Origin of the sequence: Phytoactinopolyspora mesophila (genome assembly GCF_010122465.1) — a bacterium.
Lineage (GTDB): Bacteria > Actinomycetota > Actinomycetes > Jiangellales > Jiangellaceae > Phytoactinopolyspora > Phytoactinopolyspora mesophila.
In genome coordinates this window covers 1,082,681-1,138,198 of record NZ_WLZY01000001.1, presented here as the reverse complement: position 1 = coordinate 1,138,198, position 55,518 = coordinate 1,082,681, and the positions used below count along the sequence as shown (strand labels likewise).

59 protein-coding genes, 1 pseudogene and 1 riboswitch (2 of these 61 only partly in view) are annotated in these 55,518 nt (G+C 66.1%); of the genes and pseudogenes, 29 read left to right on the top strand and 31 right to left on the bottom strand.

The features are described from left to right. Together F7O44_RS05140 and F7O44_RS05135 are read right to left on the bottom strand one after the other, a co-directional pair. Positions 1–911, bottom strand: the 5' portion of a protein-coding gene (locus F7O44_RS05140) for a dihydroxy-acid dehydratase domain-containing protein (protein ID WP_222851076.1). 784 nt of this gene lie to the left of the window's left edge; the window shows 911 of its 1,695 coding nt (coding positions 1–911); it begins with the start codon at positions 909–911; its stop codon lies off the left edge, out of view. A gap of 161 nt (positions 912–1,072) precedes the next feature. Then, entirely contained in the window at positions 1,073–1,921 is an 849-nt protein-coding gene (locus tag F7O44_RS05135; protein WP_162449032.1) for an IclR family transcriptional regulator, read from the bottom strand. 250 nt (positions 1,922–2,171) lie between these two features. Between F7O44_RS05135 and F7O44_RS05130 the strand changes: the two genes are divergently transcribed. Continuing rightward, positions 2,172–3,050 carry an IclR family transcriptional regulator gene (locus F7O44_RS05130; RefSeq protein WP_162449031.1) on the top strand — a complete coding sequence of 293 codons (879 nt, stop codon included), beginning with the start codon at positions 2,172–2,174 and terminating at the stop codon, positions 3,048–3,050. A gap of 71 nt (positions 3,051–3,121) precedes the next feature. Here the strand turns inward: F7O44_RS05130 and F7O44_RS05125 are convergent, their stop codons facing one another. From F7O44_RS05125 to F7O44_RS05100, 6 genes are read right to left on the bottom strand one after another with little or no spacing between them, the layout of a single operon-like run. After that, positions 3,122–4,621 carry an aldehyde dehydrogenase family protein gene (locus F7O44_RS05125; RefSeq protein ID WP_162449030.1) on the bottom strand — a complete coding sequence of 500 codons (1,500 nt, stop codon included), beginning with the start codon at positions 4,619–4,621 and terminating at the stop codon, positions 3,122–3,124. A gap of 40 nt (positions 4,622–4,661) precedes the next feature. Further along, positions 4,662–5,528: a class III extradiol dioxygenase subunit beta gene (locus tag F7O44_RS05120; RefSeq protein ID WP_162449029.1), complete on the bottom strand. Its 867-nt coding sequence runs from the start codon at positions 5,526–5,528 to the stop codon at positions 4,662–4,664. After that, positions 5,521–5,898 (bottom strand): protocatechuate 4,5-dioxygenase subunit alpha, encoded by a 378-nt coding sequence (gene ligA / locus F7O44_RS30945; RefSeq protein WP_222851075.1) that lies wholly within the window; start codon positions 5,896–5,898, stop codon positions 5,521–5,523. The genes F7O44_RS05120 and ligA overlap by 8 nt, the downstream gene beginning before the upstream one ends. 11 nt (positions 5,899–5,909) lie before the next feature. Further along, positions 5,910–6,782: a formyltetrahydrofolate deformylase gene (gene purU / locus F7O44_RS05110; RefSeq protein WP_162449028.1), complete on the bottom strand. Its 873-nt coding sequence runs from the start codon at positions 6,780–6,782 to the stop codon at positions 5,910–5,912. Then, positions 6,779–7,660 carry a methylenetetrahydrofolate reductase gene (locus F7O44_RS05105; RefSeq protein ID WP_222851074.1) on the bottom strand — a complete coding sequence of 294 codons (882 nt, stop codon included), beginning with the start codon at positions 7,658–7,660 and terminating at the stop codon, positions 6,779–6,781. The genes purU and F7O44_RS05105 overlap by 4 nt, the downstream gene beginning before the upstream one ends. A 28-nt stretch (positions 7,661–7,688) precedes the next feature. Next, positions 7,689–9,053: an aminomethyl transferase family protein gene (locus F7O44_RS05100; RefSeq protein WP_162449027.1), complete on the bottom strand. Its 1,365-nt coding sequence runs from the start codon at positions 9,051–9,053 to the stop codon at positions 7,689–7,691. Positions 9,054–9,273: 220 nt separating this feature from the next. Between F7O44_RS05100 and F7O44_RS05095 the strand changes: the two genes are divergently transcribed. From F7O44_RS05095 to ligM, 3 genes are read left to right on the top strand one after another with little or no spacing between them, the layout of a single operon-like run. Continuing rightward, positions 9,274–10,002 carry a PIG-L deacetylase family protein gene (locus F7O44_RS05095; protein WP_162449026.1) on the top strand — a complete coding sequence of 243 codons (729 nt, stop codon included), beginning with the start codon at positions 9,274–9,276 and terminating at the stop codon, positions 10,000–10,002. Next, entirely contained in the window at positions 9,999–10,694 is a 696-nt protein-coding gene (locus F7O44_RS05090) for a 4-carboxy-4-hydroxy-2-oxoadipate aldolase/oxaloacetate decarboxylase (RefSeq protein ID WP_162449025.1), read from the top strand. Before F7O44_RS05095 ends, F7O44_RS05090 begins: the two co-directional genes overlap by 4 nt. Positions 10,695–10,753: 59 nt before the next feature. Beyond that, the gene (gene ligM, locus F7O44_RS05085; protein WP_162449024.1) at positions 10,754–12,154 is read left to right on the top strand and encodes a vanillate/3-O-methylgallate O-demethylase; all 1,401 of its coding nucleotides are present in this window, start codon (positions 10,754–10,756) and stop codon (positions 12,152–12,154) included. Between the two features lie 438 nt (positions 12,155–12,592). Here ligM and F7O44_RS05080 read toward each other — a convergent pair whose 3' ends face one another. The 5 genes from F7O44_RS05080 to F7O44_RS05060 form a co-directional block, all read right to left on the bottom strand. Beyond that, on the bottom strand, positions 12,593–13,135 hold the full coding sequence (locus F7O44_RS05080; RefSeq protein ID WP_162449023.1) for a hypothetical protein: 543 nt from the start codon (positions 13,133–13,135) through the stop codon (positions 12,593–12,595). Positions 13,136–13,236: 101 nt separating this feature from the next. Then, positions 13,237–14,223, bottom strand: a complete 987-nt coding sequence (locus F7O44_RS05075) for an ABC transporter substrate-binding protein (protein ID WP_162449022.1) — start codon at positions 14,221–14,223, stop codon at positions 13,237–13,239. A gap of 10 nt (positions 14,224–14,233) precedes the next feature. Next, the gene (locus tag F7O44_RS05070) at positions 14,234–15,019 is read right to left on the bottom strand and encodes an ABC transporter ATP-binding protein (protein WP_162449021.1); all 786 of its coding nucleotides are present in this window, start codon (positions 15,017–15,019) and stop codon (positions 14,234–14,236) included. Between the two features lie 18 nt (positions 15,020–15,037). After that, a complete protein-coding gene (locus tag F7O44_RS05065; protein ID WP_162449020.1) occupies positions 15,038–15,823 on the bottom strand; it encodes an ABC transporter permease in 786 nt (261 codons plus the stop codon). Further along, positions 15,820–16,734 carry an ABC transporter permease gene (locus F7O44_RS05060; RefSeq protein ID WP_162449019.1) on the bottom strand — a complete coding sequence of 305 codons (915 nt, stop codon included), beginning with the start codon at positions 16,732–16,734 and terminating at the stop codon, positions 15,820–15,822. The genes F7O44_RS05065 and F7O44_RS05060 overlap by 4 nt, the downstream gene beginning before the upstream one ends. 286 nt (positions 16,735–17,020) lie before the next feature. On the opposite strand from F7O44_RS05060, the gene F7O44_RS05055 reads away from it, so the two are divergent. The 5 genes from F7O44_RS05055 to F7O44_RS05035 all read left to right on the top strand — a co-directional run bounded on the left by F7O44_RS05055 (position 17,021) and on the right by F7O44_RS05035 (position 21,161). Beyond that, entirely contained in the window at positions 17,021–18,556 is a 1,536-nt protein-coding gene (locus tag F7O44_RS05055) for a sensor histidine kinase (protein WP_222851073.1), read from the top strand. Positions 18,557–18,593: 37 nt separating this feature from the next. Continuing rightward, positions 18,594–19,283 carry a response regulator gene (locus F7O44_RS05050; RefSeq protein WP_162449017.1) on the top strand — a complete coding sequence of 230 codons (690 nt, stop codon included), beginning with the start codon at positions 18,594–18,596 and terminating at the stop codon, positions 19,281–19,283. A 133-nt stretch (positions 19,284–19,416) separates the two neighbouring features. Continuing rightward, positions 19,417–20,121 (top strand): alpha/beta fold hydrolase, encoded by a 705-nt coding sequence (locus F7O44_RS05045; RefSeq protein WP_162449016.1) that lies wholly within the window; start codon positions 19,417–19,419, stop codon positions 20,119–20,121. Between the two features lie 9 nt (positions 20,122–20,130). Beyond that, positions 20,131–20,415 carry a muconolactone Delta-isomerase family protein gene (locus F7O44_RS05040; RefSeq protein WP_162449015.1) on the top strand — a complete coding sequence of 95 codons (285 nt, stop codon included), beginning with the start codon at positions 20,131–20,133 and terminating at the stop codon, positions 20,413–20,415. After that, positions 20,412–21,161, top strand: a complete 750-nt coding sequence (locus tag F7O44_RS05035) for an SDR family NAD(P)-dependent oxidoreductase (protein WP_222851072.1) — start codon at positions 20,412–20,414, stop codon at positions 21,159–21,161. Before F7O44_RS05040 ends, F7O44_RS05035 begins: the two co-directional genes overlap by 4 nt. 9 nt (positions 21,162–21,170) lie before the next feature. Here the strand turns inward: F7O44_RS05035 and F7O44_RS05030 are convergent, their stop codons facing one another. The 3 genes from F7O44_RS05030 to pcaH all read right to left on the bottom strand — a co-directional run bounded on the left by F7O44_RS05030 (position 21,171) and on the right by pcaH (position 23,758). Then, positions 21,171–22,358, bottom strand: coding sequence for a 4-hydroxybenzoate 3-monooxygenase (locus tag F7O44_RS05030; RefSeq protein ID WP_162449014.1), 1,188 nt, complete (start codon positions 22,356–22,358; stop codon positions 21,171–21,173). A gap of 73 nt (positions 22,359–22,431) precedes the next feature. Next, the gene (gene pcaG, locus F7O44_RS05025; RefSeq protein WP_162449013.1) at positions 22,432–23,004 is read right to left on the bottom strand and encodes a protocatechuate 3,4-dioxygenase subunit alpha; all 573 of its coding nucleotides are present in this window, start codon (positions 23,002–23,004) and stop codon (positions 22,432–22,434) included. Continuing rightward, positions 22,997–23,758: a protocatechuate 3,4-dioxygenase subunit beta gene (gene pcaH, locus F7O44_RS05020; RefSeq protein WP_162449012.1), complete on the bottom strand. Its 762-nt coding sequence runs from the start codon at positions 23,756–23,758 to the stop codon at positions 22,997–22,999. Before pcaH ends, pcaG begins: the two co-directional genes overlap by 8 nt. 70 nt (positions 23,759–23,828) lie before the next feature. Here pcaH and F7O44_RS05015 point away from each other — a divergent pair, with 70 nt between their 5' ends. Then, positions 23,829–24,602: an IclR family transcriptional regulator gene (locus tag F7O44_RS05015; RefSeq protein WP_162449011.1), complete on the top strand. Its 774-nt coding sequence runs from the start codon at positions 23,829–23,831 to the stop codon at positions 24,600–24,602. Positions 24,603–24,872: 270 nt separating this feature from the next. After that, the gene (locus F7O44_RS05010) at positions 24,873–25,874 is read left to right on the top strand and encodes a nitrilase-related carbon-nitrogen hydrolase (protein ID WP_162449010.1); all 1,002 of its coding nucleotides are present in this window, start codon (positions 24,873–24,875) and stop codon (positions 25,872–25,874) included. Between the two features lie 194 nt (positions 25,875–26,068). Here F7O44_RS05010 and F7O44_RS05005 read toward each other — a convergent pair whose 3' ends face one another. From F7O44_RS05005 to F7O44_RS04980, 6 genes are all read right to left on the bottom strand, one after another. After that, positions 26,069–26,491: a TA system VapC family ribonuclease toxin gene (locus F7O44_RS05005; protein WP_162449009.1), complete on the bottom strand. Its 423-nt coding sequence runs from the start codon at positions 26,489–26,491 to the stop codon at positions 26,069–26,071. Continuing rightward, positions 26,492–26,746, bottom strand: coding sequence for a hypothetical protein (locus tag F7O44_RS05000; RefSeq protein WP_162449008.1), 255 nt, complete (start codon positions 26,744–26,746; stop codon positions 26,492–26,494). 180 nt (positions 26,747–26,926) lie between these two features. Next, positions 26,927–27,811, bottom strand: coding sequence for a 2-hydroxy-3-oxopropionate reductase (locus F7O44_RS04995; protein ID WP_162449007.1), 885 nt, complete (start codon positions 27,809–27,811; stop codon positions 26,927–26,929). Continuing rightward, a complete protein-coding gene (locus tag F7O44_RS29555; protein ID WP_222851070.1) occupies positions 27,808–28,149 on the bottom strand; it encodes a TIM barrel protein in 342 nt (113 codons plus the stop codon). The genes F7O44_RS04995 and F7O44_RS29555 overlap by 4 nt, the downstream gene beginning before the upstream one ends. A 450-nt stretch (positions 28,150–28,599) precedes the next feature. Continuing rightward, positions 28,600–29,412 carry a PP2C family protein-serine/threonine phosphatase gene (locus F7O44_RS04985; protein WP_162449006.1) on the bottom strand — a complete coding sequence of 271 codons (813 nt, stop codon included), beginning with the start codon at positions 29,410–29,412 and terminating at the stop codon, positions 28,600–28,602. A gap of 113 nt (positions 29,413–29,525) precedes the next feature. Continuing rightward, a complete protein-coding gene (locus F7O44_RS04980) occupies positions 29,526–30,122 on the bottom strand; it encodes a TIGR03086 family metal-binding protein (RefSeq protein WP_162449005.1) in 597 nt (198 codons plus the stop codon). Between the two features lie 56 nt (positions 30,123–30,178). Between F7O44_RS04980 and F7O44_RS04975 the strand changes: the two genes are divergently transcribed. Continuing rightward, the gene (locus F7O44_RS04975; RefSeq protein ID WP_162449004.1) at positions 30,179–30,640 is read left to right on the top strand and encodes a MarR family winged helix-turn-helix transcriptional regulator; all 462 of its coding nucleotides are present in this window, start codon (positions 30,179–30,181) and stop codon (positions 30,638–30,640) included. A gap of 128 nt (positions 30,641–30,768) precedes the next feature. On the opposite strand, the gene F7O44_RS04970 is transcribed toward F7O44_RS04975, so the two are convergent. Further along, entirely contained in the window at positions 30,769–31,866 is a 1,098-nt protein-coding gene (locus tag F7O44_RS04970; protein WP_162449003.1) for a M48 family metalloprotease, read from the bottom strand. Between the two features lie 634 nt (positions 31,867–32,500). On the opposite strand from F7O44_RS04970, the gene F7O44_RS04965 reads away from it, so the two are divergent. After that, the gene (locus F7O44_RS04965; protein ID WP_162449002.1) at positions 32,501–33,820 is read left to right on the top strand and encodes a serine hydrolase domain-containing protein; all 1,320 of its coding nucleotides are present in this window, start codon (positions 32,501–32,503) and stop codon (positions 33,818–33,820) included. 12 nt (positions 33,821–33,832) lie between these two features. On the opposite strand, the gene F7O44_RS32260 is transcribed toward F7O44_RS04965, so the two are convergent. Continuing rightward, the gene (locus F7O44_RS32260) at positions 33,833–33,934 is read right to left on the bottom strand and encodes a BBE domain-containing protein (protein WP_162449001.1); all 102 of its coding nucleotides are present in this window, start codon (positions 33,932–33,934) and stop codon (positions 33,833–33,835) included. On the opposite strand from F7O44_RS32260, the pseudogene F7O44_RS04955 reads away from it, so the two are divergent. From F7O44_RS04955 to F7O44_RS04910, 10 genes and pseudogenes are all read left to right on the top strand, one after another. Then, positions 33,909–33,983, top strand: a pseudogene (locus F7O44_RS04955) (HTH domain-containing protein); the annotation flags it as partial. The gene F7O44_RS32260 and the pseudogene F7O44_RS04955 overlap by 26 nt on opposite strands. A 273-nt stretch (positions 33,984–34,256) precedes the next feature. Then, on the top strand, positions 34,257–34,874 hold the full coding sequence (gene clsA, locus F7O44_RS04950; RefSeq protein ID WP_222851068.1) for a cardiolipin synthase ClsA: 618 nt from the start codon (positions 34,257–34,259) through the stop codon (positions 34,872–34,874). A 29-nt stretch (positions 34,875–34,903) separates the two neighbouring features. Continuing rightward, positions 34,904–35,752, top strand: a complete 849-nt coding sequence (locus F7O44_RS31630; protein WP_162448999.1) for a DUF881 domain-containing protein — start codon at positions 34,904–34,906, stop codon at positions 35,750–35,752. Beyond that, positions 35,749–36,081: a DUF1290 domain-containing protein gene (locus F7O44_RS04940; RefSeq protein ID WP_162448998.1), complete on the top strand. Its 333-nt coding sequence runs from the start codon at positions 35,749–35,751 to the stop codon at positions 36,079–36,081. The genes F7O44_RS31630 and F7O44_RS04940 overlap by 4 nt, the downstream gene beginning before the upstream one ends. Before the next feature lie 5 nt (positions 36,082–36,086). Then, entirely contained in the window at positions 36,087–37,091 is a 1,005-nt protein-coding gene (locus tag F7O44_RS04935) for a DUF881 domain-containing protein (protein ID WP_246220799.1), read from the top strand. 131 nt (positions 37,092–37,222) lie between these two features. After that, positions 37,223–37,609 carry a glycine cleavage system protein GcvH gene (gcvH, locus tag F7O44_RS04930; protein WP_162448996.1) on the top strand — a complete coding sequence of 129 codons (387 nt, stop codon included), beginning with the start codon at positions 37,223–37,225 and terminating at the stop codon, positions 37,607–37,609. 176 nt (positions 37,610–37,785) lie between these two features. Next, entirely contained in the window at positions 37,786–38,310 is a 525-nt protein-coding gene (locus F7O44_RS04925; RefSeq protein ID WP_162448995.1) for an FHA domain-containing protein, read from the top strand. Next, positions 38,307–39,017 carry a transcriptional regulator FtsR gene (ftsR, locus tag F7O44_RS04920; protein ID WP_222851067.1) on the top strand — a complete coding sequence of 237 codons (711 nt, stop codon included), beginning with the start codon at positions 38,307–38,309 and terminating at the stop codon, positions 39,015–39,017. The genes F7O44_RS04925 and ftsR overlap by 4 nt, the downstream gene beginning before the upstream one ends. Before the next feature lie 125 nt (positions 39,018–39,142). Next, positions 39,143–39,643, top strand: a complete 501-nt coding sequence (locus F7O44_RS04915) for a bifunctional nuclease domain-containing protein (RefSeq protein ID WP_162448994.1) — start codon at positions 39,143–39,145, stop codon at positions 39,641–39,643. A gap of 300 nt (positions 39,644–39,943) precedes the next feature. Then, entirely contained in the window at positions 39,944–40,528 is a 585-nt protein-coding gene (locus F7O44_RS04910) for a MerR family transcriptional regulator (protein ID WP_162449357.1), read from the top strand. 19 nt (positions 40,529–40,547) lie between these two features. On the opposite strand, the gene F7O44_RS04905 is transcribed toward F7O44_RS04910, so the two are convergent. The 3 genes from F7O44_RS04905 to F7O44_RS04895 form a co-directional block, all read right to left on the bottom strand. Continuing rightward, positions 40,548–41,186, bottom strand: coding sequence for a potassium channel family protein (locus tag F7O44_RS04905; protein ID WP_162449355.1), 639 nt, complete (start codon positions 41,184–41,186; stop codon positions 40,548–40,550). Positions 41,187–41,208: 22 nt separating this feature from the next. Beyond that, positions 41,209–42,597: a TrkH family potassium uptake protein gene (locus F7O44_RS04900; protein ID WP_222851066.1), complete on the bottom strand. Its 1,389-nt coding sequence runs from the start codon at positions 42,595–42,597 to the stop codon at positions 41,209–41,211. A gap of 91 nt (positions 42,598–42,688) precedes the next feature. Then, complete coding sequence (locus F7O44_RS04895; protein ID WP_222851065.1) at positions 42,689–44,077, bottom strand: TrkH family potassium uptake protein; 1,389 nt, start codon at positions 44,075–44,077, stop codon at positions 42,689–42,691. A 239-nt stretch (positions 44,078–44,316) separates the two neighbouring features. Next, a riboswitch (glycine riboswitch) is annotated at positions 44,317–44,420 on the top strand. Between the two features lie 82 nt (positions 44,421–44,502). On the opposite strand from F7O44_RS04895, the gene gcvP reads away from it, so the two are divergent. Both gcvP and F7O44_RS04885 read left to right on the top strand, forming a co-directional pair. Next, complete coding sequence (gcvP, locus tag F7O44_RS04890) at positions 44,503–47,373, top strand: aminomethyl-transferring glycine dehydrogenase (protein WP_162448993.1); 2,871 nt, start codon at positions 44,503–44,505, stop codon at positions 47,371–47,373. A 239-nt stretch (positions 47,374–47,612) separates the two neighbouring features. Further along, a complete protein-coding gene (locus F7O44_RS04885) occupies positions 47,613–48,410 on the top strand; it encodes a DedA family protein (protein ID WP_162448992.1) in 798 nt (265 codons plus the stop codon). Positions 48,411–48,450: 40 nt separating this feature from the next. Here F7O44_RS04885 and F7O44_RS04880 read toward each other — a convergent pair whose 3' ends face one another. Further along, positions 48,451–49,842 carry a metallopeptidase TldD-related protein gene (locus F7O44_RS04880; protein ID WP_222851064.1) on the bottom strand — a complete coding sequence of 464 codons (1,392 nt, stop codon included), beginning with the start codon at positions 49,840–49,842 and terminating at the stop codon, positions 48,451–48,453. Then, positions 49,839–51,365, bottom strand: coding sequence for a metallopeptidase TldD-related protein (locus F7O44_RS04875; RefSeq protein ID WP_162448991.1), 1,527 nt, complete (start codon positions 51,363–51,365; stop codon positions 49,839–49,841). Before F7O44_RS04875 ends, F7O44_RS04880 begins: the two co-directional genes overlap by 4 nt. A gap of 232 nt (positions 51,366–51,597) precedes the next feature. Here F7O44_RS04875 and aroC point away from each other — a divergent pair, with 232 nt between their 5' ends. From aroC to aroQ, 4 genes are all read left to right on the top strand, one after another. After that, positions 51,598–52,794 carry a chorismate synthase gene (gene aroC / locus F7O44_RS04870; RefSeq protein ID WP_162448990.1) on the top strand — a complete coding sequence of 399 codons (1,197 nt, stop codon included), beginning with the start codon at positions 51,598–51,600 and terminating at the stop codon, positions 52,792–52,794. Further along, positions 52,791–53,288, top strand: a complete 498-nt coding sequence (locus F7O44_RS04865) for a shikimate kinase (RefSeq protein WP_162448989.1) — start codon at positions 52,791–52,793, stop codon at positions 53,286–53,288. The genes aroC and F7O44_RS04865 overlap by 4 nt, the downstream gene beginning before the upstream one ends. Then, positions 53,281–54,372: a 3-dehydroquinate synthase gene (gene aroB / locus F7O44_RS04860; RefSeq protein WP_162448988.1), complete on the top strand. Its 1,092-nt coding sequence runs from the start codon at positions 53,281–53,283 to the stop codon at positions 54,370–54,372. Before F7O44_RS04865 ends, aroB begins: the two co-directional genes overlap by 8 nt. Positions 54,373–54,436: 64 nt before the next feature. After that, on the top strand, positions 54,437–54,868 hold the full coding sequence (gene aroQ / locus F7O44_RS04855) for a type II 3-dehydroquinate dehydratase (RefSeq protein WP_162448987.1): 432 nt from the start codon (positions 54,437–54,439) through the stop codon (positions 54,866–54,868). Positions 54,869–54,959: 91 nt separating this feature from the next. On the opposite strand, the gene F7O44_RS04850 is transcribed toward aroQ, so the two are convergent. Together F7O44_RS04850 and F7O44_RS04845 are read right to left on the bottom strand one after the other, a co-directional pair. After that, a complete protein-coding gene (locus F7O44_RS04850; RefSeq protein ID WP_162448986.1) occupies positions 54,960–55,412 on the bottom strand; it encodes a PIN domain-containing protein in 453 nt (150 codons plus the stop codon). A gap of 98 nt (positions 55,413–55,510) precedes the next feature. Next, positions 55,511–55,518, bottom strand: the 3' end of a protein-coding gene (locus F7O44_RS04845; RefSeq protein WP_162448985.1) for a toxin-antitoxin system HicB family antitoxin. It continues 307 nt past the right edge of the window; 8 of the gene's 315 nt are visible here — the last part of the coding sequence; its start codon lies beyond the right edge, outside the window; the stop codon is at positions 55,511–55,513.

Below are 55,518 nucleotides of genomic sequence, written 5' to 3'. Positions count from 1 at the left end.
CAGAGTGTGGGTGTCTCGCGGCCGAGCACCCGGTAGGCCTCCCAGACGTCGATGTCGAGGCCGGTCTCCACCGCCACGGCCTGCAGGTGCTTGACGGTATTGATCGAGCCGCCGACGGCGAGCATGGTCCGGACCGCGTTGGTGATCGAGGCGGCCGTGATGATGTCGCGGGGGCGTACGTCGTTCTCCACCAAGTTCGCCACTGCCCGGGCCGCGCGACGCACGCCGTCCCACATCCGGTCGCTGAGCGCCCGCACGGGAGCCGAGCCGGTGACCGCCATACCGAGTGCCTCGGCGGCCATATGCATCGAGTTCGCGGTGGCCAGACCGGAACATACTCCTGGACCGCGGATCGCGCCGTCAGCCAGCTCGAGCAGTGAACCGTCGGCCTTCCCGTCGAGCGCTTGCTGGGCGGCGCGGAGGAAGATTTCCTCGACGTCGGCCTCGCCGCCTTCGGCGAGGCCACTGCGCTGGTAACCACACGGGACGATGACTGCCGGCACATTGAGCCGGCCCGCGGCCATGAGGTGTGCCGGGGTGGTCTTGTCGCATGAACTCAGGCAGATCATGGCGTCGAGCTGAGCGCCTTCGACCATGACCTCGATGTCGTTGGCCACCAGATCCCGGGCGGGCAGCACATAACGCCCGCCTCGTCCGGCGTTGGTGATGAAGTCCGACGGCGCCGCGGTACGGATCTCGAATGGCAACATGCCCAGGGCTCGAAGTTCGTCTTTGAGCACGGACACGAGGCCGTCCAGATGTGCGAAGCATGCCGCGAGATCGTTCGACGTGTTGACGATCGCCACCTTGGGGCGATCGAGGTCGGCTGGGTCGATCCCGAGTGAGACCCACTGGGCGCGGCGGGTCACCGCGTGGGCGCTGTTCGCCGGAAAGTTGCTGCGTAGCTCCACGATTCTCCTCACTCGTCGACGACGCTCCCGGGTCGGGCAGAGCGCTGCCAGTCGGCGGCACACTGGCAGTTCGGCTGCTCCGGACGTTTCCAGCGGCGAAGATGACGAGCAAGGGGGACTTCCGGCTAGCGGGAGTCAGGCAGCGGCCAGGACGTGGGTTCTCAGCCCATGCCCTGCTCCCAGGCCATCCGCTGCACCGCCCGCGCGGTTTTCCGGACGAGATGGTCGTACGGAGGCGTGGCGGTGCCGGCGGGCACCACGAGGGAGACGGCGCCCAACGGTCGTCCACTCCGGTCGAGCACGGGTGCGCCGATAGCGGTGCGCGGGGCGGTCTTGCGTTTGTTGACGGCGTAGCCGCAGGCGCGGGTCTGAGCCAGCTCCCGGCGGATCACCTCCGGGGTGTCCGTACCGCGACGATTCCTCAGGTTCGTGAGGTAGTGCTCCTGGAAGTTGTTGTCACAGAATGCCAGCAGCGCCGTCCCCACGGCGGTCATGTGCAGCGGGTCGCGCTGACCGATGCGCGGCCGCTCCCGCCCACCGCCACGGGGCCGGAGGCTCTCGACGATCGTCGCCTGATTGCCCTGCGGGATACCGAGGTGAACCGGCAGGCGGGTGGTGGCATAGAGGTCCTGCATGAAGGGCAGGGCCACCCGATGGATGCCGTATGTCTTGGGTGTCAAGAGCCCGAACTTCCACACGGCCACCCCGATGCACAGGAGGTCGTTCTCGTCGCGCTCCAGTATCTCCAGTTCGAGGAGTTCAGTGACCATACGGTGTGTCGTCGACAGCGGCAAACCCGCTCGGCGGCTCAAGTCGGACAGCCGTAGATGGGTGTGTTCGTAGTCGAACGACGACAGCAGCCGATGAACCCGTTCCACCGAGGACCGGCGGGGCTGCGGCACGTCGTCCGGTGTGGTGCACTCCTGACTCAGGTGTTCGGTGGTGCGGTGCCCATCGCCCGCCGGTGCTTCAGCGGCGGTTCCCGTCCCGTGCGTGTGCAGGCTGATCATGACGGAGCTCCTTCGCTACGTGTGACGAGATGTGTTGACCGTCTGCGGACCCCGATGGAGCCCGACTCGGGAGTAGTGCCCCGCCGCGGGATGTTGTCCCACTCAGTGACTGTGTCCCACTCAGTGACTGTGTCCCACTCAGTGGAAGTGGGTCCTCCATCGGAGAGCTCTGAGCGCTATGGTGTCGGGACACGGTCGCGGCGCCGCGCCGAAGGTGGTGCCGCCTGGAGGCCCGGGGGTGTGCTGCGGAATGCCAGAGAAGACAGACCTGAAGCAGGCCGAGACCTATCCGAACGAGGACATGCGGCCGGACAATCCGGTCGCTGAATCGGGCTGCAAACGCACGGCGGCCGGACGAGTCCTTTCGCTGCTGGGAGCCTTCTCGAGCGGGGGCGGCTCGATGACGCTCTCGGAGATCAGCCGCTACGCGGATCTGTCTCTGACCACCACCCACCGACTCATCCGGGAGGTCCTCGACTGGGGTGGTCTGGAGGTTGACGACACAGGCCACTACCGGCTCAGCCGTAAGATCCTCGACCTCGCCTCGGCCTCGACGCAGGCACTCAGGCTGCGTGAGACCGCGCTGCCGCATCTGATGGATCTGCACCGTCGCACCGGCCTGACCGTCAACCTCGCTGTCCGCGACGGCATGAACGTCATGTACCTCGAGGCGCTGCGGTCGCACCCGAACTACACCGGGGAGAACCGGATCGGTGGGCGGCTGCGGCTGCATATCACCGCGACCGGGCTTGTCCTGCTGGCCTACGCGGACCAGAGCGTGGTCGAGGAATATCTTCGCGAGCCGTTGAAGCGGTACACCCCGCACACCCTCGCCGACGTCTCGGCGCTGACAGATTTCCTCCAGACGGTACGGGAGAACAGATATGCCATCGCCTCCCAGTTCGTGGTGATGGAGGTCAGCTCCGTCGCCGCGCCGGTTGTGGGTGTGGACGGCACCGTCGAGACCGCGGTGGGTATGGTGTGTCCCGCGAGTCAGCATGATCCACACCGCCTCGTCGACCAAGTTCGGCTCACCGCCAACCGCATCTCCCGGGATCTGCGCGAGCGGAAGACCACCCCCGACCCGCGCACCGTCGATTTCAACCGCCGTCACGCGGGGCTGATCTGAGACCCGCACCGCATACGGACGCAAGCCCGCAGGCCCACGGCCATCGGCGTCGAACGAAAGGCTCTCAGGTGTCAATGTGTCTGGCTCCCGAGCGCTGTTTCGTCCAGAGTGGCGGTGGCATGGGTGTCTTGGAACGCCCGGATGCCCTCGATGCCTTGTTCGCGCCCGATGCCGGATTGCTTCATGCCCCCGAACGGGGCGCGCAGGTCAAGGCGGGTGGCGCCGTGGTCGTTGATCCAGATGTACCCTGCGGCGATGCGTGTCGCGAGATTGCCGGCACGGTTCTGATCGGTGCTCCAGACGGACGCACCCAGACCGGCCCAGGTGTCGTTGGCGTGTTGCAGAGCCTCGTCATCGGTGTCGAAAGGCAGCACGGGGATGACGGGACCGAACTGCTCCTCGCTGACAACTCGTAGGCCGGGGTCGGGATCGACGACGATCGCGGGCCGCAGGTAGTTGCCACCCGCTAGGTCGTCCCCAGCCGGCAGCTGACCGAACTCGCGCACGTCAGCCCCCGCGTCCTTCGCTTCGCGGATGAGGTCGTCGACGAATGCCTTCTGCGCCGGTGAATGCAGTGGGCCCATGGTGGTGCCTTCGTGCAGCCCGTAGCCGATGACTGTGTTCTCCAGCCGGCCGGCGAGCCCGTCGACGACCTCGTCCAGCCGCGACCGGTGCACGTAAACCCGCTTGGCATTCATACAGATCTGCCCGGTGGTGTCGTAGATCGCGGCGAACAGGCGGTCGAGATGGGTGTCGTCCAAGATCGCGTCATCGAGGATGACCGCGGGATCGTTGCCGCCGAGTTCGAGTGTCACCCGGGTGAGTGTCCGCGCCGCCATTTCCATGATCTTCTTGCCGCCGCTCACGGAGCCGGTGAAACACACCTTCGCGATGTCGGTGTTCTGGATCAAGCCGGTCATGTTCTCGTCGGGTCCCGTGACGACGTTCAGCACCCCTGGAGGCAGTGCCTCGGCCACCCGCTGAACGACTCGGGTGGTGGCCAGCGGCGCGGTGGGAGGCGGCTTGACGATCACGGTGTTCCCGGCCAGCAGGGCATGTGGCAGCGACGCTCCGAGAATCGCGATCGGCCAGTTGAACGGCACGATGACGGTGACCACGCCCAGCGGCTGATAGCGCACCTGGGTCGTCACCGGGATCCCCGGGGCCGGCTCCAGGACCTTCCCGGTATCGACCTGATCGGCCAGGGACAGTGCCAGCTGCCACCGGATCTGGAAGACGAGCGCGTCGACCCACGCCTCGTGCACGATCTTCCCGTTCTCCCGAGACAGGATCGCCGCGTCGGTGTCGCGCTGCTCCTCGATACCTTCGATCGCCTCGGCCATCAGCCTGGCCCGCTCCGCCGCCGGCAAGGCCGACCAAGCTGGGAAAGCCTCCTTCGCCGAGGACACCGCGTCCGCGACGTCCGCCTCCGACGCGGCGGCCGCATACCCGGCGAGTGCACCCGGCCGGCCCGGATCCGCGACCGCCAGCAGTTGTGTCGTCTGTCGTTCCTTTCCGGCGATGAACAGGCCCGTCTTCACCTGTGCCGACGTGTCGAGCACTTCAGCCATGACAATCCACCTCTCTGTGGTGACTCATGCGTGCGGGCCTTTACACCGCCGCTGGCTCCCGGTCGCCGAGATCCTGGAACAGCGCGAGCGCCGCCGCGGTGTTGGAGGCCGGCACATGGTAGGTGTCATGGACTCGAGAGATGCGCTCGCTCATCGCCCCGCGCATCACCAGCCACATGATCATCTCGATGCCCTCGGTGCCCGCCTCCCGGACGTAATCCTCACGGGAGAGGGCCGCCAGCGACTCAGGATCGTTCTCGATCGCCTGGAGGAACCGGCGGTCGAACTCCTCGTTGATCAATCCCGCCCGGGCGCCGGCCAGCTGGTGGGACATCCCGCCGGTGCCGAAGACGGCGACCTTCGTGTCTTGCGGGAATGACCTGATGGCTTGGCCGATCGCCTTGCCGAACTCGTAGCAGCGGGCGGCGGTCGGCTGGGGGGATTGAATGACGTTGACGAGCACCGGAACGACGGCGCACGGCCAGGCGTCTCCCGGCTCCGGGCAGTAGACGGACAGCGGCACGGTCAGCCCGTGGTCGACATCGAGCCGGTTGCAGGTGGCGATGTCGAACGACGAGTCCAGCAGCTCGCGAACGAGGTGCTCGCTCAACTCCGGGGCGCCGATCACCGGTGGCACCGGCCGTCGGCCCCATCCCTCATCGGCGACGTCGTAGGCGGCGGCGGTACCCACGGCGAACGTGGGCACGAGGTCCATGTCGATGGAGTTGGCGTGGTCGTTGTAAACGATCACCGCGACGTCCGGCGGGTGTTCGGCCATCCACCTGCGTGCGGGCGCGTAGCCGTCGAACAGCGGCTTCCAGTAGGGATCTTCGGTCTTGTGGTTGTCCATCGCCGCACCGATGGACGGCACATGCGAGGTGGCAAGACCCCAGATGATGTCAGCCAAACTTCCGCCCTCCTGATTGCATTGCCTCGATGAACTCTTCGGTGGACATTCCGGTGAACACACCGCCGAGGTACTGCATCGACTTCTTGTCCAGCATGGCGAGCTTGAACGTGTAGAAGATGGACCCGCCGAGGTCCATCATCGCCGTCCAATCACGCTCCAGGACGGCGTGTTTCTGTTCGGGCGAGAGCCCGAACTCGTCGCAATAGGCCGCCTCATCCGCGCTGAACCGGCTTCGGTTCTCGGCATGCATGAGCGAGCCGCACATCCGGTTGAGGGCGTAGCCCCGCCGGGCGTGCTCGATGTCGAGCAGGTAGTCGTCGCGTGCCTTCGTCCGCGACTCCGTTCGCCGTTCGTTAGCGTCGACCACGGTTCTCCCTTCTAGAACACGACACTGGTGTTTCCGTCCCGGATGATCCGGTCCTCGCAATGCCAGGCCACCGCGCGAGCCAACACGCTGCGTTCCACGTCGGCGCCTTTGCGCTGCAGGTCCCGGGCCGACTCACGATGCGAGACACGGATGACGTCCTGCTCGATGATCGGCCCCTCGTCGAGGTCTTCGGTCACGTAGTGAGCGGTCGCGCCGATCAGCTTCACGCCACGCTCCTTTGCCCGCAGATACGGGCCGGCGCCCATGAAAGCGGGCAGGAAGGAATGATGGATGTTGATGACCGGTACTCCCAGCTCCTCCAGGAAGTCGCCGGAGAGAATCTGCATGTAGCGGGCCAGCACGAGCAGGTCGACGTTGCCATTGAGCAGGTTCAGCTGCTCCTTCTCCGCGGCCGGTTTGCTGTCTTTCTCCACCGGAACGTGGAAGAACGGGATCTCGAACCGCCGCACCTCCTCACCGAGATCCGGATGGTTGGAGACCACCATCGGCACGGTCATGGAGAGCTCGCCGCGCCGCTGCCGCCAGAGCAGGTCGAGCAGGCAATGATCCGCCTTCGACACGAAGATGGCGACCCGCTTACGTCGTTTCGCCTCGACGAGGTGGAAGTCGAGCCCGAGCTCGTCGCCCAGCTTCGTCCGCAGCGCTTCGTTCAGCTCGTCGAACCGCATCGATAGCTTCGGCAGATGGAAGACCGTGCGCTGGAAGAACCTGCCCCCTTCCGGGTCGCTCGACGATTGGTCGAGCGCCACGATGTTGGCCCCGTGCTCGGTGAGCACGCGCGACACGCTCGACACGATGCCGGGCCGATCGGCACCTTGCACGATCAACCGCCCGTGGTCCTGTTGCGGGTTCTGTTCAGTCATGCTTCATTCCTCCCGGTGAGCAAGGCCAGCAGCTTCTGCCGCCACGCCTCGGTCCTGCGCAGCTCGTTGAAGGTGAAGATGTGCAATCCCCGGATGCCGGTGCCGCACCTGTTGACCTCCGCACCCAGGTGCTTGGCGAACTTCGTCGGGTCGTAGCCGCCCGGAAGCAGGAACCGCCACAGCACGCTCTGCTGTTTGCGCAGGAAGCGCGCGGATTGCCCCAATCCGAGGCCGGCGGAGACACGTACCAGCTTCTGCCGGTTGACCGGACCTGGCATGCCCACCCGGATCGGGACCTCGATGCCGGCCTCGGCCACCCGCCGGGCCCACGACACCGTCGTCCTGGTGTCGAAGCACATCTGCGTGATCAGATGGCTGGCCATCGGAGCCTTCTGTTTCAATGCCAGCTCGATGGCCTCCTGGGGAATGTTCGCGTGCCCTTCTGGATACCCGCCGATTCCGACCTCGTCGAAGGGGTGATCCGCCTCCCGCAGGGCTTGCAACAGTGAGTAGGCGTCAGCGTAGCGGCCGGCCGCCGTCGGCGAGTCTCCACCGATCACGAACACCGACCGCACGTCCTTCTCCCGGAGGCGAGCCACGACGTCGCGGACGTGAGCCTGGTCGATGAACAACCGCGCCGGCAGATGCGGTGCCACGGCATAGCCGTGGTCCAGGAGGCGCTCGGTCAGCTCCAACGTGGCGTCGAGCCCTCTCTTCTGGGTCGTCGTCACCGTCAACCGGATTGACGTCGGGACGGCTGCGAGAACATCGTGCTCGGTGCTCTCGAACGGCATGACCTCGTAGCTCATGTCGTGCACCAACGCCGCGAGATCGCGGCGGCGGCGCCCGCTGCCGGCGGCTTCCTGGTCAACAGTCACGGAAATCTCCTAAGCCTGTGAGGGCGGGCTAGAGCGGTCGTGCCGCTCGATACGAGTCGCGGACTTCGCGTACATACGGAGCCGGGGCGACGGTGGCCCGGATCTCGACCTGCCGATGCGTCTCGACGGCCGGCTTGGCTGTGTTCGGCTTCTCTCCCCACACCACCGACACCTCGGTGCCCGGCTCGGCTGCTCCGATGTCGACGGTGGCCAGCGAGACGAAGTCCTGCTCGGTGGCGATGTAGCCGGCGTCCAGCGACATGCCCACCTGCTCACCGGCGCGTAGCACCTTGTCGACCTGGAAGAACGCGTAGCGCGCCTTGGGCATCTCGATGTACTTCGCGGGCACGCCGGGCTCATACAACGAGCGGGTCACCGCGGCCACGTCGTCCGGATTCCACACCAGGGTCACCTTGGTCCGGCGGGGCTGCGCGGCGATCCGCTCGAGTGCTTGCCGCCCCAGGAAGTCGTGGTCGAACTTGATATGGCGCCCGTAACCGAGGTCGTACGGCGTGACGTAGTACTCGGAGATGTCGGGCGAGTCCATGCTGCCGCCGAGTGAACCGAGCGCGTTCGCGTCGAGCCAGTCCCGGTAGCCACGCATCCGCGGACCGAAGATGGCGGGAACAACGGTGGGAATCCAGCCGGACTCCAGGTTCGCCGTCGAGTAGGCCTTGGCGCCGGCCCGGACCAGGCCGAACTCCGGCCCCGCGGCGAGGATGGCGGCCAGCACGTCCTGGCCTTCGGCCCACGGTCCGAACAGCTCCAGACCAGGCTGACCGGCCATGCCATGGCGAAGCGCACGCACACGGTGTCCGGCGATCGTGAGCTCGGTCATGTTGAAGAACCTGACGTCGGGAACGGGCTCGCCGGTGAGCTTCTCGATCAGCTGATACGCGGCCGGTCCCTGCAGTTCGTAGCGGTAGACCGAAGGCGGGCCGGAAGGCCGGTCGTAGGAGTTGTCGTCACGTTCGATGCTGACGTCGTACCCGCCGGTCTCGGCGCGGTATTGCAGCCAGTTCGGCACGGTTGGATGACCGACGACATCGAACAGTTCGTCGTCGAGACGGAAGAGGATGGCGTCACCGATCAGCTGCCCGTCCGGATTCACAGCCACGTACTGCTTGGCTTTGCCAGGTGTGAACGAGGCAAAGCTGTTGACGCCGAAATCGCTCAGCAGCCTCAGTGCGTCCTTGCCGCTGATATAGAGGTCGGTCATATGGTGTGATTGGTCGAACAGCACACACGAGCGGCGCCACGCCTTCTGCTCCGTGCGCCAGTTGGTGAATTCCGGTGCGACCGGGAAGGTGTGCGGACGAACGGCCGAGTTGCGCAACAGGTCTACCGGTGTTCCAACCCGCTGAATAGCAGTTTCGAGACTCTCGCGTTCCATTCAGCCAGTAGAGCCGAGCCGGCGGCGTGATACGTCCGGCATCGAGACCGACTTGACCGCGACAAATGACTGAGTCGCCCCGGAGTTTCGACGTAGAGCAGACCGGACTCCAAGACCTCACGGCGTCGACCAGGCGCTTCTAGTGTCGTTCGGTACGAGACTGCGACCCGTCGATGGCGCAGATCGCCGCAGCCGAGCGGATCGAAGGAGATGCCGTGCCATGACAGCCAACCCGCTACTCGTGATCAGTGCCCACGCGGGCGACTTCGTCTGGCGGGCGGCGGGGGCGATCGCACTGGCCACCGCCCGTGGTGAACGGGCCAAGGTGCTCTGCCTGACCTATGGCGAACGAGGCGAATCCGCGAAAGCGTGGCGGGCGGGTAAGAACCTCGACGAAATCAAGGAGCTTCGCCGGACCGAGGCAGCCAACGCCGCCGGGGTACTCGGGGCGGAGATCGAATTCCTCGACGCCGGGGACTACCCGCTCCAGGAGACCAGCGAACTCGTCGATCGGATCGTGCACGTCTATCGTGAGGTGAATCCGTCGGTGGTTCTCACCCATCCGCTGACCGACCCGTACAACCAGGACCATCCCGCGGCTGCCCGGATGGCCCTGCACGCGAGGGTGCTCGCCCAGGCGGTCGGTTACGACGCACCCGGCGAAGCGCTCGGTGCTCCGCCGGTGTTCTTCTTCGAGCCGCACCAGCCCGAGCAATGTGACTTCAAACCGGAGGTGCTGCTCGACATCACCTCCGTGTTCGACACCAAGCGCAAGGCCATGGAGTGTCTGCCGGCGCAGCAGCACATGTGGGACTACTACACCGACCTCGCCAAGCGGCGCGGTGTGCAGCTCAAGCGGAACGCCGGCCCCAACCTGGGCCTGCCGCACAGCACTATGGGCGAAGCCTACATGCGGCTCTATCCGCAGGTCACGGAGGTGCTGGCGTGAGGAACGTGGTCGTCACCGGCCCGCCGCGGGCGGACATCGACGCGGTCACGAAGCTCGCCGAATACGGCGTCGCCACCGTGCACGAGGCGCTCGGGCGCACCGGATATCTCGGCCCCCGGCTGCGGCCGGTCTACCCCGGCCCGCGCGTCGGCGGCACGGCGGTGACCGTGCTGTGCTGGCCCGGCGACAATCTGATGATCCACGCCGCGGTGGAACAGTGCGGCCCGGGCGATCTGCTCGTCGTCACCACGACGTCGCCATGCACAGACGGCAGCTTCGGTGAACTCCTGGCAACCTCGCTGCAGTCCCGCGGGGTTCGCGGGCTGGTCACCACCGGAGGAGTGCGGGACGTGAACGACCTGCGGGCCGTCGAATTCCCGGTGTGGTCCGCCGCCGTCAGCGCCCAAGGAACCGTCAAGGCGACTCCGGGATCGGTGAACGTGCCCGTGGCCGTGGGCGGTCAGGTGGTCCGGCCCGGTGACGCGGTTCTAGCCGACGACGACGGCGTCATGGTCGTCCCTCGCCAAGACGTCGACGAGGCTCTCGAGGCCGCACAGACACGAGTCGACAAAGAGCAGGCTTCCCGCGAGGCGTTCCGGGCCGGCGAACTCGGCCTCGACCGCTACAGCCTGCGCGCGAAACTCACCGAACTCGGCGTCCGATACGTCACCGCGGAGGAATACCGCACTTAGGGCAAGAGAGCCGCCAACGTCCACCCGAAAAGCTCACGTCATCGAAAGGAACGGGTCACATGAACGCAAAGAACCTGCAGGAATTGCTGGACCAAACCGGAAACACGGTGGAACTGCTCCGGAACTCTCAGATCGGAGCCTATATCTACCCGGTGGTGCCGTCGGAATTCACGAACTTTCGCCGGGAGGTGATCGCCTGGCGAGAGACCGCCGCCTTGTCCGACCAATCCCATCACATGGTCAACCTGTTTCTTTCCGGACCGGATGCGCTGAAGCTGCTCTCCGACACCGGCGTCAACAGCATGGCGAAGTTCCCGGTCGACTCGGCGAAACAATTCGTGCCCGTATCACCCGGGGGCGGTGTTATCGGTGACGGCATTCTGTTCCACCTCGCTGAGGAAGAATTCGTGTTCGTCGGGCGTGCTCCGGTAGCCGACTGGCTGACCTTCAAGGGCAGTAGCGGGTACAACGTCGATATCCGCCGCGACGAGCGTTCACCGTCGCGTCCGTACGGCAAACCCGTGCAGCGAGACCTGTGGCGCTTCCAGATCCAAGGCCCGAACGCCTGGCCGATCATCGAGAAAATCAACGGCGGCCCCGTCGAGCAGTTGCGCTTCTTCCGGATGGGATACATGAATGTGGCCGGTGAGCGGGTCCGCACCCTCCGCCACGGCATGGCCGGCGCACCTGGCCTGGAGCTCTGGGGACCGTACGAGACCTACGACAAGGTGCGCGACGCGATCCTGGAGGCAGGCCGCGAGTTCGGCCTCGAACCGGTGGGTTCGCGCGCCTACGCGTCCAACACGATTGAGTCCGGTTGGATCCCGTCGCCCCTTCCAGCCATCTACACCGGTGAAGAATTGCGGCCTTACCGGGAGTGGCTGAGCGCGGCGAGCTACGAAGCCACAAACGCGCTCGCCGGTAGCTTCGTCTCGGACAACATCGAGGACTACTACCTCAACCCGTGGGAGCTCGGCTACGGCCCGTTCGTCAAGTTCGACCATGACTTCATCGGACGCGACGCACTCGAGGCGATCGACCCCGAGACCCAGCGGCGCAAGGTCACCCTCGCCTGGAACGCCGACGACGTCGCCAAGCTGCTGGCCTCCCCGGTCGACCCCAAGGGCCCCGGCTACCAGTTCTTCGACCTGCCCAACGCCAACTACGGCTCGTCCAACTTCGACTCCGTGGTCGACGCCGACGGGAACCTCGTAGGCCTGTCGATGTTCACCGGCTACAGCTCCAACGAGCGCACGGTGCTGTCGCTGGCCACGATCGACCCGGGCGTTCCGCTCGGCGCCGAAGTCCAGGTCATCTGGGGAGAGCCGGACGGCGGGAGCCGGAAGACCACGGTGCAGCCTCACGAGCAGTTCGCGGTACGTACTGTCGTGAGTCCGGCGCCGTACTCGGTCATGGCCCGCGAGAGCTACCAGCCAGGCTGGCGCACCGCGGCCTCGTAAGCCAGTTTCAACGGCTCTGGTAGATGGAGTCTCTCCTCGCCCAGCAGACTCGGTCGGATCGAGGGCTTCGCCCATCGGCCTCCCTCGCTGATGCCCGCCACACCATGGAGAGACTCCATCTACCAGAGCCTCGCTTGGTGGCTCCGGCCTGGAGGCTCTCCTTGCCCAGCAGACTTGGATCGCGGAGGGGTTCGCCGTCGGCCTCCCTCGCTGATGCCCACCACACCATGGAGAGACTCCATCTACCGGAGCCTTAGTTGGTCTGGTCCCGACGCCCGGCTACGGCTCGCCGTGCGCCAGTGCTGCTAGGGGGTACGGCAGCGTGCAGCTTCATGGCCTGGCGTAACGGTAAGGGCCGGATTGGTGTGGGGGAACGTTACGGGAGGCCATGAAGCTCAGCTGAGTGGGTAGTTGGGTGCCACTCGGCCGCGCCTCTTGTTACTGGCTGTGCCTGGCGATGCGCCGGCGCAGCTGGGGGGTGCGCCAGGTCAATAGTGTGCGGGGACAGGTTCGCAGCGCGTCGACGGCGGCCTGTGCGGTAGCCCGCACGTCGCCGGCCAGGCCGAGATCCGCATGTGTATGTACGTTCGAAGCATCGGCGCTGGCGTCGACCCGCACGACTTTCGTTTCCGGGGCGATCAGCCCGCCGTCGTGCAGCGGTGCGGCGTCGCCGGTGCTTCCCCAGGCGACCACCAAATCGGCGTCGCGCATGAGCTCACTGGCAAAGGGTGGGGAGAAGCCCTCGGGCAGGTCGATCGACCACGGATTGCCGGCGAACAAGCCACGTGCCGCCGTCGAGGTCGCCAGCAGGGCTCCGCTGAGCGTGGCCAGCGTCGTCAGAGCATCCCGCGCATCGGCCGGCCGCGCTTCCAGCCCGGCGACGAACACCGGGCGCCGGGCGGTCCGCAGCAGCTCCGCCAGCCGCGCCACGGCAGCCGGTTCCGGCTCACTGTCGCGTTCGACCGCTTCGGCAACCCGCATGTCCGTTCTCCCCTCGTCGTCTACGACGCCCTCGTGATCATTGGCTTTTGACCACCGAATCCGGTGGTTAAAAGCCAATGATCAGCAGGCACGCGCAGCCGTCAACCGCAGATGAGCTCGTCGGCAGTGGGCGCGGCCTGGACGATGTCGTACTGCTCCAAGAAGCCCATCTGCTCGTCGATAGCCTGTTCGTCGAGTTCGGACGTGAAGACCGGCAGCCGCATCCGCTCGGCGATGTCGGGGTCTATCTCTGTGTACGTGGGGATGATGTCGCGAACGGCGTCCTCGTTGTCCCGGGCGAATTCCACCGAGCGATTCATCGCCTGGGTGAAGCTATCGATCACATCGCCGTTCTCGGCGATGAACTGCTCACTGGCGGCGTAGGAGCCGTTGGGATACTCCGGAGCGAGTTCGGACTGTGGTGCATAGACCACTTCACCGCCTTGGTCCAGGACGGTGGTGATGAACGGCTCGGCGCCGTAGCCCGCATCGATCCGGCCGGCCGACACGGCTGCAGGCACCTCGGGGAACGGCACCTCGATGAACTCGATGGTGTTCACGTCCACGCCCTCGGCATCCAGGGCCGCCAGGATCAAAACCTCGGCGACACCGCCGAGCGCGTTGATACCGAGCGTGGAGCCGGCGAAGTCCTGGGGTGTGTCGAGCCCAGAGCCTTCCGAGGCCACCAGTGCCTGCCAGTCGTCTTCCGCGGACGTCCCGGTCGCGTCGCTGGCGGTGACGACGCAGACGGGTACGTTCTGGCTCAGGGCCACCCCGGCGGAGATGTAGCCCACGAAACCGAAGTCGTAGTCACCGGACACGAGCCCGGTGATGATCTCGTTGCCGCCTTGGAGGACCGTGGGCTCGACGACCAGGCCTTCCTCTTCGAAGAAGCCCTCCTGCATGCCCAGGTACATGGCCGCGGCGTTCGCGGTGGGCAGCGTGCCGATGTTGATGGTCACCAATTCGCCTCCACCACCTTCGGCATCGCCTGCGGAGTCTCCTCCGCAGCCGGAGGCGACCACGGCCGCCGTCAAGGCCAGCACGGCCATCGGGCGGACACGGGCGAGGGTCGGACGGTGTCTCATCTGCTCTCCTTCATGTGAGCGTGGAGGCCGCTTGCTCCGGCCGCTTGATCGATCGCCAGACATAAGCCCGCAGGTGGGCGAAGTCGGGCTGTTCCTTGGTCTCGACCTGGTCGCGCGGGCGGGGGAGAGGAATATCGACGATCTCGGCGACGCGTGTCGGCGATGGGGTCAGCACCACTACCCGGTCGCTGAGATAGACCGCTTCGTCGATGTCGTGTGTGACGAACAGGATGGTGATTCCGTAGCGGTCCCGCAGGTCGAGGACCAGATCCTCCAGGTCCGCGCGCGTCTGGGCGTCCACCGAGGCGAACGGCTCGTCCATGAGCAGGATCTCCGGCTGGTAGGCGAGAGCACGAGCGATCGCGACCCGCTGCTGCATACCTCCGGAGAGCTGCCAGGGATACTTGGCACCCGCGTCACCCAGGCCGACCGATCGCAACGTGTCCTGGATGAGCTCGCGTAGAGCTGCCTTGCCGAGTTTGCGACGTTTCAGCGGAAAGGCGACATTCTGCTCCACCGTCATCCATGGATACAGCGAACGGGAGTAGTCCTGGAAGACCAGTGCCATCTTCTCCGGAGGACCGACCACTTCCTCGTCGTCCAGGTAAACGGTCCCCGACGTCTGCGGGAGTAGCCCAGCGATGCACTTGAGCAGGGTTGTCTTACCAGCGCCCGAAGGGCCGACGATCGAGACGAACTCCCGCTCGGCAACGGTGACGCTGAGGTCGGCCACGGCCTCGAAAGACCGCCTGGTGCCCGCTCCATAGACCTTTCTCAGGTGCTCGACTCGCAACATTTCTGGATACCTCCATATCTAGGCGGAGCCGGTGCGGGCGCCGCGGTGCCACTTGAGCGCCTGCCGCTCGACGAGCAAGAAGAGGCCGTTGAGCAGGTAACCGAGGACCGCCAGCAGGAGAATGCCCGACCACATCTCGGTGATCGCGTATGTGCGCTGCGACTGCAGAACGAAATAGCCGATCCCGTTGGTGCTCGCCACCATCTCCGAGACCACCATCATGATCACCGCGATCGCCAGGCTCACCCGCGCGCCGGCGAAAATCTGCGGGGCGGCTGAGGGCAGGACGACACGGAACAACCGGTCACGCCGGGAGATCTGGAAGCTGCGTGCTGTCTCCCGCAGGGTGGGATCCACGCCGCCGACGCCGTCAATGGTGTTCAGCAGGACGGGCCAGAAACAGACGAACGCGATCAGGGCGACCTTCATGGTGGATCCCACGCCGAGCACCAGGATCCCCGCCGGGATCAGCACCGGAGGCGGGATGGCGCGCAGGAACTGCACGACGGGGTCGACCATCCGGCGCAGCCCATCCGAGGACCCGAGGGCGATCCCAATCACCACCGCGGCCACAACAGCGATCGCATACCCGGAAAAGAGCCGGCTGAGGCTGGGGACCACGTCCGTGCCCATCCGATCGAACAGCCACGTGTCGGCGAAGGTACGGAAAATGTCCAGCAGCGGAGGGAAATAGAACGACGTGCCGTCCCTCGAGAACAGCGCCCAGAGGGCGAGAACCGTCACCGGGACGGCGATCTCCAATCCGACGCCGAGGATCCGGATATGCTGCCGCTGCGTTCTCATCGCGCCCGCTCTCGTTGCGAAGGGTGCCAGTGCAGCAAGCGCCGTTCCAAAAGGGTCGCGAGCACGTTCAACCCCCAGCCGATCAGGCCCGTGGCGATGATCAGCCCATACATGAGCTCGACAGCGGCGCTCTGCCGGGCGATGTTGATCTGCTGTCCGAGGCCAGGCGCCCCGAGGACGAGCTCCGCGGTCACCGCGAGAATCAGCGCCACCGCGGACGAGATACGCACCCCGGTCATGATGTAGGGGAGCGCGTTGGGCAGGGTCACACGCAGCAGCCGTCGTGGAGCGGAGATGCCGAACGAACGGGCCGTCTCCACCGCCACCGGGTCGACGTCGCGAACGCCGTACAGCGTCTGGAGCAGGATCGGCCAGGTCGCCGCGAACGCCGCCAGGAAGACCTTGCTTTCGAGGCCGGCTCCGAACAGGAGCACCGCCAGCGGGATCAGCGCCACCGAGGGCACCGGCCGGAGGAATTCGACGATCGATCGGGAGGCCATGAAGAGCAAGAAGACCGAGCCGATGAGGGTTCCGAGTGGCAACGCGATGGCGAGGGCAAGGCCGAGGCCGAGAGCCCACCCCTGCAAGGTCTGGCCGACCGGCTGCCAGATGCTGCCGTCCGCCACCTGTTCGCCAAGCGAGGCGAGCATCGCCGTGGCGGGCGGCAGGAACCGCTCGTCGACGAGCCCTGCCCGCGGTATGAACTCGAAGAGCAAGATCGCCAGCACCACGCCCACCGCGGGGAGCAAGCGGTGGAAGATATCGCGTAGCGATCGGGCGCCGCGGGCGTCCGGCACCGGCGGTGGACCGGATTCTCCCGGCCGCGCGCCGGCCTCGTCCCGCCGCGATGCGGCGGGACCAGTGGCGGTCTCCGGGGTCCGGGGGCGCTTCTGAGTGGGGGTATCAGACATCTTCTTCGGTGTCGGATCGGGGGATGGGTGCCAGTCAGCCTAGGGTTCGCACGATGGTCGCCACTTCGAGCGGATGACGATTCACGTGCGGCGATGGGTCGCGTGCCGGCCGGGACAAATGACGTAGGTTTAGGGCCGAATGGTCCTTTGCTGCTGCCTCGGGGATGACGGCCGCGCCGGCACCGTGCATTCTGATGTCTTGAGGCCGTGCGACATCTTCAACGGAAGGATCGGCCAAAACGCGGTCACGATGGGGTGATGTGTTGATAGGGATCGCATGTCTGGCATGAAGCACCGGACCGTGGCGTCCGGGCCACGCCCCGTCGATTGGGCTGCGCTCGCGGTCGACGCGCCTGACGGGCTGGCCGTCATCGATGCCGACGGACGGTTCGTGCAGCTGAACCGGGCCGGCGCCGCGCTGTTCGGGCGTGCCGAGGCCGAGCTCATCGGCGCCCCTGCGCCCTTCCAGCTCTGCGAGGAGGTCGCGATCAGCGATCTGGGCCTCCTCGATGACGGCTCGCGGGAGCAGGTCTCCAGCTGGCAATCGCCCGGCGAAGCCCCGCGAGAGTTCGCCTACCGGGCTCTTCCGGTACCGGAGCGCACCGACCTCACCGTGGTCACCTTCCGCGACGTCACCGACGAACGCCACCGGCAGCGTAGGGTCGCCGCGATCGCCCGCAGTTCGGTCAAGCTCGCCTCCGTGGGTTCGCTCGCCGCCACGCTGGACGCCCTGGCCCGCGAGGTCGTGCGCACCGACGCGCTGGCCGGTATGCAGATTCTCACCGTGGACGACAACAACGGCCTGCGGATCATGGGGTCGGCCGGATTCCCGCACTGGCCCGACTTCTTCGACCGGCTGCTCGAATGCCGCAGCCGCGGAGCCAAGTTGTGCATGATGGAGGCCTACGAGACCGGCGAGCCTGTCGTTGTGCCGAACCGATGGCGGGCTATCCGCAATGATCCCGCGTGGCAGCCGATCCACGAATATCTGCGGGTGCTGGACTGGGATTCGTTCGCCAGCGTCCCCCTGATGATCCGCGGCCGTGCGCATGGCGTGTTCAATGCGTTCTTCGCGCCTGGCCAAGTGGTCGGCCGTCGCTCGCTCGAGTTCCTACTCGCGATGGCCGAACAGGCCGCCGTCGCCATCGACTACGCGGCGTTGCTGCAGCGCGAACGTGAACATGCGCGCCGGGAGGAGCGTCAGCGTCTGGCCCGCGACCTGCACGACTCGATCGTGCAACAAGTGTTCTCGATCAGCATGCAAGCGAAATCGATCGGCGTGCTCGGCGAGCGGGACGACGTCGTATCCGCGGATGCCGTCCGGCGGATCGCCGATGAGGTCGGCGTGTTGTCCAGGACGGTCCTCGCCGACTTGCGGGCGATGGTCCACGAGCTGCGGCCGCCGTCGTCCACTCAGCTCGGACTCGAGGAGGCCGTGCGTGCCTTGGCTGAGAGCACCGAGAACCGGACGGGACTGCGCTTCGAACTCACCTTCGGTCCGGGGATCGACGATGTCACCGGCGACCTCGCCGAAGACGTGTACCGGATCGTCGCCGAGGCGATCCACAACGTCGTCAAACATGCCGGCGCCGAGAAAGTCGTCTTTCGCGCCGGCGTCCGGGGACACCAGCTGAGCATCAGTGTGGCCGACAACGGCTGTGGGATCGACCAGGATTCATCGTCTCGGGCCGAGAGCTACGGCCTGACCACCATGCGGGAGAGGGCAGCGAAATGGGGCGGCACGTTAGAGGTCAAACCACGTCCGAACAGCGGAACCCGTGTCGGTGCCATGATCCCGTTGCCGCTACCGATGCCCGACTAATACTGCGGCGCCCGGCCGGCCGGAAGCAGGCAGCCGAGTGAGCGGCAGCGCCGGCCATGCACCCATCAGGGTGCTGGTGGTCGACGACCACGCCGTTGTGCGCCGGGGAATCACCGCCTACCTGGAGGTTCTCGAAGACCTCGAGGTCGCCGCGGAGGCGAGCGACGGGGCGGACGCGCTGGACCGGCTCCGGCTGATGGCAGCGCACCGGGAACTGCCCGGAGTGGTTCTGCTGGACCTGCTCATGCCGAAGATGGACGGTGTCTCGACCACCACGAAGATCACCAGCCTGTATCCGGATGTGCGGGTGGTGATCCTGACCAGTTTCGGGGAGATGGAACGCGTGCACGCCGCCCTCGCGGCGGGCGCCTCGGGCTATCTGCTCAAGGACGCCGACCCCACCGAAGTTGTCGCCGCGATCAGAGCGGCGGCTCGCGGTGATGTCTTCCTCCACCCGGCGATCGCGCGAAAACTGACCCAGGAGATGGTCTCGCCAGCCACCGGGCTGAACTCGCTGACCGGGCGGGAACGCGATGTGCTGGTTCTGGTCGCGAAGGGCCATTCGAATCAGGAGATCGCCGACGAGTTCGTGATCAGTGAGCGTACCGCCCGCACGCACGTCAGCAATGTGCTGCGCAAATTACAGTTGACGTCGCGGACGCAGGCCGCGCTCGTCGCGGTGCGCCAGGGCCTGGTTCCCTACGACGACGCATCCGGCCAGCTCTAGAGGCCGGGGCGACAAATGACGTAGCCCATTCGGGACACCTATCCTCCTCGGCCGGGTCATTGCTCGCTTAATCGAAGACCGGTGGTTCCTTAACGTCGATCGTGTCGCCATCGTCGACGAAGGGAAACCCGGTATGGGCACGTTCGTTCTGATTCACGGCGCTTGGCATGGCGGCTGGGTATGGCAACGGGTCGTCTCCTCGCTGCGTGGCTCGGGTCATGAGGTCCACACACCCACACTGACCGGCGTGAGCGACCGAGCCCACACGCTGCACCCGCAGGTCGGGTTGAATACCCACATCGACGACGTCGTGGCCCTCATCGAGGCCTACGACATCGAGGACGCGGTGCTCGTCGGGCACAGCTACGCGGGACAAGTCGTGACCGGCGTGGCCGACCGGGTACCGGAGCGGATTGCCCGGCGCGTGTACCTCGACGCCTTTGTCGGCGACGACGGAGATGCCGCGATCGACCTGTTGCCCGAGACTGTCGCGGAGCACTACCGAGACTCGGTGTCCGGCCCGGGATTCGGCTGGCTGATACCCGTGCGTCCGCTGAGCAAACTCGGCGTGACGCGAGAGGCAGACCTGAAGTGGCTGACCCCACGGCTCACACCACACCCCTGGCTGACCTACACCGAGCCGCTCAGGCTGGTTGGGCGTGCCGAACAGGTCGGCGGCACGTTCATCGAATGCACCGACTGGATGCGGGTGTTCGCGCCGCACGCCCAGCGGGCCAGGGCGCGTGGCTGGCCGGTCCTGGAGATCGCCACCGGACATGAGGCCATGGTCACCGCACCTGACGATCTCGCCAAGCTGCTTCTCGACGTCGCCGCGTAGGAGAATCCAATGGAGTTCCTGGTCAGAACCGAAAACAGGCTGCCGAACGATACCCCGGACGAGGTCCGGGACCAGCTGCGCACGGAAGAGCGTGGACGAGCACAGCAGCTACGCGAAGCCGGAATCCTCAAGCGCTTGTGGCGGGTACCGGGCCGCAACGCGACCGTTGGCCTCTACGAGGCAGCCGATGCCACCGAACTGCACGACGCGCTGGCTTCACTTCCGATGTGGAAGTGGATGGAAGTTTCGGTTGAGGCATTAGCGACGCACCCGCAGGAGAAGAAGGCACCGTGACCGAACCGGCCGATGACCGCCCGGTTGCGGTGGTGACCGGCGCGGCGGGCGGACTCGGGCGGGCGATCGTGCGAAGGCTCGCCGCCGATGGCTTCGTCGTTGCCGGTGTGGATATCGCTGGCGCGGACGTCGCCGGCGTGGACGAAGATGTACATCCGGGCCGATTCTGGCGTTGTGACGTGAGCGAGGCCGATGCCACCGGGCAGGTGGTGCACGACATCGCTGGTGTCTACGGTGGGGTCGACGTGCTGGTGAACAACGCCGGAGTCCTGTCGGGGCGGTTCAGCCTGCTCGACTCCACACCCGGCGAGGTCCGCCGGTTCTTCGACGTCAACGCCCTGGGCGCGTTGCTAATGGTCCAGGCGTGTTTTCCCTACCTACGCGACAGCCGCCTTCGTGGCCGGGTGATCAACGTGGCGTCGCGCACGTTCTTCACCGGTGCACCGGGCCAGCTCGGGTACGTAGCCAGCAAAGGCGCGCTGCTCGGGATGACCCGGGTGATGGCCCGGGAACTGGGGGAGTATCGGATCGCCGTGAACGCGGTCATGCCGGCGCAGGTAGCGACCCCCGGCACCCGGGCACACTCCGGCGACGACACGTTCACCCGAACGATGCGTCAACAAGCGATCGAGGAGTTCGTCACGCCGGAACACTTCGCCGGCCTGGTCTCGTTCCTGTGCTCGCCTGATGCCGAGATGATCACCGGGCAGACGATGGTGTGCGACGGTGGCGGGCTGCTTCACTGACCACAAGTGTCATTGACCACTAGGCCACCCGGTGTAGCCGTGGGCGAGGTAGGCCGACCCTGCCTCCGAGTTGACCACGGACTCCAGTTCGCCGAGCTGACGGCGGAGATCGAATTCGGTGATGTTCTCACCGCGATGGAGCATGGTGGTCATCCAGTAGGAGAAGTGCTGCGCCTTCCAGACTCTGCTCAGGGCCCGGTCGGTGTACTGGTCGAGTGCGCTGTGATCCCGCTTGACCAGCACCTGTTCCAGGATGTCGGCGAGCACGGCGACGTCGGCGAGCGCGAGATTGAGTCCTTTGGCCCCGGTCGGGGGCACCGTGTGGGCGGCGTCGCCGGCGAGCACGAGGTTGCCGTGGCGCATCGGCTCGCAGACGAACGACCGGAACGGCAGCACGGTCTTCTCGAAGATCGGTCCTTCCGACAACGAGAAGCCGTCCGGACCCGCGAGACGAGCCTGCAGCTCCGCCCAGATCCGGTCCTCGGGCCAATCGTCCACCGACTCGGTGGGCGAGCATTCGAAATACATCCGCTGGATGCCATCGGTCCGCTGGGAGATGAGCGCGAAACCACGTTCGGATCGGGTGTAGATCAACTCCCGCGCACTGGGTGGTGCTTCGCAGAGGATGCCGAACCAGGCGTATGGGTACTCGCGGTAGTACTGGCGCTGACCGGCGATGTGGCGCCGGGTCATGCTGTTTGATCCGTCGGCGCCCACCAGTATTTCGCAGCGGATTTCTTGCTCCGCCCCGGACGCGTCGGTGAACAGGATGCCCGGGCGGTGTGACGTCACATCGACAACATCGGTGTCGCTGACGCCGAAGCGCACGTCGCCACCGTCCCTCGCACGGGCGTCGGCCAGGTCGATGAAGACGTCGGTCTGCGGATAGAGCCAGGTCGACGCACCCGCGAGCGCCTGGAAGTCGATCCGGTGACTCGCTCCACCGAAGCGCAGGATCACCCCCTCGTGCTCGCGGCCCTCTCGCAGCACCCGGTCGGAGACGCCGGATTCGACGAGCAGGCGCACGCTGTCGTGCTCGAGGATCCCGGCGCGGTGAGTGTGCTCGATCTCCGAACGCAGCCGGTTGTCCACGACGACCGACTCGATGCCCGCGACGTGTAGCAGATGCGAGAGCATGAGCCCGGCCGGGCCACCTCCGACGATCCCGACGGCCGTCGTCGTTATCGCACGGGCCATGACCCGCTCACACGCCGGTTGACGAATCGGTCAGCGAGGCGTGCTGCCGAAGGCCGGCCAGAGCCGCCCAGACTCATGCCTGGTGCCCCGGAAACGTGAGGAACACGGTCTCACGAGGCCCTTGCAAGTGCACGTCGAATCGGAGGCTGCCGTCGCTCTGGCGGACCGTCAGCATGCTCTGCCGCTCCGCCGGGTCGAGGTGGGCGAGCGTCGCGTCGTCATCCACGTCTGTTCCCGGCAGGTATGCCCGGGTGAACAGCCGGTTGGTCAGTCCTCGCGCGAAGACGACGATCGAGAAGAACGGTGCGCCAGAGCCGCGAGTCGGGCCGGGCTCCACCGTGGTGAACGAGTAGCGCCCAGCCGTGTCGGTGTCGGCCCGGCCCCAGCCGGTGAAGACGGTGCCGTCGCGTCGAAGCGAGCCCTCCACCTCGGGGATGGTGCCGGTCGGATCGGCCTGGCGGATCTCCAGCATCGCGTCGGGGACCGGTGAACCGTCGCCGTCGTACACGGTGCCGTGCAGCCGGATCGCACCGGGAGTGGCCGGTGGGACGAGTTCATGGTCGCGTTCGTAAGGCAGGGCGTAGTGGAAGAACGGCCCGATGGTCTGGCCGGGCGTGGCCGGCAGCATACGTGTCGCCTCACTCATGTTCCTGCTCCATCGGGGTCGAATGGCTTCCGGTCAACACGATGTCCCAGCGGTAGCCGGTTGCCCACTCGTGCTGGCTGAGATCGTGGTCGTAGGCAGCGAGCAGCCGGTCGCGGGCGGCCTGATCGGTGATCGACTGGTAGATCGGGTCCAGGGAGAACAGCGGGTCACCCGGGAAGTACATCTGGGTGATCATCCGGTGGGTGAATTCGGTCCCGAACAACGAGAAGTGGATGTGCGCTGGCCGCCACGCGTTGACGTGGTTTCGCCACGGGTACGGGCCCGGTTTGATCGTGGTGAATCGGTAGACGCCGTCGTCGTCGGTGAGACACCGGCCGACTCCGGTGAAGTTGGGATCGATGGCCGCGGGATGCTGGTCGCGTTTGTGGATGTAGCGCCCGGCCGCGTTCGCCTGCCAGATCTCCACCAGCTGATTGCGGACCGGGCGGCCTTGCCCGTCGACGACGCGGCCGGTCAGCGACATCCGTTCGCCGATCGGTTCACCATTGGCTTGAATCGTCAGGTCGGCCTCGATGGGATCGACGTCAGCGGGCCCGAAGACCGGCGCCACGAGCTCAGCGCCCTCCGGATCGGCATGCCGCAGGTCCTTCGTCGGATGCCGCAAGAGCGAGCTGCGGTACGGCGAGTAATTTCGACGCGGTTGCGGGTCGCCGTTCTTCGTGTCGGCTTGGATCTTCTCGATCTCGGCGCTGATCGTTGCCTGGTCCGCCAGGCCGGGCTGTTGGGCGTTCATGTCCCGCACCCTACGGACCGAACCCGGGGTAGGCGACAGTATCTTTTCACTGAGCGGAAGGAGAATCGCTATGGCGGGCAACACGTCGACCCCCGGTGCGTCCGTGGTGTCGCGTCTCCTGGCAGTTCTCTACGCCTTCGACGAGCAGCACCCGAGGCTCACCCTGACCCAGCTCGCCCGGCGCGCGGGGTTGCCCGTTCCCACCGCGTACCGCTTCGCCGGCGAGCTGGTGGCCGGTGGTGCCCTGGCCCGACGGCCGTCCGGTGAGTACGTGATAGGGCGCCGGCTGTGGGACGTCGGTGTGCTCGCACCTGTGCACACCGGGCTGCGCGAGATCGCCTCACCGTTCCTCAACGACATTCATGCCGCGACCCGGGCGACGGTGCATCTGGCCATCCGCGACGGTATCCAGGTGCTTTACGTCGACCGCCTGGCCGGACGCGCCTCCGTGCCCGTGGTCAGCACGATCGGCTCACGGCTGCCGATGCACTCCACCGGGGTCGGCAAGGTGCTTCTCGCCCACGCGCCTGACGATGTTCAGGAGCAGGTCTTGGCCGATCTGTCCCGGGTCACTCCGTACACCATCACCCAGCCGAACCTGCTCCGGCAGCAGCTCGCGCGGATCCGCCGCGACGGCTACGCGACCACCGCTGAGGAGATGGCCCTCGGCGCGTGCTCCATCGCAGTTCCGATCCGGACGCGAACGTCCGGTGATGCCGAACGCTGGCCGGTGGTCGCCGCCGTCGGGATCGTCGTCGCCAGCCTGAAGCGAGACAAGACCCGCCTGCTCACCGCCCTTCAAGTGGCGGCGCAGGGCATCAGCCGGAGCCTCACCACGCCATGACGGCAGGCAGAGACGTCCTGCCGCCTGCGGGAACCAACACGCTGGGTCAGCAAAAGAACCCAGTCTTGTTCCGTGTCGTGGTTGTCCGGCGGCGCAGGGTATTGGTAACGTGCGTCACGGCGTGGCCCTACGCCGAACCTCCATCGGCCTGCCCCAGCAGGGTCGTTTCAAGGAGGCAAAGGGATTGGTGTCTCGGGGTCGTTGTCCTGGTCTGTTCGCCTCGGACGGCATGATCGCTGGGGGATCAGCGTGCGAGGCTCGGAAGGCCAGATGACAGCGCGCAGGAATTTCAAACGCCGGGTCCGGGCCCGTGCGGCCAAGACCGGCGAATCCTATACCTCTGCCCTCCGGCACTTCCGTTCGACGTCGACTGGAGATGTCATGCCGGAAGCAAAACACCTACGTGTGGCGGTCGCGCAGACCGTCCTTCGTGACGATCCCCGCGATCGGGATGCGATACGCGCGAGCGGGGCGGAGATCCGTCGTCTGATGCACGAGGCACGTGACTCGGACGCGCGGCTGATCCACTTCCCAGAAGGGGCCCTGTGCTGGGCACACAAGGCCAAGATGTCCGTGAACGGACCGGATCAGATCGGCCCGGCGGACTGGGACCGAGCCGAGTGGGACGTGTTGCGACACGAGCTGGCCCAAATCATGGAGTTGGCCCGAAGGCTCCAGCTCTGGGCCGTTGTGGGCTCGATCCATCGCCTCACGCCGCCGCACCGCCCGCACAACAGCCTGTACGTCATATCTGATCGAGGAGAGGTGGCCACCCGTTACGACGAACGGATGCTGTCGAACACCAAGATCACGTATATGTACTCGCCGGGATCCGCGCCGGTCACCTTCGAGGTCGACGGCGTGCGGTTCGGCCTCTCGGCGGGTATGGAGGTGCACTTTCCGGAGACCTTCATTGAATACGAGCAGCTCGACGTCGACTGCGTGCTCTTCTCCACCGCCGGTGCTCCCGAGCCAGCGGAGAGCTGGCTCTTCGCCGCCGAAGCTCAGGCGCACGCGGCGACCAACAGTTATTGGGTCAGCTACGCGGTGGATGCCCGGCACGCGGCCAGCGCTCCATCCGGGGTGTTCTCTTGGGACGGCACCTGGCATGCCTGGTGCCCATCGGAGGAAAGACCCGCGGTGATCGTCGCGGAGATCTCCGATGATCCGGGCAACCTGGCTCGGCCCTGGAGGAGGAAGGCCCGCGCGGGCATCTACGAGCCGCACCTCGTCCACGACGATCCCAGAAGCAACGACCGGAGTGTGGTCTAGCTCCGAGCGGCACATCACCCCCTCGCGCGCACCGGCGCCGCTGGGAACGATGGGGTTCGTGGTCTCAGGTAGTGTTTCGAGTGCCCGGAACGGGTCCATGCGTTACCTGAGGCCACGAAGCACTCATACGGCCGTCACTGGGACACCGGTCGGCGGTAGCGCTTGGTAGCTCGGTCTCGCCAAGGCGCCAGAGGTTAGACCAACGCCTGGACTCGGGCGGAAGGGTGGCGTTTGGCCAGGGCGCCGTCCAGTGTAGCGAGCGTGAGCTGGCTGGCCTGCGCGAACGCGGCGAGATAGTCATCTGTCCAAAGCTTGTGGCTGTTGTCGTCGCGGGCTGACATGGTTCGCCAGATGGCTTCGAGATGCGGTGGTTCGTCGGCCCATGTCACTCGCTTGTCGGCCTGAAGGCTGTCGACTACCTCCCAGGCGGCGCTACGGCTGATGGCGTCCGTGCCGAGGACTGCGGGAATGGACAACAGGCGGAGCAGGCTCATCTGGGTGACGCGGCACAGGACGAGTGGTTGCGACTGCTGATCGAACCATGCCTTGACGGGCGGGTGGTGAACATGTCTGGCCCACACGGCCGAGAGCCAGACACCAACGTCCAGCAGATACATTCAGTGTCCGTACCGTTCGGCATCGTCTGCTGTGAGGGCGGCTTCGAGGTCGGCGTTGGTAGTAACGACGCTCGTGCCCTCGGCGTCGCCGATCAGCGGAAGCGACACGCGGCCCTTCTGAGGGGTGCTTGCTGGGCTCTTGACTTCGCGCGCCAGCAGGCGAGTGAAGAGCTCCTTGAGGGTTTCGCCTCGCTCGGCGGCGCGCGCCTTGGCGGCGCGGATGAGTTCATCGGGAAGATCAACCGTGGTGCGCATAAAAGCATATTAGCATTCCGCCGGGCGTGATCGGTCGAGGCCCGGGCGAGTCGGGGGACGACGGCGTGCGTGTTGAACCTCGTGGCCTCAAGTAACGATTGGATGCGCTGGGGGAGGGGGAGGCGTTACGTGAGGCCATGAAGCATCTAATCGGTCGCGGATGATGCGCTCGAACCCCGCTTACGCTTCGCCGCGTCCGGAGAGTTGCTCCACCTGGAGCAGCAGCGCCGAATGGTCTAGGGCTCCGTGTCCTTGTGCGCGCAGCGCTCCCATGAGGCTCGCGGTGAGTGCACCGAGGGGGATGGCCACGCCCGCCTCACGGGCCGCCGCGGTGACGATGCCGAGGTCTTTGTGGTGCAAGTCCACCCGGAATCCGGGTGTGAACGCACGGGCCAGCATCCCGGCGGCCTTGCGGTCCAGGATCGCACTGCCGGCCAGCCCACCCGCCAGGACTTCCACGGCCTTCTGACGGTCGACCCCGTGTGCGTCGAGGAAGACCAGCGACTCAGCGACCAATTCGATGATGCCGCCCACCATTAGCTGGTTCGCCGCCTTGACGGTCTGACCGGCGCCGGGCGGCCCCACGTGGACGATGGTCGAGCCCATCGCTTCCAGCACCGGAAGCGCCGCTTCATAGGCGGCGGCATCGCCGCCGGCCATGATGGAGAGGGTGGCGTCGATAGCGCCTTGTTCGCCGCCGCTGACCGGTGCGTCGACAACGTGTATGCCAAGTCTCCGGCCCTCCTCGGCGAGCCGGACGGCGACGTCGGGCCGGATGGTGCTCATGTCGATGAGCAGTGAGCCGGGCGACATCCGGGTGAGCAGGCCGTCGTCGCCGAGCACCACCGCCTCGACATCGGGGGAGTCGGGGAGCATCGTGATGACGACGTCGGCACCGTTGGCCGCATCTTGGGGGGAGGCGGCGGCTCTGCCGCCGGAGGCCACGAGTGGCTCTGTTTTGGCTGGTGTCCGGTTGTAGCCGACGACGTCGTGGCCGGCGCGGACGAGATTGACGGCCATCGGTGCGCCCATGACGCCAAGTCCGATGAATCCGATCGTGGTCATCGTGCATCCCTTTCGTTCGACGACGATCCGCCAGGCTGTGTGGCCGATAGGCCGGGCAGGTCGGAGGTGGCCAGCCAGGTGAGCGGGTCGGGCGCGTCGCTGGTGAATTCCAGCGCGATCCAGCCGCCATAACCCTGGGTCCGGAGCTGGGTGAGCCACTCGCGCAGCGGCAGCTGACCACTTCCAGGAGCGCCGCGCCCCGGAGCGTCAGCCACCTGGACGTGGGCGATGCGGTCGCGGTGCGTCGAGATGGCGGTGGCGACGTCGTCGCCGTTGACCGCCAGGTGATACACGTCGAGCAGCAGGCCGAGGTTGGTGGCGCCGGTCTGCTCCGTCACCTGATCGATCACATTGACGACCTGACGGGCGGGCTTCACCGATGTGGCGCACGATCTCGACGTTGGCGCGCACCTGGGCGTCATGGTCAGGCCAGGAGATGATTCCGCGGTCGCCGGCGGGCATGTCGCCGGCGTAGAGATTCAAGCCGATCAACTGCAGCCCGGAGTTCCGAACAGCACCGATGAATGTGTCGACCTCACCGTCCGGGGGAGTGGGACTGGTGAACGGCCACCAGAACTCCACCGCGTCGATCCCCGCGGCGCGCACGGCGTCCAGCCGTTCGGCCAATGGCCGATCCTTGAACAGGATCGAGCAGTTCACTGCGTAGCCCGGTGTGCTCATCGAACTCCTCGTTCTCGGAGACGTCGCGGCCAGCAGGCCGTAGCGGATAGCGGTGCGATGCGGCGGAAGGAATAGGAGTGCGAACAAGCAGCGCGCAATCTGACGTCCTACACCGTGCCCTGCGCCACCGCGGCCACCGGGTCGATCAAGTTGGCCGGGTTCTGGTGGGCGCCGACGAGCGTTCCGGCACGAATGTGCGGATCTCCTTCGCAGACATCGGCGACGACGCACGTCACGTTGTCGCCGCCGCCGGCCTCCAGCGCCAGGTCGACGAGGCTACGGGCAGCTACGGTGGGGGAGCCGTCGGACAACGCATGGGCCACAGTGTCTTCGGAGACGAAATCGGTCAGGCCGTCGCTGCAGAGTAGGAGCCGGTCGCCAGGATTCAACTCGAGCGGCACGATCGATGCGACCGGTCGGCTTTCGGCCGTGACGGACCTCACAACGACGGATCGGTACGGATGTGACACGACATCGATCCGGGAGATTTTCCCTGCGTCGATGAGTTCTTGCACGTAGGTATCGTCCCGCGTGATCTGGCGCAGCGTGCCACCGCTCAACCGGTATGCCCGAGAATCTCCGACGTGGGCCAAAGCGCAACCGTTCTGATGGGCGAGTACGGCGGTGAGCGTCGTCGCCATTCCCGTGCGGTCTGGTTCAGCGGCCACTCCATGGCGCAGATGCGCGAACGCGTACCGCACTGCCTCCTCGAGCAGCGCTGCCGGATTCTGGTCGCGTTCCGCGCGGAGGGCGAAAGCTGCCATGACGTGGGCCACGCTCGCGGACGCGACCTCGCCCGCGGCGTGGCCGCCGACGCCGTCGGCCACGAGCAGCAGGGCAGGGCCGGCGTAACCGGAGTCCTCGTTGTTCTGACGGACCAGGCCTCGATGCGACATAGCCGCGGGACGAAATCTCAGCATCCGCAGACACTCCCTCCTGTCACCGGTTCTGGCGCGGAACCGTGATCAGCACGTGCGACCGATGCTACGTGAGACGCTGATAGGAACTGCCTGAGCCGTTCCCCGCTGCCGCCTCAAGCGGGAGACCAGTGCGGCGCGCGTCCGAGTAGGGCCAGTACCCGGTCGAATGCGCTGGCTTGGCTGGGAACGGCGAGTCTGGGGGCAAAATGGGCACCTGGCTGGCGGCGGGTCTCGTCGTCTGGGATTTGCTCGACGAGCGCCAGGGTGGCCTCGATCAGGTCCGGGTCGGGGTGGATGTCGTGCCCGATCGATCGTGCGACATCCCAGGCGTGCACGAGCGAGTCGACGGTATGCATGGCGATCGCCTGTGATCCGGTGAACGTGCGGTCGCGGGACAGCTCTGGCAATGAGAAGGCGCGGTCGACGACGCCCGGCTCGGCAAACGCCTGGGTGACGACGGTCGCCGACGCGAGATAGTCGGCGACCGGGTCGGCCCGTCTCCCGGCAGTGACCCAAACGGCGTCGTCGGTGCCGTTGCCGGCAGCCGCGGCGGCGAACCCCAAGTTCTGCACGGTCATGTGATCGAGGAGCAAGCTCAGATCCCAATCGGCACAAGGTGTGGGGTTGGTCAGCTGGTCAGTGGATACGGAGCGCACGGCATCGACAGTGAGCTGGACGGCATGGGGGTGGGCGGCCTGGAAATCAATCATATGCAGAAGCGTATCATAAGCGGACGCATACAAAAGCCAAGAGATATGTTCGGACTATGAGCGAGGAGCGGCGACCGGACCTGGCGGCGATGCTGTTCCCGCTGGGGCGTGTCCTGATAGCTATCGAAGAGCCGATCCTCTCCGCGAGCGATCTCTCGATGTGGGCCTACGCAGTGCTCTCGGGACTCGGTGAAGAGCCGGTCCGGACCCAGGCGGCGCTGGCTGCGGCGATTGGTGCGGACAAGTCCCGTGTGATTCCGGTTCTGGATGACTTACAAGAGCGTGGCTTGATCAGTCGCCGTCCAGACCCCGCCGACCGGCGGGTACGCCTCGTAGCGCTCACGCCCGAGGGGCGAAGTGTCCGAAGCCGGGTGCAGGCAGAGATCCAGCGCGCCGAGGAGGAGCTGCTCGAGCGGTTGTCGCCTGATGACCGAAGGGCTTTTCTCCGTACGTTGCACACCCTGTATGAGTCCGTCCGGGTTGCAGAGCCGGCTCAGGCGATGCCGAGGGGCTCCTGACCGAGTAGGCAGATCATTTGGTGTTCGACGTGGCCTCTAGATGGTAAGAAGAACAAGCCTCAGGACGGGTGAGCCAAGTGGAATCTGTCCGGCCGACCGCCGTACCGAAACCAGGAGCCGGGCGCTGATCAGCGGGTGAGATCGCGGCTGAGGTCGGTGATGCGCTCCACTCGCCTCGCGACCGGCGGATGAGAAGCGAGGATGCGCTCGACAATGTGGACCTTCTTGCCGCCCTTCTGGTTGTTCTTGTCCATCGGCAGTGGAACGATCGCCATCGACGACACCGCCTTCAAAGCCCGCAGGTCCTTTTCCGGAATCGTGGGCCCGCGCTCGTCGAGCGCGGTGAGCGCCGAGGCGAGCTCCATCGGCTGACCAGTGAGCATCGCCGCTGTGCGGTCGGCGGCGAACTCGCGGTAACGGCTGAGCCTCGTCAGCATCACCACGGCCGGAATCGAGAGCAGAATGATGGCCGGGATCACGCCGATGCCGAAGGCAAAGATGAACATCACGAGAAGCACCCGCAGGATGCCCAGAAGCGGCAGCACCGTACACCCCAGCGTGGCCCGGAGACCGGAAGCGATCTTGCGTGCCGGCAGCTGTGTGTCACCGGGACCATGTTCAAGTGGTTTCCAGCTGAACCCGCATTGGCGTGCGAACCAGCACAGCGTACGGTCCGCCGCGTAGATCAGGTCGACCAGATTGGCCGGCAGTGTCAGCACCGAGATTGAGGCGTTGGTGGCGAAGGTCATGACGGTGGCATCGCGGTGGATGACGTGGGCTAGTTCGTGGGCCAAGACGGCTTCGAGGCGAGCCGGGTCCGCGGTGTCGAGCAGGCCGCGCGTGACCGCGATCGTCGGCGGCCGGCCGGGGAGTTGCACGGCGAGTGCGTTCACCCAGCTGACCTCGATGATCTTGACTTTCGGCCGCGGTGTGTCCGCGAGTGCACACAATCGTTCGAGAGTGGCATACAACTGGGGTTCGTCCTGCGGCGTCGCGTCGACCGTGCGTAGTCCCCTCGGCAGCACCCCGCCGTCTTGTTGAGAGTAGAGGGCGACGGTAGCGACTACCGGTAGGGCGAGGCACACCCACCATGGCAGTCCGATCAGCGACTGAAGGGCCCAACCGATCAGGGCGCCGTATCCGGCCGTGATGACGAACAGCAGCACCCACGTCTCTCCGACTCGGAGAACCAGGCCGCGATCCGGGCGGAACCGGGCGTGGGTCATGTGTTCACTCCCAAAGAGTGGCCGAAGCCGGGGTTGAGGGCCGTGCCCGTCGAGGCGAAAGAATGATGAGGGATGCCGGTATACGCGCTCTACAACGTGTGGTCACTCGGTGATTGTGGGTTAGCGCATCGTGGGAACCGCCGAGCACTGATGACTCATCCTCAACGCGTGATGATCGATTCGTCCGAAGGTGACTGAGCTCGCCGAGCCTGGGTATAGGTGCGATGCGTTCGTCCACGCCGATCTGATTGATCGCTGACTTCGGGGGAGATGTCATGGGTGCATGTGTTGTATGTGGTGGTGACAGTGATCTTGCGTTCAGTATCCGGACGCCTGCGGGCAAGTTCTTCATATTCGACAGCTTCGAGTGTGCGATCGATCTATGTGCTCCGCGTTGCGCTTCTTGTGGGTGCGCGGTGATCGGGCATGGCGTGGAGGCAGCCAGCTTGATCTATTGCTCGGCGCGCTGTGCGGGGACGGCGAACGTGCTCACCCGCGATCTTGCGGCGCAAGCCCGCCGGGCGTTGGAGGCCGCTGTTGGCGGCAGGAGCACGAATATGTAGGGCTGTCCCTACCGTGGAATGACAGGCTGGCCACATACTTTCCGCGCTGGCCCGAACCTAGCGTCGTGCTCATGAGCATGAACGACGACGATCGCACCGGTCCCGCACACACGTGGCCCCGCCGAAATGGGCGCACGCGCCGTCTCCGCCGGCACCGGTCGACACTGGTGGTTTCGGCTGCAGTTGCGGCGTTGGCGGCCCTGGCCGCGTGTTCGTCCGGAAGCGTCGCCAGTGACGACGACGCTCCGGCCGCGTCCGCGACCGAACGGCCGGAAACCGGCGAACTGAGCGACGAATACGATCTCGCCGCCTTGCAACGCGATACGGACGCCATCTGCGCCACGGGAGTGACGGGTGTGCAGGTGATGGTCCAGACGTATGAGCCGGAACCGTGGATCGCGACCTGCGGCGTGGCCGATCTGGAATCAGGCGAACCGGTACCGCGGGACAGCCATTTCCGGGCTGGCAGCACCGCGAAGACGCTCATGGCAACTGTGATCTTGCAGTTGTCCGACGAGGGAGAGCTATCGCTGGACGATCCGGTGCGCGATTATCTGCCCGACCTCGTCGATGACGCCGGTGGCCCTGCCGGTGAACTCACTGTCCGGCACCTGCTCCAGCACACCGGCGGCGTGCGCAACTACACCGAGGACAGCATCGATCTCGACGCGCTGCTCACCGCGCTGTTCGAGGGCGACGGGGACCCTCCCGACAGCGCGCCGGCGGAAGATTTCGCGGCCGACGCGCTGCGAGCCGGGCTCGAGTTCACCCCCGGCACCTCCTGGGAGTACAGCAATACCGGGTATGTCCTGCTGGGCATGGTCGGCGAGGCGGTGACCGGCAATCGCTGGGACGACGAGGTGTCGCGGCGGATCATCGAGCCGTTGGGCCTGGACCGGACCTACGTGGGGGCGAACGCCATTGATCTACCGGAACCACGAGCGCAGGGCTACCTCGAACTAGAACCAGGTGAACAGCTGCCGGTGCCGCCGGCCGGATACGGTGTCGTGAGCGCGGACGGGGGCCTGGTCACGACGCCGTCGGACATGATCGCGTTCTTCCAGGGGCTTCTCCGTGGTGACCTGCTGGCGGCCGAGACGCTGGCCGAGATGCAGGACGTGGTCGACATCGGAGAACCGTTCACCGCGGCCGTTCCGCTCCCCGCCCAGTATGGACTCGGGCTGGAGCTGGCGCCGTTGTCCTGCGGAGCGGCCTACTGGCACCACGGCGGCGACACCCTCGACTTCGTCCACGAGAATGCCTTCGCCGACGGCGGCGAGTACGGCGTCGTCATCTCCGTCTCCACCCAGACATTCGGCGCTGACGACACGCTGTGGGAGGCGATGGCCGCGCTGCGTGACAACGCCTTGTGTGGCCGCCACGCGCTCTGACCGGTCATGCCGCTATCGGCTGGCGGGCGGGATGTTGTGGTTGTGCCGGAACATGTTGGTGGGATCGTGAACGGCCTTGAGATTCGCCAGCGGCCGTACGGTCCGCCGTGACATCGATCGGCTGCGCGAGCTCGGATACCCGGTCAGCGGCACCACCGGCGCGGCGCGGCCCGGAAGCTGATCCCACGACTCTCGTGACCGTGGCGGCAGCCTGCCGCGATGACGAGATCCGCGCCATGCCGGTACAGCATGGAGGTCATCGTCAAGGCGTCGGCAGCCGAGGTGCTGGACCGGATGCGGCGCATCTCAAACGGCGACAGCCAGGGCATATGGGTGCGCAAGTGGCGGCGGTACGGCCGGTGGCTGAATGACGGCGGCCCAAAGCCGCGGTGTACCGTGGGTCCGGACAGCTTACGCGGCAGAAAGGGCGGTCCGCGTGGATCCGCAGGACACGGAGGTGCAGACCAATCGGGTCTTCACCATTCCCAACCTGCTGTCGTTACTCCGGCTTCTCGGGGTGCCGCTGTTTCTCTGGTTGATCCTGGTTGAAGAGGCCGATTTATGGGCGCTTGGCGTGCTCGCGTTCGCCGGAATCAGCGACTATCTCGACGGCAAGCTCGCGCGCCGGTGGAATCAGGTCAGCCGGCTCGGTGAACTTCTTGATCCATTGGCCGACCGGCTATACATCTTCAGCACCATCATCGCATTCGTGCTGCGCGACATCATTCCGTTGTGGTTCGCGATCTTGCTTGTGGCGCGAGACGTCTTTTTGCTGGCTCTGGTGCCTCTGCTGCGCCGCCGGGGTCTCATCAGTCTGCCCGTGCATTTCCTGGGTAAAGCGGCGACATTCTGTCTGCTCTACGCGTTTCCGCTCTTGCTGCTGGGCATCGGAGACGGTACTCTCGCCATGTTGGCACAGGTGTTCGGGTGGGCATTTGCGGTTTGGGGAGTCGCGCTCTACTGGTGGGCCGGGATCCTCTATGCCGAGCAGGTGCGCCGTGTGCTGCGAGACAATCCGGCAGCAGAAGAGCAGGAAGCCGAGCACGACCAATGAGCTTCGGTTAGGCGTGCAACGATATGACGGTGGCGGGCAAGAAGAACCACGGAACGCGTCCCCGCGACGCGTCGATGTCGCTGCTCAATAACATCTTTGCTCAGCCGCTCGACCCCGGATATCAGCAAGCGGCCGCCCGGCGGGAAAAGAGTGGCGACCCCGGTGGCGGGTCCCGGTTTTCGTTGGCATTGGTGGTCGGCATGCTGGCGCTCGGATTGCTCCTGGCCATGGCCATTCTCCAGGCACAGGGTACCGCCAGCGTGATCTCGGCCGAGCGAGAAGGGCTGATCGAGCGGATCCGCGTTCAGGAGGAACAGGTCGAGCGGCTCAGCGAGTCGATGGATTCTCTGCAATCCGAGATCTCGGACCTCGAGGACACTCTGCTACGCCAGTCGGCCACCGGGCAGCAACTGCGAGACAGGTTGCAGTTGCTGCGCAGTGCCGCGGGAACCATGCCGGTATCCGGACCGGGCGTGGCCGTGGTCCTCGACGATGCCGAAGACGTCGAAGCCGCCGAGAATCCCCAACTGGCTCGAGTACTCGATGTAGACCTTCAGCTAGTGGTGAACGGCCTGTGGACGGCGGGGGCGGAAGCAATCAGTATCAATGGTCAACGGCTGACGGCCTTGAGCGGCATCCGCGGGGCCAACAATATGATTCATGTCAATCATCAGCCGCTCAAACCGCCGTACGCGGTGTGGGCTATCGGTGATTCACGTACACTTCCGAGCCGGTTCAGTGAGAACATCGGCGGCGAGAGTCTGCGGGTAGCCGCGAGCCACGGCGTCAGATACGCGGTACGCGCCGAAGAAGCGCTGGACCTGCCCGCGGCCAACCCGTCGCTGGCGTACGCCGAGAGCCCAGAGGAGGTCCCGTGATCCCCGCCTTCGGACTCCTCATCGGAGTCATCGCCGGGTTGTTCCTGGACGTATCCGTTCCGCTGGAACTTCAGCCCTACATGCCGATCGCCATCGTCGCCGCGCTCGATGCCGTCTTCGGTGGAATCCGGGCGGTGATGGAAGGCATCTTCGATAACAAGGTGTTTGTCGTCTCATTCGTTGCGAATGTACTGATCGCGGCTTTGATCGTCTTTCTGGGCGATCAGCTTGGTGTAGGCGCGCAGCTTTCCACCGCTGTGATCGTCGTCCTCGGTATTCGGATCTTCACCAATGTGGCCAGCATCAGGCGTCTCGTGTTCCGGGCGTGAGCGGTATGGCAGAGGACGAGAACCACAAGGGTGAGGCCGCCGGCCAGGCTTATGACGATGCCAAGGCGGTGGACCAGGAACCGGCGCAGGAAGCAGCGGACCAGGAGCCGGATACCAAGGCGGTAGAGCAGGAGCCGGCCCACAAGGCGGAGGCCATAGAACCCGAGCCCAGGGCCAAGGGCAAGGAGCCAGAGCACAAGGCCAAGGGCAAGGAGCCAGAGCACAAGGCCAGCAGTCCGGTCACGGAGGCGCCCCGGTTTCGGCCGGTGGCTCCCTCGGGTGCCAAGCGGTTCTGGCGTGCCTTGGCGACCCGTCCGCAAACCAGTCATTTGGGTGTCGGCCTGCTGGTCGGCCTCCTCGGGTTCGCCGCCGTCGTTCAAGTGCGCGGCGACGAGGAAGACGCACTCGCCCACGCCCGTCGAGATGAGCTCGTACAGATCCTCGACGGCCTGAGCCGGCAGGGTGACCGGCTCGAAGATGAGATCACTGGTCTCCGCCGCAGCCGCGAGGAACTCGTCAGCGGTGCTGACGCCGAGAGCGTGGCGATGACGCAGGCCGAGGACCGGCTGCGGCAAGCTGAGATCATCGCGGGTACGGCTCCGGCCACGGGACCGGGCATCCAGATGACCATCAGCGATCCGGATGCCCGTGTCACCAAGAACGAGCTCTTCTCCGCCGTGCAGGAGTTGCGTACTGCTGATGCCGAGGCTATTCAGATCGAGGGTGTCGGTAATGACAACTCGGTGCGCGTCGTCACCGATACCCACTTCCTCGATGCCGAGCAGGGCGTCAGCGTGTCGGGCGTCGAACTGCGGCCGACGTACGTCATCACGGCTATCGGAAACCCTGTCAATCTCGACCAGGCGATGCATTTTCCGCAGGGTGTGGTGTACAAGCTCAACGAGGTCGGGGCGGAGGTGACGGTCACCCAGTTCAGCGAGCTGACCGTCGACAAGCTGCATGAGGTCCGTGAACCGGAATTCGCTCGTCCGGCGCCGGAGGAAGACTAGTGCCGTGGGCCGGACGTCCGGTCCGCGGCACCAGACTCGGAGGTCGCGTACATCGGCGCCTACGAGCCGTGTGATGATGTGGCGTGCACGCCGGAAGGTGTCACGCCGTTTTGAGGAGGCAGAGTTCATCGATGTACCCCGACGACCTGAAGTACACGTCAGAGCATGAGTGGGTGCGCAAGCCCGGAGACGCCGAGGGCAGTGTCCGGGTGGGTATCACTCATTTTGCCCAGGAGCAGCTGGGCGACATCGTCTATGTCCAGCTGCCCGCGGTGGGTGACGAGGTCACCGGAGGACAGGCCTGCGGCGAGCTGGAGTCGACGAAGAGCGTGAGCGACCTGTACGCACCGTTGACCGGACGCGTGGTGGCTCGCAACGATGAACTTGATTCCGCGCCGGAGCGGATCAACAACGACCCCTACGGCGCCGGTTGGATGTTCGAGATCGTTCCGGAAGATCCAGGAGCTTTCGACGGGTTGCTGAGTGCCGCAGACTACCGATCCCAGGTCGAGGGCTGAGCGACGGCGGTGAATGTCCGCCGGACATCATCCGTCGAAGTTGACCCTGTGCCTAGTGCGGCCATAAGTTTCCATTATCTTTTCTCAACCCTGGAGGCGGAGATCGCGAGTCTGGCATAGACTCACGACGCGCCGAAGATGTCGAGCCGCGGACGCAGCGGCGGGAGGCCGAGCCGATGCCGTTCTGTACCCAGTGCGGGCACGAGAATCCGAGTGATGCCCGGTTCTGCTCGCAGTGTGGAGCAAGGATCGTGACGTCTGTGTCGCAGGTTGAATCCGGCGATGCGACGAGCACGATGATGATTCCGCGCGAAGACGCAGACCGAGACGAAGGTCGTGATCTCGGGCCGAGTGATCAAGCCGCGGTTGATGCCCTCCCGGAGGGTAGCGCGCTGCTTGTGGTGTTGCGTGGTCCCAACGCCGGCAGCCGGTTCCTGCTGGACTCCGACATGGTCAGCGTGGGGCGCCATCCGGATTCGGACATCTTCCTCGACGACGTCACGGTGTCCCGCCGCCATGCCGAGTTCCGCCGGATCGAAGGTGGCTTCCTCGTCTCCGACGTCGGCAGCCTCAACGGCACGTACGTGAATCGGGATCGTGTCGACGAGGTCGTGCTGACCAACGGTGACGAGGTGCAGGTCGGCAAATATCGATTGGTCTTCTACTCCAGTCAGCACGGATTCGGAGGCGGACCGAGGTGAGCTCGGCGCTGCCGGCTCGCCAGACCATGAGCATCGGGGAGGTTCTGGCCCAGCTGCGGCCAGATTTTCCCGACGTCAGCATCTCCAAGATCCGTTTCCTGGAGACCGAGGGTCTGGTCGAGCCGCAGCGTTCTTCCTCCGGATACCGGCGTTTCACCGGTGACGACATCGCCCGGCTGCGCTACGTCCTGACGGTTCAGCGTGATCACTACCTGCCGCTGCGAGTCATCAAGGAACAGCTCGAACAGCTCGACCGCGGGATGGAACTGGTCTCCGACGGTGAGCGCACGGTCACTCCTTACACTGCCGCCAACGCGAAGAGCGCACCCCAGGACGAAGTCGCGCTGAGCCGGTCGTCTCTCCTCGAAGCCGCTGGCATCGAGGAGGAGCTCCTGGCGGAGCTCGAGTCGTACTCTCTGGTGCGAGCCGGCCGTTCGGGTGTCTATGACGCCCACGCCCTGTTTGTGGCCCGTACAGCCGGTGAGCTGGCTCAGTATGGCCTCGAGCCCCGGCATCTACGATCGGTGCGCAGTGCCGCTGAGCGTGAGGTCGATCTCGTCGAACAGGTCCTGGCTCCGATGCTGCGCCAGCGCAGTGCCGATGCCGCCGGACGAGCGGAGGAGACGGCGGCGGAGATCGCCCGGTTGACCACCCGGCTCCATGCCGCGTTTGTCGACGCGGGCGTGCATCGCCTACGCAGCCGGTAGTCCCCACGCCTGAATCAGACCGTTTCGCGGGCGCGGGCGTCGCTGCCGAACTGAATCGGCCCACGCCGACGGATTCTCTGGACGGGCCCTGGGAGCCGGGGCGATGCCGGGGTAGTCTGGGATGCGTGCGCGAACTCGACGTTGTCGGCGTCCGGGTGGAGATGCCGTCCAATCAGCCGATCGTACTCCTGCGCGAGGTGGGCGGTAATCGGTATTTGCCCATCTGGATCGGAGCGGTGGAGGCCACCGCTATCGCCTTCGCCCAGCAGGGTGTGGTGCCGCCTCGGCCGCTGACCCATGATCTGTTCAAAGATGTCCTGGAGGCGATGGGCACTGCCCTCGAGCAGGTGCGTATCACCGAGGTGCGGGACGGCACGTACTACGCCGAGCTGGTGTTCACCGGCGGCGTAGAGGTCAGTTCGCGTCCGTCGGACTCGATTGCGCTCGCGTTGCGGACCGGCTCGCCGATCTATGCCGCCGACATGCTCCTTGACGAGGCTGGTGTGCTGATGGCGGACGGGGACTCGGAGTCTGACGAGGTGTCCGAAGACGAGGTCGCCAAGTTCAGGGAGTTCCTCGATCAAGTGTCGCCGGAAGACTTCCACGGCCAGCCCCCGGAACGCTGAGACGGCCATGACATCCGCCACGAGCTTGCGCCATGATCGCCACCGAGGCGGGCCGGCAGGCGATATCACCTATTGGCGCCGGGCGCTGGGCAATTCCGCCCGATTCCATTGTTCGCGCAGCTCAGATGTGGTGAGGCGGGTCGCGCGGCAGCCACGGTCATTCATCCGGGGTCTTAAGTCTGAAGTCCAGCTTGAGGCTTACCCGCGTGTTGCGTTGACCGTTGATCGCTGTCCGCCTAGCGTCACTCCTGTCACATCCATAACGAAGGGGACGGCGTGAGCGCAGACAAGACATCCGGTATCGACTCGCCTGGGCGTTATGTTGACTCCGCTGCTGGCGCCGTCCACGGTCAGGGTCAGCTGTTCGACACCGTTGTCGGGAGTGTTCCGGACGACGTCGGATACCGCGGGCCGACGGCCTGCAACGCCGCGGGTATCACCTATCGGCAGCTCGACTACTGGGCGCGTACCGGTTTAGTTGAGCCGACGGTCCGCTCGGCGACGGGTTCGGGCAGCCAGCGGCTGTACTCGTTCCGTGACATCCTCGTTCTCAAGATCGTGAAGCGTCTCCTCGACACCGGCGTCTCGCTCCAGCAAATCCGCCAGGCCGTCACCCACCTGCGCGAGCGCGGTGTCCAGGACCTCGCGGGCATCACCCTGATGAGCGACGGCGCCAGCGTCTATGAGTGCACCTCTGCCGACGAGGTCGTCGATCTGGTCCAGGGCGGCCAGGGTGTGTTCGGCATCGCCGTGGGCCGGGTGTGGCGCGAGGTTGAAGCGACGTTGGTCGAGCTTCCCGGCGAGCGAGCCGGTGACGACGACCAGGAGCATCCTGGCGACCAGCTGGCAGCGCGTCGCCGTGCCCGCGCTGCCAAGCCGGCGTGACCCGGCCGGAAGGCCGGATTCAGGAGGCTTCGCTGAACCTCTCCGTGTCGCGCGCCAGGCCGGAGACGATGACGGTGTCGCCGGGGCGGATGATCGTCTCGGCAGTGGCATAGGTGAAGCCTTCACCGGGCCGCTTGATCGCCACGACCGTGACACCGTACTCCTGGCGTACCTTCGAGTCACTGAGCCGCTTGCCGACGATATGCGCCGGGGGAGTGGTCTTCACCATGGCGAAGCCGTCTTCGAACTCGATGTAGTCCATCATCCGGCCGCGCACGAGGTGAGCTACCCGGATGCCCATGTCGTGTTCGGGCCGGGTGACGTGGTGGACGCCGATCTGGGTCAGGATGCGAGCGTGCGAATTGCTGATCGCTTTGGCCCAGATGTTGGGGATGCCGATCTCGACGAGCGACGACGCGGTCAGGATGCTCGACTCGATGTCGGAGCCGATACCGACGACGGCGCGGGTGAACTCGTGCACGGACAGCTGGCGCAGCACCTCGATCTTCGTGGTGTCGGCCACCACGGCGTGGGTGAGCCGCCCTGACACATTCTGGACCTTGTCGGCGTCGGCATCGATGCCGAGCACCTCGGTCTCCTCTTTCATCAGCTCCAGTGCCAGCGACTTGCCGAACCGGCCCAGCCCGCAGACCACCACGACATTGCTGTCGCGCTGCTTCTTAGCCAATGATCGGCCTCCCTTCAGGAAGCTCGTACAGACGCGTGCGCTGACGCAAGGCCAGAGCGGTGCCGAGCGTGATCGGGCCTAGTCGCCCGACGAACATCAATACCACCAGAAGTCCTTGTATGCCGGCCGGAAGATCCGCGGTGATCCCGGTAGACAGACCCACTGTACAGGCCGCGGATATCACTTCGAACAGAACACGATCGAGGCTGAACAGGTCAGTGACGAACAGGATGAACACGGTCGGTATGACCACTAGGGCCACCGTCAGCAACGCGACAGTAAGTGCCTGGCGCTGTACCCGCGAACTGATCTGGCGGTCGAAGATGTTGACGTGTGGTTCGCCGCGCAACTCGGAGTAGATGACGAAGAACAACAAGGCAAAGGTGGTGACCTTGATCCCGCCCCCGGTGCCTGCGCTGCCGGCGCCGATGAACATGAGCACGTCGGTGCCGAGCCAGGTGGCCTCGGTCATCTGCTCGACGTCGAGGCTGTTGAAGCCGGTTGAGCGGGGCATCGCGCCATGGAAGAAGCCGTTCAGGAACTTGCCGGCAAGACTGAGCGGACCGAGCGTCTCGTCGTTGCGCCACTCGCTGGCCATGATGAAGGCGGAGCCGAGAACGAGCAGGAGCACGGTCATCGAGACCGTGAGTTTGGTGTGCAGGCTCCAGCCGCGGGGCTTCCAGAATTGACGGCGCATCTCGAGCAGAACCGGGAATCCGATGCCGCCGCAGATCGCGGCGATGGCGATCGGCAGGAGCACCAAGGGATCGTTGACGAAGCCTTCGAGGCTGTCGTTGTAGAGCGAGAAACCGGCGTTGTTGAACGCGGAGACGGCGTGAAACGTCCCCAGGTAGAGGGCACGCCCGAAGGACTCGTCGTGACCCACGATGAGCCGGGTGGTCAGGATGACCATGACCGTGACCTCGAAGGTGATGCTGAGCTTGGCGACACCGGTGACCACCCGGCGGACGTCGCCCAGGCCGAGGCTCTTCGTCTCGGCGGCCGTCGTCAGGCGGGAGCGCAGGTTCATCCGCCGCGATACGAGCACGACCAGCAGAGAGCTCATGGTCATGATCCCGAAGCCACCGACCTGGAAGAGACCCATGATGACGACCTCGCCGAAGGTCGACCAGTAGTCCGGTGTGCTCACGACGATGAGCCCGACGATGCAGACCGCCGACGTAGCGGTGAACAACGCTTCGATGAAGCTCGCAGAGCCCGGTGCCTCCGTGGCGATCGGCAACATCAGAATGACCGTGCCAACCGAGACCATGAACGCGAAGCCCGCGACGACGAACTGTGCGGGATGCGTGAATCGCGGCCGGTGCTTGATCAGCCATGCCAGCCAGCCCGCATCGCGTGCCGCATTGTCCCCGTGCACTCGCGCGACATTACACGGCTGGGAAGCGACCGCAACCGATCAGGGCCAATGTCGGCCCGCTATCTCGCAGAGTGGGCGCGGATCTGGAACGTCAGCCAATGATCGGTCGGCCTTCTGGCAGGTCATAGAGTTTTTCGTCTTGGCGCAGCGCAAGCGCGCTGGCGAAGGTGATCGGGCCGATCCGGCCGACGAACATCAGCACGACGATGGCGAGGTGAGCCGCCGGCGGGAGTTCAGCGGTGATGCCGGTGGACAAACCAACCGTCGAGAATGCGGAGACGACCTCGAAGAGGACCTGGTCAGTACCGAAGTCGGTGGTCTCGACGATGATGATGGTCGGTATCACGACTGCCGCCACACTGAGCAGCGCCACGGTCAGTGCCTGCCGCTGAACTCGCGGGCCGACCTTGCGGTCGAAGACATTGACGGCGCGTCGGCCGCGGACCTCGGCCATGATCACGAACAGCAACAGGAAGAAGGTCGTGACCTTGATGCCGCCGGCCGTCCCCGCGCTCCCGCCGCCGATGAACATCAGCACATCGGTGCCCAGCCAGGTGCCCTCGGTCATCTCACCCACGTCGAGGCTGTTGAAGCCGGCCGTGCGTGGCATGACGGAGTGGAAGAACCCGTTCATGATCTTGGACGGCAGGCTCAACCGCCCCAGAGTGCCGTCATTGTGCCACTCACTGAGCAACATGAACGCGGTACCGCCGACAAGGAGCACCGCCGTCGCCCAGACCGTGATCTTGGTATGCAGGCTCCATCGTCCGGGCTGGCGGAACTCCCGGCGCAGCTCCAGCAGCACGGGGAATCCGATGCCACCGCAGATCACCGCGACGGCGATGGGCAGGAGGATCCAGGGATCATTGACGAACTGTTCGAGTGAGTCGACGTATAGCGAGAAGCCGGCGTTGTTGAAGGCCGAGATGGCATGGAACACGCCCAGGTAGGCGGCTCGCCCGATCGGCTCGTCGTATCCGGTCGCCAGGCGCGCGGTCAGGACGATTGCCGTGACCACCTCGAAGACAACGCTCACCTTGGCGACGCCGACGATGACCCGGCGGACATCACCCAGGCCGAGGCTCTTGGTCTCCGCTGCCGTGGTCAAGCGCGAGCGCAGTCCGATCCTGCGGGACACGAGCAGGACCAGCAGCGAGGCCATCGTCATCAGGCCGAAGCCGCCGACTTGAATGAGCCCGAGGATGACGATCTCGCCGAACGTCGACCAGTACACCGGGGTGTCGACGACGATCAGTCCGGTGACGCACACACCAGACGTGGCGGTGAACAACGCCTCAACGAATGTGGCCGAACCGGGGCCCTCACGGGCTACGGGAAGGGACAGCAGAACCGTCCCGACCGCGATCGCGGAGCCGAACCCGGCTACGACGTATTGGGCTGGATGACGAAACCGGGGGCGTCTCCGCAGCGCGCGGCTGGCCCAGCGGCGCGCTTGGAGCCCCCGAGACTCCTTCTGCACCGCCCTGACGTTACACCTGACGCGGAGTGCGCCCTCGCCCAGGACACACCGGGGCTCCGCATCGGTGATCGTGAGCGGATTCTTGCTCCGATCGCCTCGGCAAAACGGGCAAAACGCCGCTGTTGACGGCAAGAATCCGCTCACGATCACCGCAGGTTGGGGAGGAGGAGAACGGCGCCGCTCACGTAGGTGAGATCGGAGTGAACACGAGAGCGCGTTATGCTGGGCGGCATAGCCGTCGACTCCGGCCGGGAGAGTCTTCGCAGCGGATGTGACCGCTGCGGGGCGCCGAAGGGGCAACATCCCCGTCAACCTCTCAGGCATCAAGGACCGGCCGGGACAGGCGACTCTGGAGTGCTGGCATGCGCCGGCGTGACAGAGGGGGAGCGCTCGAGTACACCCGTGTAGACCGAGGAGCTCCAAACATGTCGACTTCCCCCCGCGTCCAGCCGCTGACGGGCGTCTCGGATGGCGCACCCTTCGTCGCCCGGCACGTCGGGCCGCGAGATGACGAGATCGCGACCATGCTCGCGGCCGTCGGGTACGAGTCTCTTGACGCCCTGACCGACGCGGCCGTGCCGGAAGCTATCCGCACCTTGAGTGAGCTCGACCTGCCCGATCCGAGCACCGAGCTCGAAGCGCTGGAGGAGCTGCGTCAGCTGTCGCGGCGCAACCGGCGGCAGACCCAGATGATCGGCCAGGGTTATTCCGACACCGTGACGCCGCCCGTCGTCGTCCGTCGAGTGCTCGAGAATCCAGGCTGGTACACCGCCTACACGCCTTACCAGCCGGAGATCTCACAGGGCCGGCTGGAGGCCTTGCTGAACTTCCAGACCATGGTGGCCGATCTGACCGGGCTGCCCACCGCCAACGCCAGCCTGCTCGACGAAGCCACCGCGGCGGCGGAGGCCATGACCCTGATGCGGCGTGCCGTGCGCGGCGGGCCGGACCGGTTCGTCGTCGACGCGGACTGCCTCCCGCAGACCATCGCCGTCGTTCAGACCCGCGCGGAACCGCTGGGCATCACCGTCGAGGTGGCCGACCTCGAGGGTGGGCTCCCGGAGGGCGAGCTGTTCGGCGTATTGCTGCAATACCCGGGGTCGTCGGGTCAGGTCCGGGACCTGCGTCCGCTGATCGACGAGGTGCATGCCCGCGGCGCACAGGTCGCGGTGGCCGCGGATCTTTTGGCGCTGACGCTGCTGACACCGCCCGGAGAGATGGGCGCCGACGTCGTCGTCGGAAGCTCCCAGCGCTTCGGCGTCCCTCTGGGCTACGGCGGACCCCACGCCGGCTACATCGGTGTGCGCTCCGGCCTGGAACGCGGACTGCCGGGCCGTCTCGTCGGCGTCTCAGTGGACGCTGACGGCTCACAGGCGTACCGGCTGGCGCTTCAGACCCGCGAGCAGCACATCCGCCGTGAGCGCGCCACGTCCAACATCTGCACGGCGCAGGTGCTCCTCGCCGTCGTCGCATCGATGTACGCGGTGTGGCACGGACCGGACGGCTTGAGAGACATCGCCCGCCGTGTCCACGGCCACGCGTCGATGCTCGCGGTTCAACTGCGTGCCGGCGGAGTCGAAGTCGTCCACGACGCGTTCTTCGACACCGTGCTGGCGAAGGTTCCGGGGCGGGCCGAGGCGGTCGTCGCCGAGGCGGCGGAGCTCGGAATCAACCTCGGCCTGGACGGACCCGACCGGGTACGTGTGGCGTGCGACGAGGTGACCACCGACGCGGACATCGCGGTGGTGCTGAAGGCGTTCGGCACCGGCGTCGAACCCACCCACGAGATCCGTTCCGGCATTCCGGCGCAGCTGCAGCGCAGCAGCGAGTTCCTCACCCACCCGGTGTTCAACGCGCATCGCTCCGAGACCTCGATGCTGCGCTACCTGCGGCGGCTGGCGGACAAGGACTACGCGCTCGACCGAGGCATGATTCCGCTCGGCTCGTGCACCATGAAGCTCAATGCCGCCACTGAGATGGAGCCGATCACCTGGCCCGGTTTCGCCGGCATCCACCCGTTCGTGCCGATCGAACAGGCCGAAGGGTACCTCGAACTCATCCGGCAGCTGGAAAAGTGGCTGGCCACCATCACCGGGTATGCCGCCGTGTCGATGCAGCCCAACGCCGGATCCCAGGGTGAGCTGGCTGGCCTGCTCGCCATCCGCGCCTACCACCGTTCTCGCGGCGACGACCAGCGTGACGTGTGCCTGATCCCGTCCAGCGCGCACGGCACCAATGCCGCGTCGGCCGTCATGGCGGGTATGCGAGTGGCGGTCGTGGCCGGTGCGGACGACGGCACGGTGGACCTCGACGACCTCCGCGCCAAGATCGACGAGCACGGTGACCGCCTGGCCGCGATCATGGTGACCTATCCTTCGACCCACGGCGTCTACGAGGAAGGCATCGCCGAGATCGCTCGCCTGGTGCACGACGCCGGTGGCCAGGTGTACGTTGACGGCGCGAACCTCAACGCGCTCGTCGGCCTCGCCAAGCCCGGAGAGTTCGGCGCCGATGTCAGCCACCTGAACCTGCACAAGACCTTCTGCATCCCGCACGGCGGAGGTGGGCCGGGTGTGGGCCCGATCGGGGTACGCGAGCACTTGCGGCCGTTCCTGCCCAACCATCCACTGCTGCCGGAGGCGGGCCCGGCCACCGGAGTCGGGCCGGTGGCCGCCGCACCGTTCGGCTCGGCTTCGATTCTGCCGATCTCGTGGGCCTATATCCGGATGATGGGCCCGGATGGGCTGAAGCTCGCCACCCAGGTGGCAGTGCTGGCCGCCAACTACGTGGCAGTGCGGCTCCGGGATCATTTCCCGGTGCTCTACACCGGCCGCAACGGTCTGGTGGCGCATGAGTGCATCGTCGATCTGCGGCCGATGACCAAGGAAAGCGGAGTGACGGTCGACGACGTCGCCAAGCGGCTGATCGACTACGGCTTCCACGCGCCGACGATGTCCTTCCCGGTCGCCGGCACGTTGATGATCGAGCCCACGGAGTCCGAGGACCTGGCCGAGCTGGACCGGTTCTGCGATGCGATGATCGCCATCCGCGCCGAGGCCGAACGGGTGCGCTCGGGTGACTGGCCGGCCGAGGACAACCCGCTGCGTAATGCGCCGCACACCGCATCGTCACTGGTGGCGGAGTGGGACCACCCGTACAGCCGCGCCACCGCGGTGTATCCGTCGGGGGCGCCGGCCGACGAGAAGTACTGGCCGCCGGTACGCCGGATCGACGGCGCCTACGGCGACCGGAACCTCGTGTGCTCCTGCCCGGCGCCCGAGGCGTTCGAGAGCTGAGCCCCGGAGCCTGCCCCGGTTGGCTCCACCCAAACCCGTGATCATGAGCACCGGGTAAGTGTTCATGATGAGGGGAAACCCCTCCGGGTGAATGAGGGAATAATCCGCCTGTGGTCGTACGTCCTTGCAGGGAAGTCGGCGTAACGTCGTGAAAGGATAGAAGCGTTCCGGTCGGCGGCTGGGTGTTCTGCAGGGGTCACCGCCGGAGTGGCACATAGTGGCTCGGCGGGAAGAGGACCATGCTGGAGGCATTGGGGGAGTTCGCGGACGCGATCCTGGAGATCGCCCAGAACGCGATGTCCTCACCGTGGATCTACGTCGTTATCCTGCTGTTCGCCGCCATCGACTCGGTCCTTCCGCTCGTTCCGGCGGAGACGCTGGTCATCACCGCCGGCGTGTTCGCCGCGAGCGGGGCGCCGTCGTTGTGGCTGTTGATCCTGGTGGCGGCCACGGGCGCCTACATCGGCGACCACATGGCCTACGGCATAGGCCGCTATGCTGGCAGACGTCTGTACAACCGTTCCAAACCTGGATCCAAGATGCGTTCCGGGTTCGGGTGGGCCGAACAGCAGCTCCAAGAACGCGGTGGGCTGATCCTGGTGGTCTGCCGGCAGATTCCGGGAGGCCGTACCGCCGTCACGCTGACCGCGGGAACGGTGCACTATCCGCTCCGGAAGTTCTCGTTCTTCGAGATATTCGCGGCATTGTCCTGGGGGATGTATGCCGGCCTGATCGGATACTTCGGCGGTATCACCTTCGGTGAAGAACCCTTGAAGGGCCTCGCGGTCGGGTTCTCCATCGCCATCGGTATCACCGCTATCGTGGAGCTCACCCGGTTCTTGATCAACAGGCGTCGTCGCCGCCTGAACGGCCAAACCGCCCCGGAGGGGTCAAGTCCGGAGGCCGGCGGCGAGGCAGCGGGCGGCAGCGCGTCAAACGGCGCAGATGACGGCACCGCTCCGGGCGCGGACCGCCCTAGCGAGTTGGTTGAGGTCCCCGATGCCCCGGACTCCGGCCCCGAGGGCCGGCAACCCTGACCAGGCACCGCCCGACCGGATGCGGCCTCGGGGGCCGCTCCTACGACGCCTGGCTGACCGACGACATATTGAAGTCCGGCACCCGCAGCGCTGGCATAGCGGTCCGCGGGAAGTAGTCGCCGAACTCCCGGCCGACAGTGTGGACGGTTTCGCTGGCATGGCTGAAGCGGCTCAGCAGCGAGATGGGGCTTTCGTTGAACCGGAAGTTGTTCACCGCTCCGGTCACCTCGCCGTTCTCCACCAGGTAGACGCCGTCCCTGGTCAGCCCGGTCAGCAGCAGCGTCTGCGGGTCCACTTCACGGATGTACCAGAGGCAGGTGAGCAGTAGGCCACGCTCGACACCGGAGACGAGATCGTCAATGTCACCGCCGGCGTCACCGACGTCGAGTCCCAGGTTTTCGATGGCCGGTGTGACCGGCAGCCCGGTCAGGTCGGCCGAATGCCTCGTCTGGATGAGTGCCGACAGCGTCCCCTCGGAGATCCACTCGGTGCGCTGAAGCTGAAGCCCGTTGTCGAAGACGCTCTGCGCCGCGGACGACGCGCGGGCCAGCGCAAACGGGGTGCTGGTCAGGCCGGGCACGGCCGGGTCGGACCACAGCGTGACCGGGCGGTCGGCGATCTTCTCGCCGACCCGGGTGCCGGCTCCGGGTTTCGAATACACGGTGCGGCCGTCGTGGGCGTCTCGTGCGCTCATGTTCCAGTAGGCGTAGACCATCAGGTCGGAGACCGCGCTGGGCGGCAGCACGGTGTCGTAGTGGCCGGCCGGCAACTCGACGGCGCGTTGTGACCAGGCCAGCCGACGGGTGAGCTCGGCGTCGAGCACGTTGATGTCGAGATCCGCCACGTCTCGCACGGCCTGGCCGACCCAGGCAGAGCTGGCCAGGTCGGCTGTCTTGCCGGTGATGCCGATATTTCCGGTGGGCTGCTCGTGGCGGTAGCGCCAGCCGGTCGAGGTGCCGACGTAGGTGGTGCGAACGTCGTGCTCGACATAGCCGTAGAGCACCCGCTGTTCGTTGCGGCCGCGGATGAACGCCTCTCCCAAAGCCGGGGCGATGCTCTGGAACGCCGTCGCCGAGGTCCGTCCGGGCTCGTCGTACCAGTCCGTGGCCGCTTCGCCGTCCAGCAATGGCTGTGCGTCTTCGGCGGCACCGTTGTCCTGCGCGGCTTGCTCGGCGGAGCGGACGAATGGTTCTAGATCATCCGGCGTGACGGCGCTGCGGGCCACGACACCGGAGGCCGCGCCTGTGCCCGCGCCGACCGTCGCGATGACAGTGACCTGGCGGGCATGCATGACGCCGTTCGTGGTCAACGCGTTGTTGGCCCAGCGCAGGTTGGCGGACGAGTTCTCGTCGACCAGCACGATCATGCCGTCGGACTTGGACAGCTCGAGGCAGCGTTCGACGATCTCCTGGGGTGTCATCGGCTGGCTCACTGGCCCCCCTCCTGCCCGGTGTTGAGAATGTTGATATCGCGCATCAGGACGGATGGACAGCCGTGCGAGACCGGTGCGATCTGTCCTGGCTGGGCTTTGCCGCAGTTGAAAGCGCCGCCCAGTACGTATGTTTGCGGGCCCCCGACAGCGTCCAGAGAGCCCCAGAACTCGGTGGTGGTCGCCTGGTAGGCGACGTCGCGGAGCTGCCCTGCCAGCTGGCCGTTCTTGATCCGGTAGAAGCGTTGTCCGGTGAACTGGAAGTTGTATCTCTGCATGTCGATCGACCATGACTTGTCGCCGACGACGTAGATGCCGTCCTCCACCCGTGAGATGAGGTCTTCGGTGGACGGACCCGCATCGGCCGGCTGGAGCGAGACGTTGGCCATGCGTTGCACGGGCACGTGACCGGGGGAGTCGGCGAACGCGCAGCCGTTTGACCGGCTGGTGCCGAGTACCTCGGCATTGGCCTGCGCCATGGCACGGTCCAGCTGGTAGCCGACCAGGACCCCGTCGCGGACGATGTCCCACTGCTGGGTCTGCACGCCTTCGTCGTCGTAACCGATGGTGGACAGCCCGTACGGCGCGGTGCGATCACCGGTGACCTGCATGGCAGGCGAGCCGTAGCGCAGGGTGCCCAGCTGGTCGAGGGTGGCGAACGAGGTTCCGGCGTAGTTCGCTTCGTACCCGAGCGCACGGTCCAGTTCGGTGGCGTGGCCGATCGACTCGTGGATGGTGAGCCAAAGATTGCTGGGATGGATGACGAGGTCGTATCGCCCGGGTGTCACGCCTGGAGCAGCTAGCTTCTCGGCCAGCAGCGGCCCGAGCTCGTCGAGTGCTTCGTCCCAGTCGAAAACGCCGTCTGCCCCGGTGATGTACTCCCAGCCGCGCCCGGCAGGAGCAGCCAGGGTGCGCATGGTCTCGAACCGTCCGCTCTCGGCGTCGACCGCCAAGGCATCGAAGAACAGCTGCACCCGGACTCGCTGTTGGGTGGTGACGGTGCCGGCGGTGTCGGCATAGAACTTGTTCTCGAGCACCTGTCCCAGCTGGGCGGTGACGTGGTCGACACCGTCCTGGCTCAGCACGCGCCTGGAGCGTTCGGCCAGGAGCCCGATCTTCTCCGCGTCGGGAACCGTGAACGGATCGATCTCATAGGCGGAGACCCACGTCACGTCCGAGTGGACCGGTTCGGCGGCGATCTCGACGCGGTTCGGATTCAGGTCGCGGGCGACCTTCGCCAGCTCGACGGCGCGATCGACGACACGGACGGCCTCTTCGGTCGTGAGGTCGACGGCCGCGGCGAAACCCCAGGTGCCCTCATGGAGGACCCGAACGCAGAACCCGACGTCCTCGCCGTCGCGGCTGCCGTCGAGATTGCCGTCGCGCAGTGTGAGGTCCTGGGACCGGATCCGTTCCAGCCGGAAGTCGGCGTGTTCCACCCCGAGGCTGCGGGCGTGGTTCAGGGCGGTATCGGCGAGCAAGCGCATGGGAAGCGACAAGAAGGCCGCATCGAGATCGTGTGGCACGCTCGCGAGACTATCTCACATACCGGGCGATGGTGTGCCCGCCCGCGGCTCAGTTGTTCCTCGCCCGCCGATGCTCGGCCCCTTCTCGCGTTGATCATGGGCAGATGGCACCTTCTCGAGCTCGAATAGGTGCCATCTGCCCATGATCAACGCGAGAAAGGGGGGAAAGCGTCGACCGGGAAATGGGGAGTGGGAGACGGGCGCGGCGGCGTTGCGTGGGAAGATGTGCATCATGCTCAGATGGCTCACAGCGGGGGAGTCGCACGGCCCCGCACTCGTCGCAATCCTCGAAGGACTTCCGGCCGACGTCCAGGTGGCCTCCGACGATATCGCCGCGGCGCTGGCCCGGCGACGGCTCGGCTACGGCCGTGGTGCGCGGATGTCGTTCGAGGCGGACGAGGTCACGTTCCTCGGTGGCGTCCGGCACGGCCGCACGCTCGGCAGTCCGGTGGCCGTTCAGGTGGCCAACTCCGAGTGGCCGAAGTGGGAGCGGGTCATGGCGCCGGACCCGGTTGATCCGGCTGAGCTCGAAGGCCTGGCCCGCAACGCACCGCTCACCCGGCCGCGCCCGGGCCATGCGGACCTCGCCGGCATGCAGAAGTACGGTTTCGACGAAGCCCGGCCGGTGCTGGAACGGGCCAGTGCCCGTGAGACGGCTGCCCGGGTGGCGCTCGGCGCTTTGGCCGCGGCATTTCTCGATCAGGCCTGTGGTGTGCGGCTGGTGAGTCACACCGTCGAGCTCGGCACCGTGGCCGCGCCGCCAGGTACGCCGTTGCCCGGACCCGACGATGTCGAGAAGCTCGACGCCGATCCGCTGCGCTGCTTCCACCAGGACACCAGCGCGGCGATGGTGACCGAGGTCGACGAGACCCGCAAGGCCGGCGACACCCTCGGCGGCGTGGTGGAGGTCGTGGTGCACGGCATGCCGCCTGGCATCGGCAGCTATGTTCACGGCGACCGCCGTCTCGACGCCCGGCTGGCCGGAGCGCTCATGAGCATCCAGGCCATCAAGGGCGTCGAGGTGGGCGACGGCTTCGAGCTGGCCCGCACCAGGGGTTCCGATGCGCAGGACGAGATCGAGGCGGTCGAGGGCGGCGGCGTGCGGCGCACGTCCGGGCGCTCCGGCGGCATCGAGGGCGGCATGTCCACCGGCGAGATCATGCGGGTCCGGGCCGCGATGAAACCTATCTCCACCGTGCCGCGGGCCCTGCGTACCATCGACACCGCCACCGGTGAGGAAGCCCGGGCTCATCATCAGCGCTCGGACGTCTGCGCGGTCCCGGCAGCCGGAGTGGTGGCCGAGGCCATGGTGGCGCTGGTGGTAGCGCAGACGGTGCTGGAGAAGCTCGGCGGCGACTCGGTCCCGGAGACGGCCCGCAACCTGCGCGCCTACCTGGACGCGATCCCGGATCGGCTGGCCGTACGGTGAGCCCGCGAGTGGTGCTCGTCGGGCCGCCCGGCGCGGGTAAGTCGAGCGTCGGCCGGCGGGTCGCCGCTCACCTGGGGATGCGCCTGCGCGACACCGACACCGACATCGAACGTCTGGCCGGCAAGGCGATCACCGAGATCTTCATCGACGACGGCGAACCTGCCTTCCGGCAGATGGAGCGCGAAGCCGTCTCGGCTGCGCTGGCGGAGCACGACGGTGTGCTGTCACTCGGCGGGGGAGCGGTGGGCGACGCCGGCATCCGCGCGGAGCTCGGGCGGCACCACGTGGTCTTCCTGGATGTCGGACTGGCCGACGCCGTGTCGCGAGTTGGGCTCAACAAGGATCGGCCGCTGCTGCTGGACAGTCCACGAGCGCAGTTGAAACGGCTGCTCGATGAGCGACGGCCGCTGTACGAAGAGGTTGCGACGGTCACAGTTGTCACCAGCGGCCGCAGTATCGACGAGGTCGCGCAGGAGGTCATCGCACATGTCTGACGGGCCAGGCGCCGCGACGCGCATCAGCGTCGGCGGCGACGCGCCGTATGAGGTGGTAGTCGGGCGAGGGCTGCTGGGTGAGCTGCCGCGGCTGATCGGCCGAGATGCCCGGCGGGTGGCGGTGATCCATCCTGCCGGCTTGCGAACGACGGCCGATGCGGTTCGCGACGATCTCAACGGCGAAGGCTACGAGGCGCACGCCGTCGAGATACCCGACGCCGAGGACGCGAAGGCAGCAGAGGTTGCCGCCTACTGCTGGTCGGTCTTGGGACGCATCGGCATGACCCGATCGGATGCGATCGTCGGTATCGGCGGAGGGGCGAGCACCGATCTCGCGGGCTTCGTCGCGGCGACCTGGCTGCGCGGGGTGCGCTGGGTGCCGGTGCCGACGACGGTGCTGGGTATGGTCGACGCCGCGATCGGCGGCAAAACAGGCATTAACACGGCCGAAGGTAAGAACTTGGTGGGGGCGTTCCACCCGCCGGCCGGTGTGTTGTGTGATCTCGCGACCCTCGCCACGCTGCCGAAGAACGAGTACGTGGCCGGCCTGGCCGAAGTGATCAAAGCCGGCTTCATCGCCGATCCGGGCATTCTGGAGATCATCGAGTCCGATCCGGACGGCGCATCGCTGCCGGACGGGCCCTACGTGCAGGAGCTGGTGGAGCGGTCTGTGCGGGTGAAAGCCGACGTCGTCGGCGCTGACCTGCGCGAGTCCGGCCTGCGGGAGATCCTCAACTACGGGCACACCCTCGGGCACGCGGTCGAGAAGGTAGAGCGTTACCGCTGGCGCCACGGCGCCGCGATCTCGGTGGGCATGGTGTTCGCGGCCGAGTTGGGCCGGGTCGCCGGCCGCCTCGACGACGTCACCGCCGACCGGCACCGCACCATCCTCGAGCGCATGGGACTGCCGACCCATTACCCGGCTGAGGCATGGCCGCGGCTGCTCGAGGCGATGCGCGTGGACAAGAAGAGCCGCGGAGACCTGCTGCGGTTCGTCGTTCTCGACGGGCTGGCCAAGCCAGGCATTCTCGAAGGGCCGGACCCACAGCTGCTCGTAGCGGCGTTCAGCGAAGTGTCCGGATGAGACGGTTGTCAGACGCGCCTGGATGGCGGTGCGCTGAACGCCTGGATGGGAGATGCTGGCCGATATGAAACGTGTTCTGGTACTCAACGGGCCCAACCTAGGGCGTCTCGGTTCACGTGAGCCGGATGTGTACGGCAGCACGTCCTATGCGGGACTGGTCGAGTTGTGCGAGCGGGTCGGCAAGGAGCTGGGTCTCGACGTCGAGGTTCGCCAGACCGATGACGAGTCAGAGCTGGTGCACTGGCTGCACGACGCCGCCGATGCCGGCATTCCGGTGGTGCTCAACCCCGCGGCGTTCACGCATTACTCGTACGCGTTGCGCGACGCCTGTGCCCAGTTGAGTGCGCCGCTGGTCGAGGTGCATATCTCGAACCCGGCCACTCGCGAGTCTTTCCGCCACACCAGCGTGGTGGCGGGTGTGGCCACCGGAACCATCGCCGGTTTCGGCCTCGGCTCCTATGAGCTCGCCTTGCGCGCGCTGGCCAACCCCCAGTGATCGTGAGCGCGTTGTGGTCGCGAAAACACCGCCACAACGCCCTGACGATCACCAGATCGCAGCCGAATCTTACTCACGATCACGGGCAGGTTCAGATCGGGACGAAGCCGAGGGCCTTGGCCGCGCGTCGTTGCGACTGCCGGTGGGTGGCGAACCCGACTTGTTCGCCGGGCTCGGTGAGTTGCCGGACGACGAGATCGGCGACGGCGAGGTGCATCGCCTCGAGCGGGCCCAGCGCATAGTGCCGGACGATGGTGAGCGCGGCGCTCTCGGTGGCGGCCACGTCGGCTCGGGCGAGGTTGATCGGACCGTCGGGGGAGACTTCCTCGTGCAGCTTCTCGATCAGGATGTCGGCGTCGGGCAGCCCTTTCGAATGCCGGGCCCGAACCAGCGTAGAGGTGACTTCGATGAGCGTGAACGTGGCGGTGACCAGGAGTCTCTCGTCCTCGATCAGCGCTCGGGCCTCCGCGTGCCCAGGCTCTGCGGCTAGATACGAGCGCAGCAGAACCGACGAATCCACGTATGTCAGTGTTGTGTCGACCACCCTTGATCCCCTCTCACAGGCCCATCCCACAAACCCACGGCTCGACAAGCGAGAGCATCACCTCCCGGCATGTAGAGGTGCGGCACCGAAAGCTGCCGTCATTTAC

Excerpts from the sequence above, each read along its gene's own strand:
- F7O44_RS05000 (WP_162449008.1), bottom strand. The coding sequence starts at position 26,746 with ATGCGCACCACGGTTGATCTTCCCGATGAACTCATCCGCGCCGCCAAG.
- F7O44_RS05040 (WP_162449015.1), top strand. The coding sequence starts at position 20,131 with ATGGAGTTCCTGGTCAGAACCGAAAACAGGCTGCCGAACGATACCCCG.
- F7O44_RS04970 (WP_162449003.1), bottom strand. The coding sequence starts at position 31,866 with ATGACCCACGCCCGGTTCCGCCCGGATCGCGGCCTGGTTCTCCGAGTC.
- ligM (WP_162449024.1), top strand. The coding sequence starts at position 10,754 with ATGAACGCAAAGAACCTGCAGGAATTGCTGGACCAAACCGGAAACACG.
- gcvH (WP_162448996.1), top strand. The coding sequence starts at position 37,223 with ATGTACCCCGACGACCTGAAGTACACGTCAGAGCATGAGTGGGTGCGC.
- F7O44_RS04925 (WP_162448995.1), top strand. The coding sequence starts at position 37,786 with ATGCCGTTCTGTACCCAGTGCGGGCACGAGAATCCGAGTGATGCCCGG.
- aroB (WP_162448988.1), top strand. The coding sequence starts at position 53,281 with ATGTCTGACGGGCCAGGCGCCGCGACGCGCATCAGCGTCGGCGGCGAC.
- F7O44_RS05005 (WP_162449009.1), bottom strand. The coding sequence starts at position 26,491 with ATGTATCTGCTGGACGTTGGTGTCTGGCTCTCGGCCGTGTGGGCCAGA.
- F7O44_RS05135 (WP_162449032.1), bottom strand. The coding sequence starts at position 1,921 with ATGATCAGCCTGCACACGCACGGGACGGGAACCGCCGCTGAAGCACCG.
- F7O44_RS05075 (WP_162449022.1), bottom strand. The coding sequence starts at position 14,223 with ATGAGACACCGTCCGACCCTCGCCCGTGTCCGCCCGATGGCCGTGCTG.
- F7O44_RS32260 (WP_162449001.1), bottom strand. The coding sequence starts at position 33,934 with ATGTCACGGCGGACCGTACGGCCGCTGGCGAATCTCAAGGCCGTTCAC.
- aroC (WP_162448990.1), top strand. The coding sequence starts at position 51,598 with ATGCTCAGATGGCTCACAGCGGGGGAGTCGCACGGCCCCGCACTCGTC.
- F7O44_RS05065 (WP_162449020.1), bottom strand. The coding sequence starts at position 15,823 with ATGAGAACGCAGCGGCAGCATATCCGGATCCTCGGCGTCGGATTGGAG.
- F7O44_RS05045 (WP_162449016.1), top strand. The coding sequence starts at position 19,417 with ATGGGCACGTTCGTTCTGATTCACGGCGCTTGGCATGGCGGCTGGGTA.
- F7O44_RS04975 (WP_162449004.1), top strand. The coding sequence starts at position 30,179 with ATGAGCGAGGAGCGGCGACCGGACCTGGCGGCGATGCTGTTCCCGCTG.
- pcaH (WP_162449012.1), bottom strand. The coding sequence starts at position 23,758 with ATGAACGCCCAACAGCCCGGCCTGGCGGACCAGGCAACGATCAGCGCC.
- F7O44_RS04935 (WP_246220799.1), top strand. The coding sequence starts at position 36,087 with ATGGCAGAGGACGAGAACCACAAGGGTGAGGCCGCCGGCCAGGCTTAT.
- F7O44_RS04995 (WP_162449007.1), bottom strand. The coding sequence starts at position 27,811 with ATGACCACGATCGGATTCATCGGACTTGGCGTCATGGGCGCACCGATG.
- F7O44_RS05080 (WP_162449023.1), bottom strand. The coding sequence starts at position 13,135 with ATGCGGGTTGCCGAAGCGGTCGAACGCGACAGTGAGCCGGAACCGGCT.
- F7O44_RS05055 (WP_222851073.1), top strand. The coding sequence starts at position 17,021 with ATGAAGCACCGGACCGTGGCGTCCGGGCCACGCCCCGTCGATTGGGCT.
- F7O44_RS05070 (WP_162449021.1), bottom strand. The coding sequence starts at position 15,019 with ATGTTGCGAGTCGAGCACCTGAGAAAGGTCTATGGAGCGGGCACCAGG.
- pcaG (WP_162449013.1), bottom strand. The coding sequence starts at position 23,004 with ATGAGTGAGGCGACACGTATGCTGCCGGCCACGCCCGGCCAGACCATC.
- F7O44_RS04980 (WP_162449005.1), bottom strand. The coding sequence starts at position 30,122 with ATGATTGATTTCCAGGCCGCCCACCCCCATGCCGTCCAGCTCACTGTC.
- F7O44_RS05125 (WP_162449030.1), bottom strand. The coding sequence starts at position 4,621 with ATGGCTGAAGTGCTCGACACGTCGGCACAGGTGAAGACGGGCCTGTTC.
- gcvP (WP_162448993.1), top strand. The coding sequence starts at position 44,503 with ATGTCGACTTCCCCCCGCGTCCAGCCGCTGACGGGCGTCTCGGATGGC.
- F7O44_RS05095 (WP_162449026.1), top strand. The coding sequence starts at position 9,274 with ATGACAGCCAACCCGCTACTCGTGATCAGTGCCCACGCGGGCGACTTC.
- F7O44_RS05100 (WP_162449027.1), bottom strand. The coding sequence starts at position 9,053 with ATGGAACGCGAGAGTCTCGAAACTGCTATTCAGCGGGTTGGAACACCG.
- F7O44_RS04985 (WP_162449006.1), bottom strand. The coding sequence starts at position 29,412 with ATGCTGAGATTTCGTCCCGCGGCTATGTCGCATCGAGGCCTGGTCCGT.
- F7O44_RS05060 (WP_162449019.1), bottom strand. The coding sequence starts at position 16,734 with ATGTCTGATACCCCCACTCAGAAGCGCCCCCGGACCCCGGAGACCGCC.
- aroQ (WP_162448987.1), top strand. The coding sequence starts at position 54,437 with ATGAAACGTGTTCTGGTACTCAACGGGCCCAACCTAGGGCGTCTCGGT.
- F7O44_RS05015 (WP_162449011.1), top strand. The coding sequence starts at position 23,829 with ATGGCGGGCAACACGTCGACCCCCGGTGCGTCCGTGGTGTCGCGTCTC.
- F7O44_RS04885 (WP_162448992.1), top strand. The coding sequence starts at position 47,613 with ATGCTGGAGGCATTGGGGGAGTTCGCGGACGCGATCCTGGAGATCGCC.
- F7O44_RS05130 (WP_162449031.1), top strand. The coding sequence starts at position 2,172 with ATGCCAGAGAAGACAGACCTGAAGCAGGCCGAGACCTATCCGAACGAG.
- purU (WP_162449028.1), bottom strand. The coding sequence starts at position 6,782 with ATGACTGAACAGAACCCGCAACAGGACCACGGGCGGTTGATCGTGCAA.
- F7O44_RS04965 (WP_162449002.1), top strand. The coding sequence starts at position 32,501 with ATGAGCATGAACGACGACGATCGCACCGGTCCCGCACACACGTGGCCC.
- F7O44_RS05010 (WP_162449010.1), top strand. The coding sequence starts at position 24,873 with ATGACAGCGCGCAGGAATTTCAAACGCCGGGTCCGGGCCCGTGCGGCC.
- F7O44_RS05030 (WP_162449014.1), bottom strand. The coding sequence starts at position 22,358 with ATGGCCCGTGCGATAACGACGACGGCCGTCGGGATCGTCGGAGGTGGC.